Here is a 54,591-nt window from a genome sequence, read left to right on the forward strand (position 1 = left end):
TTCACCGCCGCGTTCGCCGGCATCTCGCTGGTCTGGGACCGGGAGTTCGGCTTCCTGCGCGAGATGATGGTCGCGCCGATCTCCCGGGGCTCGATCATCTGGGGCAAGTGCCTGGGCGGCGCGATCGTCGCCACCGTGCAGAGCATGGTCCTGCTGGCCCTGGTCGGGCTGGTCGGGATCCCCTACTCGCCGGTGCTCCTGCTCCAGCTGACCGGCTGCCTCTTCCTCGGTGCGCTGCTGCTCACCGCGCTGGGGGTGCTGCTGTCCACCCGCATCAAGACGATCCAGACGGCGATGCCGGTGAGCCAGCTGCTGATCATGCCGATGATGTTCCTGTCGGGGGCGCTCTTCCCGATCGCCGGCCTGCCCGACTGGCTGGCGCTGCTCACCCGGCTCAACCCGCTGACCTACGTGGTGCAGCCGATGCGGCAGTTCACCCTGGAGCACCTCGACCTGACCGCGGAGGCGCAGGAGCGGCTGCTGCCGGGGCTCACCTGGTTCGGCTGGGAGGTCCCGGTCGTCGTCCAGCTGGGCGCCGTCGCGGTGCTGACCCTCGGACTCGTCGCGCTGGCCGCGCGGGTCTTCCGGACGACGGAGTGACGCGCCGGTGACCTCACTGGCGGGCTCGGTGTGGCCGGAGCTGCCCGAGCGGCCGCTGCTCGTCGTGCCCCTGGGGGCGGTCGAGCAGCACGGCCCCCACCTGCCGCTGGCCACCGACACCCGGCAGGCCGAGGCGGTGGCAGCGGCGGCGATGCCCGGGCTCGACGGCGCGCTGCTGGCCCCGGCGATCGCCTACGGCGCCAGCGGTGAGCACGAGGGCTTCCCGGGCACGGTGTCGATCGGCACCGAGGCGCTCACGACGCTGCTCGTGGAGTACGGGCGCTCGGCCTGTCGGTGGGCGGGGCGGCTGCTGGTGGTCAACGGCCACGGCGGGAACTTCTCCGCCCTCCGCGCGGCGGTGCCGCAGCTGCGGGCGGAGGGGCGGGACGTCGCCTGGTTCCCGCTGGCCGTCCCGGGCGGCGACGCGCACGCCGGCCGGACCGAGACGTCGCTGATGTTGCACGTGGAACCGGCTGCGGTCCGCGAGGAGCGGGCCGAGCGGGGGGAGACGGCGCCGCTGCGGGAGCTGCTGCCGCGGATGCAGGCCGAGGGCGTGCGGGCGGTCAGCCCGAACGGCGTCCTGGGCGACCCGGCGGGCGCGTCGGCCGCGGAGGGTGCGGCGCTGGTGGCGGACCTGGCCGGGCGGCTGGTCGCGGCGGTGCGGGAGTGGCGGGTGGACCCCGCCGGGCGGCTCGTCGAGTGAGCGCCCGGCGGGGTCCGGTCGCTCAGCCCAGCGCGTCGGCGAACTGCGGGACGGCGTTCTCCAGCGCGTACTGGATGCCCAGCGGCGACCCGCTGGAGAAGGCGCTGATCAGGTCCGGGTCCTCCAGGACGACGGCGCGGCCGTCCTGCACCGAGCCCAGCGTCTGCCACAGCGGGCTGGAGGTGAACTCCGACGCCTCGACGAAGATCGGGAAGGCGACCGTGAGCTCGGCGTCGAGCAGCGAGAGCTGCTCCTCGCTGACCGGGACGAAGAAGTTCTCCGTCGCCAGCTCCTGGATCGCCTCCTTGTTCTCGAAGCCGAGCTGCTCCATGAAGTCGACGCGGGCGTCACCGCGCACGTAGGCGCCGAAGCCCTCGGCGGTGAAGGCGCCGACGGCGACCTCGGTGCCCTCGAACTCGGGGTGCGCGGCCGCGGCGTCGGCGAAGGCCTGGTCGACCTCGGCCTGGATCTCCTCGGCCTCCTCGCTCTTCCCGAGCACCTCGCCGATCATCTCCAGCTGCTGCTCCCACCCGGTCTGGTACGGACCCACGCCCTCGGGCTGGCCGATGGTCGGGGCGATCTGGCTCAGCGCCTCGTACCGGTCCTGGGTGGCGGCCGACTTGGTGTCGAGGATCAGGTCGGGCTGCAGCGCGGCGATCGCCTCGTAGCTGGGCTCGATCGTCTCGATGATCTCCGGCGTCTCGTCGTAGAGCCCCTCGGCCCACGGGCCGACGCCCTCGCCGCCGAAGCCGAGCCAGTCGCTGGCGGCGATCGGCTGCACGTCGAGCGCGAGCGCCGTCTCGGCGTCGCCCCAGCCGAGCGCGACCACGCGGGTGGGCTCCTCCTCGACGGTGACGTCGCCGAAGGCGGTCTCCACCGTCACCGGGAACGCCGAGGAGCTGCTCCCGGTCGTTCCGCCGCCGGAGGCGGAGTCGTCGCCGGAACCGGCGGGCTCGTCGCCGGAGCCGCAGCCGGTGACGACGAGGGCGGCGGCCGCGAGGGTGGCGGCGCCGCGGAGGGCGGGGCGGACGTTCATGGAACTCTCCTCGACGATCAGGTAAGGCTGACCTAAGCACATCGTCCGGTGGATGCAGCGGTCGGGCGGCCCGGCGCCGTCCGCGCGCTCCGGCCGCCACGGTTAGGGTCTCCGGGCGGAACCGGGCCGGACCCGGGCGTCGACGCGAACACGGGGGCGGACGGGATGAGCGGGGCAGCGGCCGGCCCGGAGGGCTGGCTCGTCGTGGTCGACCTGCAGCACGTCTTCGGCGACGAGGAGTCGCCCTGGACGGCGCCGCGGTTCGAGGAGATCCGGCCGCGGATCCGCCGGCTGGTCGAGGCCTTCGGCGACCGGGTGGTCTGGACCCGCTTCCTGGCCCCGGCCCAGCCGGTGGGCGCGTGGAAGGAGTACTACGAGCAGTACGACTTCGCGCTCCAGCCGCCGGACGCGGCCTGCTACCAGCTCGTCGAGGACCCCGGCGGCGCCCCGGTGGTGGACGCCACCACCTTCGGCAAGTGGGGGCCCGCCCTGGCCGAGGTGGTCGGCGAGGGGCCGCTCACCGTCGCGGGCGTGGCCACCGACTGCTGCGTGGTCTCCACCGTGCTGCCGGCCGCCGACGCCGGGCTGCCGGTGCGGGTGGTCACCGATGCCTGCGCCGGAGCCGGCGACGAGGAGCACGAGCGGGCGCTGCAGGTGATGGCCGGCTACGCCCCGCTGGTGTCGCTCACCACCACCGACGAGGTCCTGGCGCGGGTGTGACGCCGCCTGGCGACCGGCTGCCCGACGGTTTCGCCGTCCGGCTCGACCCGCGCGTCCGGCGCCGCGGCGGGGCTGGGCTGCTCGGCGGCTCGCCGCTGCGGCTGCTGCGCCTCGCGCCCCGTGCGGCCGCGCTGCTGGCCGGCGACCGCCTCGAGGTGCGGGACGCGACCGGCGCCGCGCTCGCCGCCCGGCTGCTCGACGCCGGCCTCGCCCACCCCGACCTGCCGCCGGAGCCCGAGGGGGCGGACGTCACCGTCGTCGTCCCGGTGCGGGACCGCCCGGCGGGCCTGGCCCGGCTGCTCGCGGCGCTGCGCGCCGATCCCGCGACCACGGCGCTCCCGGTGGTGGTGGTCGACGACGGCTCGACGGTCCCGGTGCGCGCTGCCGACGGCGTCCGGGTGCTGCGCGCCGACGCCTCGCGGGGGCCCGCCGCCGCCCGCAACGCCGGCCTGGCCGCCGCCGGCACCGAGTTCGTCGCGTTCCTCGACTCCGACTGCGTGCCCCGGCCCGGGTGGCTGGCCCGGTTGCGCCCGCACCTGGCCGATCCACGGCTGGCCGTCGTCGCCCCGCGGATCGTGCCGCTGCCCGGCGGGCCCCGGGGCCCGGTCAGCGCGTACGAGGACGTCGCCGGCGCGCTGGACATGGGGCCGCGGCCGGCGGCGGTCCGGCCGCTGTCGTCGGTGTCCTACGTGCCGAGCGCGGCGCTGCTCGTGCGGCGGGCCGCCCTGGGCGCCGGCTTCGACGAGGACCTGCGGGTGGCCGAGGACGTCGACCTCGTGTGGCGGCTGACCGCGGCCGGCTGGCGGGTGCGCTACGAGCCGGCCGCCGAGGTGGCGCACGAGCACCCGGCGCGCCTCGCCGACTGGCTGCGCCGCCGCGCCTTCTACGGCACCGGGGCCGCCCTGCTGGCGGCCCGGCACGGGGGCGCGGTGTCGCCGCTGGTGATCGCCCCGGAGACGGCGCTGACCTGGGCGTTGCTGCTCGCCGGCGGCCGATGGGGGCGGCCGGCCGGCGTCGCCGTCCTGGCGGTCACGGGCGCCCGGCTGGCGCGCCGCCTGGCCCGGCCGGGGGAGCCGGTCCCCGTCGGGCGCGCCGCGGTCCTGGCGGTGCGGGGGCTGGCTGCCTCCGGGCAGGCGCTGGCGCGTGTCGCCACGCGGCACCACTGGCCCGTCGCCGCGGTGGCCGCCGCCGGGTCGAGGCGCGCGCGGCGGTGGCTGCTGACCGCCGCAGCGGCCGACGCGCTGGTCTCCTGGTGGCCCCATCGGGACCGGGTCGGACCGGTCCGTCACGGAGTGGCCCGGCGACTGGACGACCTCGCCTACGGCGCGGGTCTCTGGGCCGGGGCGCTGCGCGCCCGGGACGCGCGCGCCCTGCTGCCCGTGCGCCCGCCCCGCTGACCCGCCCCGCCACCCGCCGGGGTGCGGATCGCCGGGGCGCGGAATGCCCGCGCCACCGGATGCCTTGTGGTCGCCGTACTGCGGTCAGACCAGCGTGGGTCCCGCGCCATCTCGATCGACGGGGACAACCGTGACCGCCACCCAGGACCGCCTCGCCCCGCAGGCGGGCCCCGACGCCCCCGCGCGGCCGGGCGCCGCGCGCACCGCCCTCACCCTGGGGGCGTTCGTCGCCCTCGGGCCGCTGACGATCGACATGTACCTGCCGGCGCTGCCGAACATCACCAGTGACCTGCTCACCACCTCGGCGACCGTCCAGCTCACGCTCACCGGCACCCTGATCGGCCTGGCGCTCGGTCAGTTGGTGCTCGGCCCGCTGTCCGACGCGTACGGTCGCCGCCGGCCGCTGCTCGCCGGCACCGCGCTGCACGTGATCGCCTCGCTGCTCGTGCTCGTCGCGCCGACCATCGCCGTCCTGGGCACGCTGCGGGTGCTCCAGGGCGTCGGCGCCGCCTCGGGCGCGGTCATCGCCCTCGCCGTGGTGCGCGACCTGTACGACGGCCGGGCCGCGGCGACGATGCTCTCCCGGCTGTTCCTCGTGCTGGGGGCGGCGCCGGTCCTGGCGCCCACCATCGGCGGCGAGATCCTGCGGTTCACCACCTGGCGCGGGGTGTTCGCCGTGCTGGCCGGTTACGGCCTGCTCCTGCTGGTGCTCGGGTGGGCGACGCTGCGGGAGACCCTGCCCCCGGAGCGCCGGCGCAGCGCCGGGGTGCGCGGGACCCTGCGGATCTACCGCGGGCTGCTGCGGGACCGCACCTACGTCGGCCTGGTGCTGGTCGCCGGGCTCACCATGGCCGGGCTGTTCAGCTACGTGTCGGGCTCCTCCTTCGTCTACCAGGGCGAGTTCGGCCTGGACGAGCAGCAGTTCGGGCTGCTCTTCGGCGCCGGCGCCTTCTGGCTCATCGCCGCCACCCAGCTCAACCCGCTGCTGCTGCGCCGCTGGTCCCCCCAGGCGCTGCTCGTGGCCGGGACGGTGGCGGGGGCCCTCGCCGGTGCCGCGCTGGTCGTGCTGGCCGGCACGGGCACCGGTGGCCTGGTCGGCGTCACCGGGGCGCTGTGGGCGGTGCTCTTCGCCTGCGGGCTCGCGCTGCCCAACGCCCCCGCGCTGGCGCTCTCCCGGCACGGCGAGGCCGCCGGGAGCGCGGCGGCGCTGCTCGGCGCGATCCAGTTCGGCGTCGGCGCGGCGGTCTCCCCGGTCGTCGGTCTGCTGGGCAACGACGCGGTCGCGATCGGCCTCGTCGTCGTCACCGCGCTGATCCTGGCGATCATCGTGCTGGTCACCGTCGTCCGCCCGTGGGAGCTGGCCACCGGCGAGGAGGAGCCCGTACCCGCGCGCTGACGCCGGGCCCCGGCGGCCCGATCTCTGGTGGAAAGCGCGCCGACCGGTCACGATGGCCCTGCCATGAGCCACCTCCCGCGGGCCGCCCGGTGACCACCGCCGTCAACCCGTGGCTGGCGCTGCCCGACGGGGTCCCCACCGCCGCCCGCACCCGCCGGCTGCGGGCCGCGCACGAGCTGCTGGTCACCGCCAGCGAGCTGCCCGCCGACGACGACGTCGTCCGCTCCGTCGTGCGCGACTCCTGGCGCCGCTCGCTCGGCAGCGGGGTCGACCCGGACGGCGGGCTGCCGCCGGTGGAGCTGCTCGACGCCGAGCTGCTGGCCTACCGGGCGGCCCACCCCCTCGCCCCGGTGCTGCCGGTGATCCGCCGGCTGCTGGTCCAGGACGCCGAGGCCGGGCAGATGATCGTGGCGGTCACCGACGCCGCGGGGCGGATGCTCTGGGTCGAGGGCGACCGGCAGCTGCGCGCCCGGGCGGAGGGCGTGAACTTCGTCGAGGGCGCCCGCTGGTCGGAGGACGTGGCCGGCACCAACGCGCCCGGGACGGCGCTGGCCGTCGACTCCGCGGTGCAGATCTACGGCAGCGAGCACTTCCGGCGGTCGGTGCAGCCCTGGAGCTGCTCGGCCGCCCCGGTGCACGACCCGGTCACCGGGGCGCTGCTGGGGGCGATCGACGTCACCGGCGGGGACTCCGTGGCCGGCCCGCACGTCCTCACCCTCGTCCGCGCCACCGTCGCCGCCGTCGAGTCCGAGCTGCGCTGGCTGCACCGCGAGCGGCTGACCGCCGGCCCCACGGGAGACGCGGCCGCGCCGGTCGAGGCCCGGCTGGAGGTGCTCGGCCGGGAGCGTGCCCGGCTCACGCTGCCCGCCGGGCCGCTGGAGCTGTCCGTCCGGCACTCGGAGCTGCTGTTCCTGCTGGCCGAGGCCGCCGCGGCAGGGCAGGGCCGCAACGCCGCCCAGCTCGCGGTGGAGTGTCACGCCGGCGCCGCCGCCACGGTCACCGTGCGGGCCGAGCTGTCCCGGCTGCGCCGGCTGGTGGGCGGCGACCTGCTCGACTCCCGCCCGTACCGGCTGGTCGGCCGGCTGCGTACCGACGCCGACCAGGTCCGCCGGCTCCTCGCCCGCGGCGACGTCGCGGCCGCGCTCGAGCGCTACGCGGGCCCGGTCCTCCCCGGCTCGCACGCGCCCGGCGTCCGCTCCGCCCGCGACCGGCTCACCGCGCAGCTGCGCCGCGCCGTCCTGACCGGCCACCGTCCCGAGCTGCTGCTCCGCTTCGCCCAGCTCCCCGAGGGCCGCGACGACCCCGGCGTGTGGCACGCGCTGCTGGAGGTCCTCCCGCCCGGCTCACCACGCCGTACGGCGGTGGCCGCCCACCTGCACCGGCTGCGGCTGGCCGGCCGTTCGCGCTGAACCGGGAGAGGTGTGCCACCGGCGGGAATGCCGACGGAGGGCCATGACTTCGCTGGTGGCGTGACCGCCGCTCCGCTCGCCGACCGACCACCCCTGAGCCCCCTCCGGGTCGCGGTGGCCATCGTGGCGCTGGCGCTCGGCGGTTTCGCCATCGGCACCACCGAGTTCGTCACGATGGGCCTGCTGCCGGACATCGCCGAGGGCGTGGGGGTCGACATCCCCTCGGCCGGCCACGTCATCTCCGCCTACGCCCTCGGCGTCGTGGTCGGCGCCCCGGTGATCGCGGCCATGAGCGCCCGCCTGCCCCGGCGCGCCCTGCTGGTCGGCCTGATGGGCGCCCTCCTGGTCGGCAACGTGCTCACCGCCCTGGCCCCGGGCTACCCGACGCTGCTGGGCGCACGCTTCCTCGCCGGCCTGCCGCACGGCGCCTACTTCGGCGTGGCCTCGCTGGTCGCCGCCTCGCTGGTCGCGCCGCGGCTGCGGGGCCGCGCGGTCAGCTCGGTGATGCTCGGGCTGGCCGTCGCGCTCGTCGCCGGCGTCCCGGCCGCCACCTGGCTGGGGCAGGCGGTGGGCTGGCGCGCGGCGTACTGGCTGGTCGTCGTCCTGGCGGCGGCGACCGTGGCCGCCGTGCTGGTCGTCGTCCCGCCCTCACCGGGCCGGCCCGACGCCACGGTCCGGGGCGAGCTGGGTGCGCTGCGCCGGCCGCAGGTGCTGCTCACCCTGGCGGTCGGCGTCGTCGGCTTCGGCGGCATGTTCGCCCTCTACAGCTACATCGCCCCCGTCGTCACCGACGTCGCGGAGCTCTCCCGGGGCACCCTGCCCGTCATCCTGTTCGTGTACGGGATCGGCGGGATCATCGGGACGGCGCTGGCCGGGCGGCTGGGCGACTGGTCGCTGTTCCGCTCGCTGGTGGGCGCCCTGGTGGCGCTCATGGTGCTGCTCGCCGTGGTCGCCGGAGTGGCGTCCTGGGTGCCCGGCCTGGTGGTCGGCGTCTTCCTGGTCTCGGTCAGCGGCTCGACCCTGGCGGTCCTGCTGCAGCTGCGCTTGATGGAGACCGCGGGGGAGGCCCAGATGCTCGGGGCCGCGCTCAACCACTCGGCCCTCAACCTGGCCAACGCCCTCGGCGCCTGGGCCGGCGGGCTCGTCATCGCCGCGGGCCTCGGCTACCGGGCGCCCAGCGTCGTCGGCGCCGGGCTGGCGGCCGCCGGGCTGATCCCGCTCGTCCTCTCCGCCGTCCTGCGGCGCCGGGAGCAGGCCGCCGCGCCCGCCCCGGCCGTCGCGCCGGCGCCCGGAGAGCCGGCCGCGGCCCGCTGACCCCTCGCGGGACGCACACCTCGCCGCCCCGAAGGGCGGTGCAACGCCGCTGCAACGTCGCCGGGGGCCGGTGCACGGCGCTGATCACGCTCGTCCGCGGCCTCCCGCGCAGTTAAGCGTGGCCTAAGTCACTCCTTTCGGGTCAGACTGCGCCGCAGGTCCACGGTCCGCCGTGGACGCGGTCACCCTGCAACGAGGGACCCCTGCAACGAGGCGGAGGACTGATGACCCGGATCAGCGTGCGGGTGGACGGGGCGTCGTACGACGACGACGTCGAACCCCGGACCCTTCTCGTGCACTACCTGCGCGAGCAGCTCGGCAAGGTCGGCACCGTGGTCGGCTGCGACACCAGCAACTGCGGCGCCTGCACCGTGCACCTCGACGGCGAGGCCGTGAAGAGCTGCACCGTGCTGGCCGTCCAGGCCGACGGCGCCGAGGTGACGACCATCGAGGGCGTCGCCGGCAACGGCAGCGGGAACGGGCAGCTGCACCCCATGCAGAAGGCGTTCCACGAGATGCACGGGCTCCAGTGCGGCTACTGCACCCCCGGCATGATCATGGCGTCGCTCGACCTGGTGAGGGAGAACCCCGACCCCAGCGAGGACGAGGTGCGCGAGGGCATCGAGGGCAACCTCTGCCGCTGCACCGGCTACCAGAACATCGTCCGCGCCGTGCAGCAGGCGGCCGCCGAGATGCGCGGGGCCGACGGCAACGGCCACGTAGCGCCGGCCGAGGTCGACACCGCCGCCGCGCCGCACGTGGTGGGGCAGGCATGACCGCCGTCGAGGAGCGCACCGGCACCCCGGGGCCCGAGAAGGAGATCGGCAGGGCGCGCCGCCGCAAGGAGGACGCGCGGCTGATCACCGGCAAGACCACCTGGACCGACAACATGGTCCTGCCGGGGATGCTGCACCTCGCGGTCGTCCGCTCACCCGTAGCCCACGCCCGGATCACGCACGTCGACGTCAGCGCCGTGCGCGAGGCCCCCGGTGTCATCGCCGTCTTCACCGGTAGCGACCTCGCCGAGGAGCAGGGCTCGCTGCCCTGCGCCTGGCCGGTCACCCCGGAGATGGTCAACCCCGGCCACCCGTCGATCGCCGTCGACCAGGTCAACCACGTCGGCGAGGCGGTCGCGGTGATCGTGGCCCGCAGCAAGACCGCCGCCCAGGACGCCGTCGAGCTCGCCGACATCGACTACGAGCCGCTGCCGGTGGTGCTGGACATGGAGGAGGCGGTCGCCGACGGCGCCGACCTCGTCCACGACCACCTGGAGTCCAACACCAGCTACCACTTCGTCTTCGACGCGGGCGAGATGGGCACCGGCTCGGACACCGACCAGGCGTTCGCCGACGCCGACGTCGTCGTCAGCCGGCGGTTGATCCAGCAGCGGCTGATCCCCGCGTTCATGGAGCCGCGGTCGGTCGTCGTCCAGCCGCAGGGCGACAACTACACGATGTGGTCGGCGACCCAGATCCCGCACATCCTGCGGGTGATGGCGGCGATGGTCACCGGCATCCCCGAGCACAAGCTGCGCGTCGTCGCCCCCGACGTCGGCGGTGGGTTCGGCGGGAAGCTGCAGGTCAACCCGGAGGAGATCCTCTGCCTGCTGATCGCCCGGCGGCTCGGCAAGCCGGTGAAGTGGACCGAGACCCGCAGCGAGTCGCTGATGACCGCCCACCACGGTCGCGACCAGATCCAGTACGTCGACATCGCCGCCGACCGCGAGGGCAACCTCAAGGGCCTGCGCGTGCGGCTGCTGGCCGACATGGGCGCCTACCTGCGGCTGATCACGCCCGGCGTCCCGGCCTTGGGCGCCTTCATGTACCCGGGCATCTACAAGTTCCCGGCCTACCGGTTCGAGTGCGACGGGGTGTTCACCAACAAGGTGCCCACCGACGCCTACCGCGGCGCCGGGCGCCCGGAGGCCACGTTCGCGATCGAGCGGATCATGGACGAGCTCGCCGTCGAGCTGGGCATGGACCCGCTGGAGCTGCGGCGCAGGAACTGGATCAACGCCGACGAGTTCCCGTTCACCACGGTGGCCGGGCTCGCCTACGACAGCGGCGACTACGAGACCGCCACCCAGCAGGCGCTGGAGCTGCTGGGCTACGACGAGCTGCGCGCCGAGCAGCGGCGGCGGCGGGAGTCCGGCGACCGGGTCCAGCTGGGCATCGGCATCTCCACCTTCACCGAGATGTGCGGCCTGGCCCCCTCCCGGGTGCTCGGCTCGCTCTCCTTCGGCGCCGGCGGGTGGGAGCACGCCGCCATCCGCATGCTGCCCACCGGCAAGGTCGAGGTGGTCACCGGCTCGACGCCGCACGGCCAGGGCCACGAGACGGCCTGGAGCCAGCTGGTCGCCGACTCCCTCGGCGTGCCGTTCGAGGACGTCGAGGTGCTGCACGGTGACACCGCGATCTCCTCCCGCGGGCTGGACACCTACGGCTCGCGCTCCCTGGTGGTCGGCGGCTCGGCCGTGGTCAAGGCCGCGGACAAGGTGGTCGCCAAGGCCCGGAAGATCGCCGCGCACCTGCTCGAGGCCAGCGAGGACGACCTGGAGTTCGAGGGCGGGAAGTTCTCCGTGCGGGGGACCCCGGGCACCGGGCTCGGCATCCAGGAGATCGCGCTGGCGATCTTCGCGGCGCACGACTACCCCGAGGGCATCGAGCCGTCGATCGACGCCGAGGCGACGTTCGACCCGGAGAACTTCTCCTTCCCGCACGGCACGCACCTGTGCGCGATGGAGGTCGACACCGAGACCGGGTTCGTGAAGATCCGCAAGTACGCGTGCGTCGACGACGTCGGCACGATCGTGAACCCGCTGATCGTCGAGGGGCAGGTGCACGGCGGTCTGGCGCAGGGCATCGCGCAGGCGCTGTACGAGGAGGCCGTCTACGACGCCGACGGCAACCTCACCACCGGCACCTTCGTCGACTACCTGGTGCCGGCGGCCTCCGACCTGCCGCACTTCGACACCGGCAACACCGTGCACAGCGCGCCCGGCAACCCGATCGGGGCCAAGGGCGTGGGGGAGGCCGGCTGCATCGCCTCCACGCCGGCGGTGGTGAACGCCGCGCTGGACGCCGTCCGGCACCTGGGGGTCACCGACATCCGCATGCCGCTTACCCCCGAGCGCGTCTGGCGGGCCATCAACGACGGCGGCGACGGCGGCGACCGCGCGACCGCACGGACCAACGCCCAGGCCGTCGACTCCTCCGACGCCCCGTCCACCTCCGGAGGTGCCCTGTGATCCCCGCACCGTTCGCCTACGCCCGCCCCACCACCGTCGACGAGGCGTTGCAGGCCATCGCCGAGGGCGGCGAGGACGTGAAGGTCCTCGCCGGCGGCCAGTCGCTGATCCCGGTGATGCGGCTGCGGCTGGCCGCGCCGGAGACCGTCGTCGACCTCGGCCGGGTGGCCGAGCTGCGGGGCGTCCGGGAGGAGGAGGACGCGATCGTCGTCGGTGCGATGACGACGCACTCCGACGTCCTCGCCGACCCGCTGATCCGGCGGTACGCGCCGCTGGTCGCCGAGGCGACGGCCACCGTGGCCGACCGCCAGGTGCGCCACCGCGGCACGTTCGGCGGCGCGCTCGTGCACGCCGACCCGGCCGGTGACCTGCCGGCGGTGGCCCTGGCCCTCGACGCCGAGTTCGTCGTCGTCGGCCCGGAGGGGCGCCGGACGGTGCCGGCGGGGGAGTTCTTCGTCGACTACCTGACCACCGCGGTGCAGGAGGGGGAGCTGCTCGTCGAGGTGCGGCTGCCCAAGCTCGCCGGCTCCTGGGGCATGCACTACGAGAAGTTCAACCGGGTGGCCCAGGCGTGGTCGATCGTCGCCGTTGCCGCCGCGGTGCGCCGGGAGGACGGGCGGATCGCCGAGGCCCGGATCGGGCTGACCAACATGGGGCCGACCCCGCTGCGCGCCCGGCGGGTGGAGGAGGCGCTGGCCGGTGCGGAGGCGACCGCGGACGCGGTGGCCGCCGCGGCCCAGCACGCCGCCGTCGGCACCGACCCGAGCAGCGACCTCAACGCGCAGGCCGACTACCGGCAACATCTCGCCACGGTGCTGACGCGCCGGGCGGTGAGCACCGCCGCGGGGCTGTAGCGTCGGGCTCCCGCCCGGCCAGAACCCGTCCGTCCCGGCGTCCCGTCGCCCGGTCGCTCCCTCCAGGAGGTCCTGCAGTGCAGCTGGAGAACTCGTTCACCGTCCCGGTGCCCGTCGACGAGGCCTGGCGGGTGCTGCTCGACATCGAGCGGATCGCCCCCTGCATGCCGGGTGCGGCGCTGGACTCCGTCGACGGCGACGACTTCACCGGCCGGGTGAAGGTCAAGCTGGGTCCGATCAACCTGACCTACCAGGGGAAGGCGTCCTTCGTCGAGAAGGACGAGGCGGCGCACCGGGCGGTCATCGACGCCCGCGGCAAGGACCAGCGCGGCAACGGCACGGCGGCGGCGATGGTGACGGCGAACCTGCGCGCGGAGGGTGAGGTCACCCGGGTCGACGTCCTCACCGACCTCAACATCACCGGCCGGCCGGCGCAGTTCGGTCGCGGGGTGATGACAGACGTCGGCAACAAGCTGCTCGGGCAGTTCGCCGACAAGCTGGCCGCCCAGCTCGGCGAGGGCGACGCGCAGGGCGACGCCGACCGGGCGAGCGCCGCGGCGGAACGGGGCACGGCGGAGCAGAGCACGGCGGCGAAGGGCGCGGCGGCGAAGGCGGCCGCGACGGCCACCGGCGTCGTCGAGGAGGTCGCCGCGTCGGCGGAGCAGGCCGCAGGCGAGGGCACGGCGGCCAGGAAGGCCGCGGCCGCCACGAAGAAGGCGGCCGCCTCGGCCACCGACAAGGTCTCCGGGCAGGAGGCCGCCGAGCAGGAGTCGGCGACCACCGACACCCCGGCGAAGGCGACGGCGGCGAAGGCGACGGCGGCGAAGGCGACCGCGGCCAAGGCCACGCCGGCCAAGAAGGCCGCTCCCGCCAAGGGGGCTGCCGGCAAGGAGTCGGCGACCACCGAGACGCCGGCGAAGGAGACCGCGGCGAAGGTGACCGCGGCCAAGGCCGAGCACGCCGACACCCCCTCCGCTTCGCGGGACACCGCGCCCGCCGGGAAGGCGCCGAGCGCCCCGCCGAAGGGCACCACTGCCCCGCCGAACCGGCCCGCCACGGGCGCCCCGCTGCGCAGCGTGCCGGGCACCGGACCGTCGGCCGACCGCTCGAAGCCGGCGCGGACCGAGCCGGAGCCGATCGACCTGCTCGAGGTGGCCGGCGGCGCCGCGCTGTCCCGGTACGCCGCGCCCGCCGCCGGGGTGGCCGCCGTCGTCCTGCTCGTCACGCTGCTCGTCCGGCGCCGCCGCCGCTGAGGCCGGGCTACCGGGGTCGCGCGCCGCGGTCCTCGGCCCCGGGTCGCCGTCCTCGCGCTGCAGTGCGAGGACGGCGTGCCGCAGGTGAGGTCGGTGGAGGTCCGCTGGCTCAGGCGGGCAGGACCTCGGCCAGCCAGGAGGCGGCGGCCGCGCCGACGAGGTCGGGGTTGCGCTTGAGCGAGTGGTCGCCGGGGACGGCGTAGACCGACGCGCCGGGCACCCCGGTGAGGACGGTGGCCACGTCCGGGGGCGCGCCGAACGCGTCGCGCTCGCCCTGCACCACGACCAGGGGCACGGCCACGCCCACGAGTTCGGCGGCCCGGCTCTTCTCCGGCCGGCCCGGCGGGTGCAGCGGGAAGGCCAGGGTCAGGACGCCGTCCGCGCCGACTTGCGCCGCCGTCCGGCAGGCCACCCGCGCCCCGGCGCTGCGACCGCCCACGACCAGCGGCCCGGCCAGGTGCCCGGTGCCGGACAGGTGGGCGAGCACGGCCCGCCAACCCTCGTCGAGCCGCGCGGGAGCGGGCGCGATCCGCTTCCCGGCCACCCGCCACGGCTGCTCGACCCGCAGCACCCGCCAGCCGGCCTCGGCGGCGTCCCGGGCCACGGCCAGCAGGTCGGCCGACTCGACGCCCCCACCGGCGCCGTGCCCGAGCAGCAGCGTGCCGCGGGCACCGCCGTCGGTGAGGTGCGCGCGGGCCGGGCCGTGCGGGGTCCCGATGTCCAGCGCGGTCACCGCGGCGGCAGCGCCAGCAGCGCGTCGACGACCTCGAGGATCGTCGCCCCGGACACGTGCGGCGGGTCGTACACGGCCGGGTAGACGCGCTCGCTGCGCGGGAACCAGGCGCCGGTCAGCCCGGCCCGCTGCGCTCCGTGCACGTCCCAGCCGTGCGCGGCGACCAGCGCCAGCCCCTGCGGCTCGACGTCGCAGACCCCGGCCGCCCAGAGGTACACCTCGCGCGCCGGCTTCCACGCCTGCAGCAGCTCGCTGGACAGCGTGCGCTCCACCAGCGCGCCGACCCCGCCGCGCTCGAGCGCGGCCTCGGCCACCCCCGGCGTCCCGTGGGTGAGCGTCACCGCGCGGACACCGGCCGAGGCCAGCCGGCGCAGCGCGGGTTCGACGTCGGCGTGCGGGAACGTCTCGGCGAAGGCGTCGGCGACCTGCGACCGCTGCGCCTCGCTCAGGTCGGTGACCTGGGCGAGCGCGGAGTCGAAGGTGGCGCGGAACGGGGCCCACGAGCCCACGGCCACGCCGGCGAACCCGGTCTGCAGGGTGCGGGCGAACACCGTCGCCAGCAGGGAACCCGGTAGGCCGGTCTCCTCGAGGGCGGCGCGCACCGGGGAGAGGTCGAGCAGCGTCTCCATGACGTCGAAGGCCACCACGTCGGGCCGGGAGCGGGTCATCCCGTCATGCTGCCGGGCGGCCGGGCTCCTCGCCCGATGTCACGGGAGTGGGCGGGACCGTGCCCGCCCGCCGGTGCCGGCGGACGTCGCGGATGCGCTTGAGGACCAGGTACCCGACCCCCAGGACGACGGCGGCGAGGATGGCGTAGTCGACGTACTTGAGGTTGTCCTGGATGAAGTTGCCGGCCAGCACCCCGAGGCTGACCAGCAGGGTGTTCCAGATCAGGCTGCCCGCGGCCGAGTAGACGATGAACTGCCAGAACGGCATCCGCACGACGCCGGCGGGCACGGAGATGAAGCTGCGCACGATGGGCACCATGCGGCCGAAGAAGACCGCCGCGCGGCCGTGCCGGGCGAACCAGTCGAAGGTCTTGTCGACGTCCTCGGTCTGCACCAGCGGGAGCCGGTCCAGGAAGAGGTGCGACCGGCGGGGCCCCAGCGCCCGGCCCATGTAGTAGAAGAAGATTGCGCCGACGATCGAGCCGAGCGTCGCGAAGAGGACCACGGCCACGGCGTTCATCTCGCCCTGCCGGATCAGCACGCCGGCGAGGCCCAGCACCGCCTCGCTGGGGATCGGCGGGATCACCGTCTCCAGCAGGATGCTCAGCCCCACGCCGACGGGACCGAGGGTCTCGACCAGGTCGAGCAGGAATCCGGTGATGCCACCCTCGTCGGAGGCTGCGGCGGCGAGGAGTGACATGGCCTCCACGGTATCGGCGCCCCCGGCCCGCCGCCGCGCACCCGGGCCGGTGCGCGGCTAGGTTCGCTTCCCATGCGGCAGCGCTTCACCGCCCGGGCCCTCGTCGTCGGCGACCGCGCGGGCACCGTCGTCCCCGACGGCGTCGTCGACGCGATCGACGGGGAGATCGCCTGGGTCGGCCCGGCTGCCGAGGCGCCGCCGCCCGGCGACGCCGACGTGGTGGCGCTGCCCGGGGTCCTCGCGCCCGGCCTGGTCAACGCCCATTCGCACGCGGCGATGGTGCTGTTCCGCGGCCAGGGCGAGGGGCTGCCCCTGGACCGCTGGCTGCGCGAGGTCATGTGGCCGCGCGAGGGCCGGCTCACGCCGGAGGACGTCGAGGTCGCGATGACCGCCGCGTCGGCGGAGATGCTGGGCAACGGCATCACCACCAGCGTCGAGATGTACTTCCAGCCGGAGCGGATCGCCGCCGCGGTCGGTACCACCGGGGCGCGGGCGGTCATCGCCACCCCGCTGCTGCCGCTGCCCGGGATGCCGCCGATGGCCGAGCAGCTCGCCGCCGCCGTCGCGCTGGCCGAGGGCGCCCCCCGCGACGGCGTCGTCGAGTACGGCCTGGGACCGCACGCGGCCTACACCGTTCCGCTGCCGGTGCTGGCCGACGCGGCCCGCGCCGCCCGCGAGCACGACCTGCTGCTGCACCTGCACGTCGCGGAGACCGCCACCGAGGGCGCGGACCTGCTCACCGCGCACGGGCTGTCGGTTCCCGCGCTGCTCGCCTCCTACGACGTCCTGGGCGGCCGGGTGCTCGCCGCCCACTGCGTGCACATGGACGACGGCGACCTGGACCTGTGGCGCGAGTACGACGTCGCCGTCGCCCACTGCCCGGCCAGCAACGCCAAGCTGGCCAGCGGGGTGGCGCCGCTGCGACCGATGCTCGACCTGGGGATCCGAGTGGGCCTGGGCACCGACGGCCCGGCGTCCAACGACTCGCTCGACCTCTTCGCCGACCTGCGGCTCGCCGCCGGGATGGCCCGGCTGCGGGAGCGGTCGGCGACCGCGCTGACCGCCGCCGAGGCGTTCTGGCTGGCCACCGGCGGCGCCGCCGACGCGATCGGCCGGCCCGACCTCGGGCAGCTCGCCGTCGGCCGGCGGGCCGACCTGGTGCACGTCGACACCCGGAACCTGGTCTTCGAGCCGGTCGGCGACCCCGCCGACGTGCTCGCCCACCTGGTCTGGTCCGGCGCGGGCCGGCACGTGCGCGACGTGTGGGTCGGTGGCCGCCCCGTGGTCCGCGACGGCGCGTCCACGACGGTGGACGTCGCGGCCCTGCGCGCCGACGTCGCCGACCGGGCCGCCCGGCTCGCCGCGGGCTGAGCTCAGCCGGCCTCGGCCTGCAGGACGTCGTCGGTCCAGGTGTAGAGCCGGTCGCCGAGCACGACGGTCACCCAGCCCTCGCACAGCTGCGCCTCCCCGCCCAGGTCGGGCCAGTTCCCGCCCCCGTCGAAGGGCATGCCCACCTGCGGCAGCGCGGTGCAGTCCGCCGGGAGCCGCACCCCCTCCTCCAGCGCCATCTCCGCCCGCACGCTGCCCGAGTCGTCGCCGGCCGCCTCGCCGGGGCGGACCACGGTGACCTCGGAACCGGCCGCCCGGGTCCAGTCCGGGACGTCCCCGCGCGGGGCGTCGTCGGCGTCGGCGTGGTCGGAGGTCGCGGTGTGACCCTGCAGCTCCGCCAGCATCGCGCCGGCGCCGTGGACGCCGGCCGGCATCGTCACCGCGAGCCCGGCCACGGCCACCGCCCCGACCGCCATGAGCCCGGCGACCGTCCCGAGCACTGCCTTCTTCCTGCTGACCACCGTGTGGCTCCTCTGCGTCCTGCCACCGCTGCGGTGGCGGGACGAGCGTCGGTCGTCCCGCCGTCCTCGCGCGTCGGCCGGCGGGATGATCCCGGCCTCCGCTACCAGGTGGACGCGGCTGTTCAACCAGACGGTTGACGACGGAGCCTCGACGCCCTAGCCTTTGATCAACCGAAAGGTTGACGAAGAGGAGAAACGTGGTGGCGGATCCGCTCTCCCGGGTGTTCTCGGCGCTGGCCGACCCCACCCGGCGGGACATCGTGGCGCGGCTCGCGGTCGGCGACGCCACGGTCAACGAGCTCGCCGCGCCCTACGACGTGACCGTCCAGGCCGTCTCCAAGCACCTCAAGGTGCTGGAGGACGCCGGCCTGGTGAGCCGGAGCCGGGAGGCGCAGCGCCGCCCGGTGCACCTCGAGGCCGAGGTCTTCGACCTCATGACGAAGTGGATCGAGCGCTACCGGCGCCAGGCCGAGGAGCGCTACCGCCGTCTCGACGACGTCCTGCGCGACATGCCGGACGCCGGCCCCCCCGCCCAGGAAGGAACCACGCCATGACCAGCACCACCCACCACGAGACCCAGATCGTCGCCGACCCCGACGTCCCCCTCGTCCGGATCGTGCGCGAGTTCGACGCCCCGCCCGGGAAGGTGTTCCGGGCGCACGTCGACCCCGAGCTCTTCGCCCGCTGGACCGGACCGAAGGGCATGGGGATCCGCATCGACCGGTACGAGTGCCGCACCGGTGGCTCCTACCGCTACGTGCTGTCGCAGGACGGCGAGGACTACGCCTTCAACGGCGTCTTCCACGAGGTGCGCGCGAACGAGCTCATCGTCCAGACCTTCGCGTTCGAGGGGATGCCGGACGACGTCGCCCTCGAACGGCTCGTCCTCGAGGACCTCGGGAACGGGCGCACCCGGCTCACCTCGACGTCGCTGGTCGACTCGTTCGAGGGCCGGGACGGTTTCGTCGCCAGCGGGATGGAGGTCGGCGTGACCGAGGGCTACGAGAAGCTCGACGCGCTGCTCGCCGGCTGAGTCCACCCGGCCCGGCGCCACCGTGGCGCCGGGCCGTCAGGCGCGCAGGCTGATCGTCTCGCCGCGGTAGGCCGGGCGCACGGTGCCGGGCAGCTCGCGCCGGGCGACCTCGGCGACGAACTCGCCCAGCGGCGAGGCGAACCGGTCGTAGTCGTCGTAGTGCACCGGCACGGTGACCGGGGGCTTCAGCAGCTCCACCAGGTCCGCGCCCTGGCGGCCGTCCATGGTCACGGTCAGCCCCAGCGCCTTGGTGCCGCCGAGGTGCGGGATGACGACGTCGAGCGGGCCGCACCGCTCCAGCACCTCGCCGAGGAACGGCCGGTAGAGGGTGTCGCCGCTGATGTAGCCGCGCCAGCTCACCTCGCCGCCGCGCACCAGCTCCAGGACGCTGCCCATCACCGGGGGCAGCACCTTCGCCAGCGGCCCGGGGCCGTGCACCCCGGGGACGGCGGTGATCCGGAGCTCGTCGTCGCCCTGGCCGCCGAGGACGTGCTGCTGCCAGGGGCGCAGGTCCGACGTCGCCGCGAAACCCTTGCGGCCCAGCGCCTTCGCCGCCTCCTGCGTGGTGACCAGCGGGGTCGCCTTGTCCAGGTGGCGGGTGGCGATGTCGTCCCAGTGGTCCCCGTGCAGGTGGCTGAGCAGGATCGCGTCGAGCGGGGGCAGCTGGGCCGGCTGCAGCGCGGGATCGGTGAGCCGCTTGGTCCACAGCCCCTTGCCGAGGTACGCGCGCTGGCCCCGGTGCAGGAAGCTGGGGTCGGTCAGCAGGGTGAAGTCGCCGATCCGCAGCAGCATCGTCGCGTTGCCGCCGAAGGTCATCGTCACGTCGTCCACGGGCCGCCGGTCCAGGTCTGCCATGCGCAGGCGGTTACCCGGGGCGTGCCGCCTCACCCCTGCCCGGACGCTGGTAGACAGGGGTTCGTGCCAGCACCCCGCGCCATCGACGAGGCGTTCCTCGCGCTGCCGCTGTCCGCGCTCACCGATGCCGCGCTCACCCGGGCCGTCGACCTCGGCTGCGAGCACGCGGACATCCGGGTCGAGCGCATCCGCACCCAGACGATCAGCCTCCGCGACGCGCGCCCCGAGGCGTTCACCGACGGCGAGGACCTCGGCCTGGCCGTCCGCGTGGTGCACGAGGGCACGTGGGGGTTCGCGGCGGGCGTCGTCCTCACCGCCGCCGAGGCCGTCCGCCTGGCGGAGGAGGCCGTGGCGGTGGCCCGGGTGGCCGCCGCGCTGAACTCCGACCGCATCGAGCTCGCCCCGGAGCCGGTGTACCCCGACGCCACGTACGTCTCCGCCTACGACGTCGACCCGTTCACCGTCCCCGACGCGGAGAAGGCGGCGCTGCTGACCGAGCTGTCCGAGCAGCTGCTGGCCGCCGACGGCGTGGAGCACGTGCAGGCCACCTGCATGCTGGTCAAGGAGCAGAAGTACTACGCCGACACCGCCGGCACCCGCACCCGCCAGCAGCGGGTGCGCATCCACCCCGACCTGACCGCGCTGACCGTCGACCGGGCCACGGGATCGTTCGAGAGCATGCGCACGCTGGCCCCGCCGGCCGGCCGGGGCTGGGAGTACCTCACCGGCACCGGCTGGGACTGGCGCGCCGAGCTGGCCGAGATCCCCGAGCTGCTGCGGGAGAAGACGAAGGCGCCGACGGTGCAGGCCGGGCGGTACGACCTGGTGATCGACCCGTCCAACCTGTGGCTGACCATCCACGAGTCCATCGGCCACGCCACCGAGCTCGACCGGGCGCTGGGGTACGAGGCCGCGTACGCCGGCACCTCGTTCGCCACCGTCGACCAGCTCGGCACGCTGCGGTACGGCTCCGAGCTCATGGACGTCACCGGCGACCGCACCGCCCTGCACGGGCTGTCCACCGTGGGCTGGGACGACGAGGGGGTCGCGGGCCAGCAGTGGGACATCGTCCGGGACGGCGTCCTCGTGGGCTACCAGGTCGACCGGAACATGGCCCGGCGCCAGGGCATGGACCGCTCCAACGGCTGCGCCTTCGCCGACTCCCCGGGCCACGTGCCGGTGCAGCGGATGGCCAACGTGTCCCTGCGCCCCAGCCCCGACGGCCCCTCGACGGAGGAGATCATCGGCGGCGTCGAGCGCGGCATCTACGTCGTCGGCGACAAGAGCTGGTCGATCGACATGCAGCGCTACAACTTCCAGTTCACCGGTCAGCGGTTCTACAAGATCGAGGGCGGCCGCCTGGCCGGGCAGCTGCGCGACGTCGCCTACCAGGCCACGACGACGGACTTCTGGGGCTCGATGCGCGTCGTCGGTGGCCCGCAGACCTACGTCCTCGGCGGCGCCTTCAACTGCGGCAAGGCCCAGCCCGGCCAGACGGCGGCGGTCAGCCACGGCTGCCCGACGGCGCTGTTCGAGGACGTGTCGGTGCTGAACACCGTCGAGGAGGCCGGGCGATGAGGCCGAAGACGACGGTCGAGCGAGCATCGCAGGGAGCGCTAGCGACCGAGGAGCGGAACGAGACCGGAGTCGAGCGATGAGTCGCAAGCAGCGTCCGCAGGACGTCGTGGAGCAGGCGCTGGCGGCCTCCACGGCGGACGGGCAGATCACCTACGTCGTGGAGGGCTCCGAGGCGAACCTGCGGTGGGCGGGCAACAGCCTCACCACCAACGGCGCCATGCGCTCGCGCCAGGTCGTCGTCATCTCCTTCGTCGACGGCGGCGCCGGCATGGCGGTGGGCACGGTCACCCGCTCGGGGACGCCGGACGTCGCCGAGCTGGTCGCCGCCAGCGAGCAGGCTGCCCGGGCCGCCGGACCGGCGGAGGACGCGATGCCGCTGATCGCCCCGGATCCCGACCGCGAGGTGCTCCCGGGCACCGGCGACTGGGCGGCCGATCCGGCGGAGACCTCCATCGACGTCTTCGCCGAGTTCGCGCCGGCGCTGGGCGAGGCGTTCGGCGAGGCCCGGGACCGCGACGAGCTGCTCTTCGGCTACGCCGAGCACGCGCTGAGCACCACCTACCTGGGCAGCTCCACGGGGCTGCGGCTGCGCCACGACCAGCCCACGGGGCGGGTGGAGCTCAACGGCAAGACGCCGGACTTCGGTAGCTCGGTCTGGGCGGGCACCGGCACCCGGGACTTCGCCGACGTCTCGGTGGCCGAGCTGGCGGCGGACGTGCAGCGGAAGCTGGCCTGGTCGCGCCGCCGGGTGGATCTCCCGGCCGGTCGCTACGAGACGCTGCTGCCGCCCTCGGCGGTCGCCGACCTGATGATCTACCTGTACTGGACCATGCAGGCCCGGGACGCCGACGAGGGCCGCAACGTCTTCGCCAAGCCGGGCGGGGGCAACCGCACCGGCGAGCGGCTGGCGGCCCTGCCGCTGACCCTGCGCAGCGACCCGCACGCCCCCGGGCTCGAGGCGGCGCCGTTCCAGCTGGTCGGTGCGTCGTCGGGATCGGCGTCGGTGTTCGACAACGGCATGGCCGCCCCGGCGGTCGACTGGGTCTCCGGTGGCGTGCTCACGAACCTGATCCGCCCGCGGGCCTGGGCCCTGCGGACGACGGCGCCGGCCACCGCCGCCGTCGACAACCTCGTCCTCGAGCAGCCCGGCGCGACCGCCACCCAGGCGGAGATGGTGGCCGGAACCGGGCGCGGGCTGCTGCTGACGACCCTCTGGTACATCCGCGAGGTGGACCCGCAGACGCTGCTGCTCACCGGCCTCACCCGGGACGGCGTCTTCCTGGTGGAGGGCGGCGAGGTGACCGGAGCGGTGAACAACTACCGGTTCAACGAGTCCCCGGTGGACCTGCTCGGCCGGGCGGTGGAGGCCGGCGCCACGGAGCGCACCCTGCCGCGGGAGTGGAACGACTGGTTCACCCGGACGGCCATGCCGACGCTGCGGGTGCCCGACTTCAACATGAGCAGCGTGAGCCCGGCCAGCTGAGCCCGGCGAGTCGAATGACAAGCACGTGATTCCCACAAGTGGGACGCGGCAGCGCTGGCGGAAACTGACGGCGACGAACCGTACTGACGGAATTACGCTCGGTATCGGAAGACGAGCTGATCGAGGGCTTTACCCCGGACGCGTTTCTGCCGAAACCTCTCGTAGCTCGACATCTTCCACACACCGCACGCAGGCCCCGCTCCCACGGGGCTGTCGAGGGGAGGACTCCGTGAGCAGGAGTCGCAAGCCGTCCGTCTTCCAGGTGGGCAAGGTCCGCGACGACGGGCACACCGTCGTCATCTCCGGCTGGGGCCTGGGCCTCTGTGCCGCGGCCTGCGCCTGCCACCGTCACCCGGCCGCCGGGCACCTCGCGATCGCCGAGGACCACGCCGGCGGAGCCATCGGCCTGGTCAGCTTCCGCGAGGGTGGCTGCGACTGCTGCGAGCCGTGGACCGCCGAGGAGCTCACCGCGATCCTGCGGGACTTCTCGACCGTCGCCGGCCTCGACGTCCAGGAGCCGCTCGCCGGCTGAGCGTCGGTCGCCCGGCCCGTGCGCGTACGCACGGGCCGGGCGCTGTTTTCGCCGGGCCGTTGCCCGGCGCCGCTCCCGGGGTAGGGGCCTCCCATGTTGGGACGCGCTGCCCTGCGGGGCGCACTGGCCGGTCTCGCCGGCGTCGCCGTGATGACCCTGGGCGAGAAGGCCGAGCAGGCCCTCACGCACCGGCCGGACAGCTACGTGCCCGCGCGCACGCTCACGGCCCTCACGACCGGCCGGCGGCTGCCCGGGTCCGCCCGTCCGCCGGTGCGCAACCACCTCATGCACTGGGGCACCGGTGCCGCGGTCGGCGCCCTCCGTGGCGTCTGGGCCGCCTCCGGCCTGCGCGGCTGGCGCGCCTCGGCCTGGCACACCTCGATCCGGCTGGCCACCGACCAGACGCTGGAGAACGCGACCGGCGTCGGCGCCCCACCCTGGACCTGGTCCCGCCGCGACCGGATCGTCGACGTGGGCCACAAGGCCGTCTACTCCTTCGTCACCGGCGCGGTGGCCGACCGCCTGGTCCGCCTGCCCGCCGACCGGCTGCCCGACGGCACCGCCGCGGGCCCGCGCATCCGCTGAACCGGCCCGTCCGCGTGGCGGGAGATCGCCCGTGGGGCGCGTGGTACGGACGAGGCGGCCGCGCTCGCGCACACCCGCGCGCCCGCCGCTACTAGTCGATATCGAGTGCCTACGGTCCGTTCTGACGCGCATGGTTGAGGCCCCTTCCCCGGGTCCGGCGCAGCTGATCGGAGGCCCCGGTGCACGCACAGCGTTCGACCACCCGTCGCCGCTCACGCGCCGTCCTCGCGGTGGGTGCCGCGCTGATGGCGGCGGCGACGATGGTCGTCTCCCCGGCGATGACGACCCCGGCCGGCGCCGAGCCGGGATCGGTGGCCGAGGCCGCCTCGCTGATGGCCCAGGCCGCGCAGCAGCTGACCGCGGTCGAGGCCCAGGTCCACGAGGCCGAGGAGATCGTCGCCACCCAGCAGCAGGCCGCCGCGGACGCCGCCGCCCAGGCCCAGGCCGCGCGGGACGCCCTCGCGGTGCACGAGCCGCAGATCCGGGCCATCGTGCAGAGCAGCTTCACCGAGAAGACCCAGTCCCGCGTCGCCGCCTTCCTCACCAGCGAGTCGGCGGAGGACCTGGTCCAGCAGATGACGACGCTGGACATGATCGCCACGCACACCAACTCGGTCATCGCCCAGGTCGCGGCGGCCCGCGCGGCCGCCGAGGAGGCGCAGGCCGCGGCCGACCAGGCCGCCGCCACCGCGCAGGCGGGCCTCACCGAGCTCCAGGCGCAGCAGGCCGAGGTCGAGCGGCGGGCCGCCGAGTACCAGTCGGACTACGACCGGCTGTCCGCGGCAGAGCAGGACCGCGTCTCCACTCTCGTCGCCGGCCCCCGGCTGAGCACGCCGTCGGTCGCGGAGCTCCCGGTACCGGCGGGCAGCGCGGCGGCGACCGCGATCCAGGTGGCCCTGTCCAAGGTCGGCTCCCCCTACCGGTCGGGCGCGACCGGCCCCGGCGCCTTCGACTGCTCCGGGCTGACGTCCTACGCCTACGCGGCTGCCGGCATCGCGCTGCCGCGCACCAGCAGCGGCCAGTCCAAGATCGGCCCGCAGCTCTCCCGTGGCGAGCTCCAGCCGGGCGATCTGGTGTTCTACTACTCGCCGATCAGCCACGTGGCGCTCTACATCGGCAACGGGATGATCGTGCACGCCCGGACCTACGGGACGCCGCTGTCGGTCACCTCGGTCGACCAGGGCGGCTTCCGGTTCGGCGTCCGCCCCACCGGCTGACGCTCCGGCCGGAGGGCGTCAGCGCTCGCTGAGCGTGGTGACCAGGGCGGCGATCCGCTTGGCGCGGGTGGCCGGGGTGGCCGCGGTGTGCACCCGCCAGAGGGCGGCGTAGCGGTCCACCCCGCGCAGCCCGTCGAACGCCGTCCGGGCCGCGGGTGCGGCGTCCAGGGCCGCGGCGAGGTCGTCGGGCACGGTGATGGTGGCCGGGCCCGGGTAGGCGCGGTTCCAGCGGCCGTCGGCCTTCGCGGCCGCCACGGCGGCCAGCCCGGCCGGCCGCATCCGCCCCTCCTCGGTCAGCCGGGCCACGGTCTGCACGTTCTTGAGCGACCAGACGCTGCGCGGCCGCCGCGGGGTGATGCGCTGCAGGTAGGCGGTGTCGTCGAGCCGGTTGGCCCGGCCGTCGATCCAGCCGAAGCAGAGGAGCACCTCGACCAGCTGCTCCCAGTCCACCGAGGGGACGCCGGAGCCCTTCTTGGCGATCCGCACGTAGAGGCCCGGCGCCGTGGCGCCGTTCGCCTCCAGCCACGCCTCGAGGGCGGCCTGGTCGGCGAACGCCCGCACGGGCAGGTCGGTCGGCTCCGGCATGCCCGACATGGTGGCGGCCGGGTGTGACAACCGGCCGTCCATCCGGCCCCGCCCCGGCGATCGACGTACGTTGCGCAGGAAGGACGTCCGGCGAGAGGGGTGCGCGGTGAGCGGTGAGGTACCGGAGACGGTCCGGGGCATCTACGACGAGGTCCTGCACCGCAACCCGGGGGAGACGGAGTTCCACCAGGCCGTCCGCGAGGTCCTGGAGTCGCTGGCCGTCGTCCTGGACCGGCACAGCGAGTACGCCGAGATGAAGACCGTGCAGCGGATCTGCGAGCCCGAGCGGCAGATCATCTTCCGGGTGCCGTGGCAGGACGACCGCGGCGAGGTGTGGATCAACCGGGGCTTCCGGGTCGAGTTCAACTCCGCGCTGGGCCCCTACAAGGGCGGGCTGCGCTTCCACCCCTCGGTGAACCTGGGCATCGTCAAGTTCCTCGGGTTCGAGCAGATCTTCAAGAACGCGCTCACCGGCATGCCGATCGGCGGCGGGAAGGGCGGCTCCGACTTCGATCCCAAGGGCCGGTCGGACGCCGAGATCATGCGGTTCTGCCAGTCGTTCATGACCGAGCTCTACCGGCACATCGGCGAGTACACCGACGTCCCGGCCGGCGACATCGGTGTCGGTGCGCGCGAGATCGGCTACCTGTTCGGCCAGTACAAGCGGATCACCAACCGCTACGAGTCCGGCGTCCTCACCGGCAAGGGCCTCGGCTGGGGCGGGGCGCTGGTGCGCACCGAGGCGACCGGGTACGGCGCCGCGTTCTTCGCCGAGGCGATGATGGACGTCCGCGGAGAGTCCTTCGACGGCAAGCGGGTCGTGGTCAGCGGCTCCGGGAACGTCGCCGTCTACGGCATCGAGAAGGTGCACCAGTTGGGCGGGACCGCCGTGGCCTGCTCGGACTCCACCGGTTACGTGGTGGACGAGAAGGGCATCGACCTCGACCTGCTCAAGCAGGTCAAGGAGGTCGAGCGCGGGCGGGTGGCCGACTACGCCGAGCGGCGCGACTCGGCGAGCTTCGTCCCCGGGGGCAGCATCTGGGACGTCCCCTGCGACGTGGCGATCCCCAGCGCGACGCAGAACGAGCTGGACGGCGACGCCGCCGCCGTCCTCGCCCGGAACGGCTGCCGGTACGTGGTGGAGGGGGCGAACATGCCCGCCACCCCGACGGCGGTGAAGGCGTTCCGCGAGGCCGGCGTGCTGTTCGCGCCCGGGAAGGCCGCCAACGCCGGCGGTGTGGCCACCTCGGCGCTGGAGATGCAGCAGAACGCCTCCCGCGACCGCTGGACCTTCGAGCACAGCGAGGCACGGCTCGCGGAGATCATGCGGGACATCCACAGCCGGTGCCACGAGACCGCCGAGGAGTACGGCTCCCCGGGCGACCTGGTGCTCGGTGCCAACGTCGCCGGGTTCATCCAGGTGGCGGAGGCGGTGCACGCGCACGGCCTGATCTGACCCGGATGGTCAAGGACGCTTGACACCGGCCCCCGCTCCTGGTGGAGTACGCAGGTGTCAAGCTTCCTTGTCACCCGTGGAGTCGCCGTGTTCCCCCGCCAGCTGGCCGCCGTCGTCACCGCCCTCGTCCTCTCCGCGGGCATCGGCCTGCTCGCCGGCAGCTTCGGCGGGGAGCAGTTCTGGCTGCGCGCCACGGTCTTCGCTCTGTGCACCCTGGGGCCGACGTACGGGCTGGGGTGGTTGCTGTTCGTCGCCCCCGTGACGGAGACCGAGCAGGTCGCCCGGCCGGAGGAGACCGTCGAGCACCGGTGGTGGGAGCGCAGCGCCTCCGCCACGTTCCTCGACGTCGTCGCGGTGGCCGGGGTCGGGCTGTTCGCGCTGTCGGTGACCGATCTGCGGGTCGACGCGTCCACCGTGCTCACCGGCCTGCTGCTGCTCGCCTTCGCCGACGTCGCCGCCCGGTTCTCGCTGCTGCGCCGGCGCGACGCCTGACCCGGTGCGCAACGACCTCGCCGAGCGGCGGCAGGAGCGGGGCTGGTCCCAGGGCCGGCTGGCCGAGGAGCTGGGCGTCTCCCGCCAGACGGTGATCTCGCTGGAGAAGGGGCGGTTCGACCCGAGCCTGCCCCTGGCGTTCCGCATCGCCGCGCTGTTCGGCTGCCGGATCGAGGACGTGTTCACCCCCGACGAGGGTTGACTGCCGCCCGCCCCGGCCGGCCGGCGTCCGCCCCCGGCTGGCCGCCTCCCGCCGGGCTGTGCTGGGGTGGCGGGGTGGCGGACAACTTCATCGGTGCCCTGGACTTCGGCTCCCCCCGGATCGACGACGACGCGTTCGTGGCGCCCACGGCCGTCGTCGTGGGGGCGGTGACCATGGGCCCGCGGTCGAGCATCTGGTACGGCGCGGTGGCCCGGGCCGACACCGAGGTCATCGAGATCGGTGCCGACTCCAACATTCAGGACGGCTGCACGCTGCACTCCGACGCGGGCTCCCCCCTGGTGGTGGGGGAGCGGGTCTCGGTGGGGCACCGGGTGGTGCTGCACGGCGCGCGGATCGACGACGACGTGCTGGTCGGCATGGGCAGCATCGTGATGAACGGCGCGCACATCGGCACCGGCTCGATCGTCGCCGCCGGCGCCGTCGTCACCCAGGGCAAGGTCTTCCCGCCCCGCTCGCTCATCGCGGGCGTGCCGGCGAAGGTGCTGCGCGAGTGCACCGACGACGACCGGCTGCACATCCAGGGCAACGCGATCAGCTACACCGACCGGCTGGAGTCCGCCCGCCGGGTGCAGCGGCTCGAGGGCTGATCAGCCGGCCAGCCACGCGCGCAGCCCGGCCAGCAGCCGGTCGACGTCGTCGGCGTCGCTGTAGGGGGCCAGCCCGGCCCGCAGGCCGCCGGTGTCGCCGAGCCCCAGCCACCGGCTGGCCTCGATCGCGTAGAAGGAACCGGCCGGCGCGTTGACGCCCCGGGCCGCGAGGAACCGGTAGGCGTCGGCGGCGTCGCGCCCGTCGAAGGTCAGCAGCAGCGTCGGGGTGCGGTGCGCCGCCCGGGACCACAGCCGGACACCGGGCAGCTCCGCCAGCCCCGCCTCCAGGCGCTCGCGGAGCCGGTCCTCGTGCTCCTCGATCGCGGTCATCGCCGCGACCAGCCGCTCCCGGCGCGTCCCGCCGTCGCCGAGGGCGGCGAGGAAGTCCACCGCCGCCGTCGTCCCGGCCAGCAGCTCGTAGGGCAGCGTGCCCAGCTCGAAGCGCTCGGGCACCGCGTCCGACGACGGCAGCAGCTTGGCCGGCTGCAGGGTGGCGAGGAACGCGGGGTCGGCGGCCAAGACGCCGCAGTGCGGGCCGAGGAATTTGTACGGCGAGCAGAGCAGGACGTCGGCGCCGAGGGCGCGGACGTCGACCGGGGCGTGCGCGGTCAGGTGCACGCCGTCGACGACGAGCAGCGCGCCGGCCGCGTGCACCCGCTCGGCGATGGCGGCGATGGGCGGGCGGGTGCCGATCAGGTTGGACGCACCGGTCACGGCCACCAGCCGGGTCCGGTCGGTGAGCACCGCGGCGACGTCGTCGGCGGTCAGCTCACCGGTGCCCGGGTCGAAGGCCGCCCACCGCACCGTGGCGCCGACCGCCTCGGCGGCCAGCACCCACGGCCGGATGTTCGCGTCGTGGTCGAGCCGGGTGACGACGACCTCGTCACCCGGCTCCCAGCCGGCCGCCAGCGTGCGGGCCAGGTCGAAGGTGAGCTGGGTGGCGCTGCGCCCGAACACGACGCCGGCGGGGTCGGCGCCGAGCAGGTCGGCCATCGCCGCCCGGGCGGCGAGCACCGTCCCGTCGGCGAACCGCTCGGCCGCGGTCACCGCGCCGCGGTTGCTGACCGGCGCGGTCAGAGCCGTGGCCACCGCCCGGCCCACCGCGGCCGGCACCTGGGTCCCCCCGGGGCCGTCGAAGTGCGCGGTGCCGCTCGCGAGCGAGGGGAAGGAGGCGCGCAGCGCGGCGACGTCGAGACCCATGGTGCCGACGCTATCCGCCGGCCGTCAGCCTTCCCCGGCGAGGGCGGCGACCGCCGCGCGGAGCTCCCCGACCGGGAGCGCCAGCGTGGCGTCCCCCACGGCCAGCTCGACCCGCACCACGCCGGGGTCGCCGGTGCGCCCGGCCTGCGGCCAGGTCCACAGGCCCTCGTCGGTGGCCAGCCGGCGGGCAGCTGCGGTGAACGCCTCGGGGGTCGTGCGCAGCAGCAGGTGCAGCATGGGGGTCTGCGGCGGATCGGGGACGACGGTGACGCCCGGCAGGTCGCGCACGGCGTCGGCGACCTCGCGGGCGCGCTCCAGGTAGGCCGGCATCAGCGGCAGCCGGCGCCGCAGGCAGCCCAGCGCCGACGCGGCTCCGGGCCACATGCCGAACAGCGTGCCGCCCAGCCGCCGGCGCCACTCGCGGACCTCGGCGACGACGTCCGCCGGGCCGGCCAGGCAGCAGCCGGCCAGCGCGCCGAGGCCCTTGTAGAAGCTGACGTAGACGGTGTCGAACAGCCCGGCGATCTCGGCCGGCGTGCGGTCGTAGCCGGCGGACGCCTCCCACAGGCGCGCGCCGTCCAGGTGCGCGGCCGCGCCCCGCTCGCGGGCCCAGCCCACCTGCCCGGCCAGGTCGTCCCAGGGCGGGAGCTGCCCGCCGAGGTCGCGCTGCGGCAGCTCCACCAGCAACGCGGCGGGCCGCTCGGCGACGGCGTCGAGGTCGGCGCGCACCAGCAGCCGGTACCGGTCGCCGGCCGGTCGCAGGACCATGCCGTGCAGCCGCTCGAACGCCTGCTCCTCGTGCCGGATCAGGTGGCTCTCCGGGTGGCAGACCACGGTGCGCCGGCCCCTCCGGTCGGCGTGCACCCGCAGCGCCGCCTGCTGGGCCATGACGCCGCTGGGCAGGTACACCGCCGCGGGCCGGCCGAGCAGCCCGGCGACCTCCGTCTCGAGGTCGGCCACCACGCCGCCGTCGCCGTACCGGTCCGGGGCCGTGCCGGGCGGGATCGCGGCCAGCTGGTCCGCCGGCCGCCAGTCGCCGTGCCCGGAGAGGGATCGGTCGCAGGCGGCGCGCAGGGCCGCGCGCTCGTCGTCGGTCACGGCGTCCCCAGCAGCTCGGTCAGCAGCGCCCCGACGGCGTCGGTCTCGATCAGGAACCCGTCGTGCCCGTACGGCGAGGAGATCACCCGCAGCGGGACACCCAGGGCGTCGGCCACCCGCCGCTGCTGGCCGAGCGGGTAGAGCCGGTCGGTGTCCACGCCGGCCACCATCGCGCGGGCGGTCACCCGGGACAGCGCCGCCTCGACGCCGCCGCGGCCGCGGCCGACGTCCCAGCCGTTCATGGCCTCGGTGAGCAGCACGTAGCTGCCGGCGTCGAAGCGGCGGGACAGCTTGTCCGCGTGGTGCTCCAGGTAGGAGGCGACCGCGTACCGGCCGTCGATCTGCAGGTGGGCGCCGAACCGGGCCTCCAGCTCCACCCCGCTGCGGTAGGTCAGGTGGGCGATCCTGCGGGCGACCCCCAGACCGTCCACCGGCGGGGCGTCGGGCGGGTAGTCCCCACCCGCCCAGCGGGCGTCGGCCCGGACGGCGGCCTGCTGGGTGGTCTGCGTGCCGATCTGGTCGGCCGAGGCGACGGCGCCCGAGGCGAGGAAGAACAGCGCGTCGACCCGCGCCGGCTCCGCCACGGCCCACTCCAGCGCCCGCATCCCGCCCATCGACCCGCCGGCCACGGCGGCCCACCGGGCGATGCCCAGCGCGTCGGCCAGGGCGGCCTCGGCGCGCACCTGGTCGGCCACGGTCACCTCGGGGAAGCGGGACCCCCACCGCCGGCCGTCCGGCGCGGTCGACGACGGCCCGGTCGTGCCCTGGCAGCCACCGAGCACGTTCGCGCAGACGACGAAGAGGCGGTCGGTGTCCAGGGCCGCGCCCGGCCCCACGATGCCGCTCCACCAGCCGGGCGACGGGTGGCCCGCGCCGGCCGGGCCGACGACGTGGCTGTCGCCGGTGAGCGCGTGCTCGACCAGGACGGCGTTGTCCCCGCCGGGCGCGAGCGTCCCCCAGGTCTCGTACGCAACCCGCACCGCCGGGAGGGTCCCGCCGCGTTCCAGCGGGAACGGCCCGGGCAGGTCGAGGAAGCGCCGGTCGCCGACCGGATCCCCCTCGACCCACCCGCCCATCGCTCAGGCGCCCTTGGCGGCGCGGAAGCCCGCTTCCAGGTCGGCCAGGATGTCCTCGATGCCCTCCAGGCCCACCGCGAGGCGCACCAGCCCCGGCGTCACACCGGTGGTGAGCTGCTCCTCCGGGGTGAGCTGCGAGTGGGTGGTCGACGCCGGGTGGATCACCAGGCTGCGCACGTCGCCGATGTTGGCCACGTGGCTGTGCAGCTCCAGCGCCTCGACGAACTTCTGCCCGGCCTCCTTGCCGCCGTGCAGCTCGAAGGTGAGGACGGCGCCGGCGCCCTTCGGGGCGTACTTCTGCTGCGCGGCGTGCCACTGGTTGGTCGGCAGGCCGGCGTAGTTGACCCGGTCGACGGCGTCGTGCGCCTCGAGGAACTCCGCCACCCGCTGGGCGTTGGCGACGTGCCGCTCCATGCGCAGGGACAGCGTCTCGATCCCCTGCACGACCAGGAACGCGTTGAACGGCGAGACGGCCGGGCCGAGGTCGCGCAGCAGCTGCACCCGGGCCTTGAGGGCGAAGGCCGGCGCGCCGAGGTCGGCGTAGACGACGCCGTGGTAGGTCGGGTCGGGCGTCGTGAACATCGGGTGCTTGCCACCGCGCCAGTCGAACGCGCCGCCGTCGACGATCAGGCCGGCGATCGCGGTGCCGTGCCCGCCGAGGTACTTCGTCGCCGAGTGCACGACGACGTCGGCGCCGAACTCGAAGGGACGGATCAGGTACGGGGTGGCGACGGTGTTGTCCACGATCAGCGGGACGCCGTTGCGGTGCGCGACCCCGGCGACCGCCTCGATGTCCAGGACGTCGCCCTTCGGGTTGCCGATGGTCTCGGCGTAGAAGGCCCGGGTGTTGTCCTGCACCAGGGACTGCCAGTTCTCCGGGTCGTCGGGGTTCTCGACGAAGGAGACGGTGATGCCCATCTTCGGCAGCGAGTGGTGCAGCAGGTTGTACGTGCCGCCGTAGAGGGACGCCGACGCGACGACGTGGTCGCCGGCCTCGGCCAGGTTGAGGATGGCCAGCGTCTCCGCGGCCTGCCCGGAGGCCACCGCGAGTGCCGCGACGCCGCCCTCCAGCGACGCGACGCGCTGCTCGAGCGCGTCCTGCGTCGGGTTCATGATCCGCGTGTAGATGTTGCCCATCTCGGCCAGCGCGAACAGGTCCGCGGCGTGCTGGCTGTCGCGGAACTGGTAGCTCGTCGTCTGGTAGATCGGCAGGGCGCGGGCCCCGGTCGTCGGGTCGGGGCCGGTCCCGGCGTGGATCTGCCGGGTCTCGAAGCTCCAGTTCTGCGGGTCGCTCATGCGCCGTCTCCTCTCGCTCGCGGAGACCCGCGGCGCACGGGAGCTCCGTCCTTGCCGGGGGGCGGACGCCTCCCGGCCGGCTCTTCCCCTGGAGCACCTCAGACGGAGTAGAGGTTGCCGGGCAGCCAGCCAGGTGCTTCGCGCTGCCTCTCAGGAGCCGTCGTGATCGTAGGACGTCGGGGCCACCACCTGCACACTGACCGGGTGCGCGTGACCATCCGGGTGCGGCCCGGCGCCGGGCGGACCGTCGTGCGCGGTGAGCACGACGGCGCCCTCGTGGTGCGGGTGGGCGCTCGTGCGGTGGACGGCCGGGCCACCGAGGCGGCGCTGGCGGCGGTCGCCGACGCCTTCGGGGTGCGGTGCCCGGCGGTGGCGCTGGTCACCGGCGCGACCGCCCGCACCAAGGTGGTCGACGTCGAGGGTGGCGCCGAGGAGCGGCTGCGCGAGCTGCTGGCCGGGTGACCGGCCGGGCGGGGCCGATGTCCCACGTGAAACACCGGCCCCACCGCTCAGCCGGTCGGGGACGCCGGGGCGGTCCCGTCGTCCGTGCCGTCGGAGTCGCCCGTCGGCGTGGGCTCGGTCGTCGCCGGTGCGGTCGGCTCGGTCGTCCCGGGCGACGTCGACCCGGTGGTGCTCGGCCGGGTGGTGGACGCCGACGGCTCGGTCGTCGCCGGGGTCCCGGTCGGCTCGGTCGGCTCGGCCGGCTCGGTCCCGGTCGGTTCGGTCTCGGTGGGCTCGACCGTCCCGGTCTCCGTCGGCTCGGTCTGCTCCGCGGTCTCCTCGGTGGAGGCCGGCTCACCCGCGGCCGGGGGGCGGACGTTGAGGTAGAGCGCGCCGATGGACAGGAACAGGAGGACCAGCACCACCGTCGAGGTGCGCGCCCGGCCCAGGTGCCGGGGGATCGAGTGCCACCAGCGGTGCTCCGCCGCCGGAGCGGTCTGGGCGGGCGGCGCGGCCGGCGGGGCGGTGCTGACGGTGGGCTCGGAGGGGGTCTGGTCGGGCCCCGGCGTGTCGGCGGGCCGGTCCTCGGGCGCGGTCATCGGGCTCCCTCCTGCACCGCGGTGCCCTCGTCGGCCGCCTGCATCGTGGTGGTCGGTTGCGGCACCTGCATGCCCTGGCTGCGGAACGCGTCGACGACCCGGGCCCGGAGGTCGCGGCCGACCTCGAACTGCTTGCCCGGCAGCGTGCGGGCGACGACGCGCACGTTCACCTCGTCCAGGCCGAGGCTCTCCACGCCCATGACGGTGGGCGGGTCGAGCAGCAGCGGGCGCATCGCCGGGTCGCGGAACGCCTCCCGGCCGACCTGGCGGAGGATCTCGTTGGCCCGGTTGACGTCGACGCTCGTCGGCACCGGCACGTCGACGACGGCGCGGGCCCAGTCGCGGGAGAGGTTCACGACCTTGACGATCTGCCCGTTCGGCACCGTGACGACCTCGCCGTCGGGCGACCGGACGCGGGTGACGCGCAGCGTGACGTCCTCCACCGTGCCGGTGGCCGGGTCGCCACCGCCGACGACCTGGATGGAGACGACGTCGCCGAACCCGTACTGCCGTTCGGTGATGATGAAGAACCCGGCCAGCACGTCACCGACGATGCGCTGCGCGCCGAAGCCCAGGCCGACGCCGAGCACCGTGGCCGGCGCGACGAGGCCGGTGACCGGTACGCCGAGGCGGTCGAGGACGAAGAAGACCGAGATCGAGTAGATGAGCACGATCGCCGCCCAGGTGAGCACCTGGGTGAGCGAGTGCCGGTGCTTGGCGGCCTCGGAGCGGACGAGGGCGTCGCCGCCGGTGGAGTTGCGGTCGATCCGGTCGGTGATCTTCGCCCCGGCCCAGGCCACGAACCGGGCGAGCAGCACCGAGCCGATGATGATCAGCACGACCTCGAGGCCCCGCCCGGACAGCCAGTCCAGCAGCTCTCTCAACGCGTCCACGGGTGGCAGCCTCCGATCGTCGGGGGAAGCGACCTTTCCACAGTGGCGAGCGGCGGCGGCCGATGCCAACCGGACCCGCCGGGTACCGCACGGCGGAGGCCGCGACGAGCCGCTGACCTGGGCCTCAGCGGCACGGAGAGATGACTCACGCCGCCGGTGGGCGGGGCTCCACGAACAGCGACTGGGTGGACCGGCCGACCGGCCCGTCGACGTCGAAGAGGACGCCGAGGCACTGCGCCGCGCCGGTGCCGCCGTGCACCGTGGTGGCGTCCACGCCGAGCCACTCGCCGCGCGGCGGGCGGTGCAGCGCCACGGACAGGTCGACGTTGGCGAACGTCGACCGCGTCCAGTCCAGGGTGGCCGAGATGCCGCTGGCGGCGTCGGTCATGACCAGCAGGTGCTGCAGCGGGGACATCGGCTCCCCGGCGACCAGCGCGCACTCCGGCCGGGTCCAGGCCGTGGCGGGCCCGGGGCCGTTGAAGGTGCCGGCGGCGAAGCGCCAGTCCAGCGCCCGGTGGTAGGCGATCTCGCTGGAGAAGAACGCCGCCCGCTCGGGCCGGCTCTCCTCCGGGCCGGCCGGCGCCGGATGGGGCAGGGTCGGGGAGGCCGCGGCGTCGTCGCGCGAGCGCATCCGCCAGGCCGACAGGCGCATGAGCGGGCGGCCGTCGCCGGCGTCGAGCACGGCCTCGACCAGCTCGATCCGCCGCCCCGGGCGCACGACGGACGTGCGTACCCGCACCGGGCCGACCGGCACCGGCCCGAGGATGTCGTAGGCCATGCGCACCGTCTGCCCGCCGGTGATCGCGCTCGCCCGCTCGGCCGCCCGCAGCAGCAGCGCGGCGGGCGGCCCGGCGTGCTGGTGCGCGGGGTCCCACGGGCCGATGGTGAGCGCCGTGGCGGTGAAGCCGTCGCCGTCGGGGAGGTAGAGGGCCTCGGGCACGTCCATGACGGCGAGTCTCGCGCCGCCGGTCAGTCCCGCGTGCGCCGGGTCGCCCAGACGGCGTAGACGGTCCAGGCGGCGGCGCCTCCGGCGGCCAGCGACCACACCAGGCGCAGCTGCGCGGACGTCGACAGGAGCAGCAGGACGGCGACGACGAACACGGCCCCCGCCAGCGGCGAGGAGCGGGCGAGCGCTCCGGCGGTGCCGGGGCCGGGCACGACCAGGAAGACGACCGCCGCCATGACCAGAAGCAGGGCGCAGAGCGCCGCGATCCCGCCCGCGGTCACCCCGAACCCGGCCGGCAGCGCGATCGCCCCGAGCGCGCCGGCGACCACCCCCAGCGCCAGCCCGACCAGGGTGCGGCGCCGGCGGGCCGACCACGGTGGCCGCTCGTCCATGGCTGCTCCTCTCGTGGTCCCGGCTCGTGCGCCGGACGGAACGGCGTCCCCCGATGACTACCCGTCACAGCACGCCCGCCGGGCGCGGCACACCGGCCGATTCCGTATCGGAATCCGTTGTACCGCCGGTCCGCGCTCCGTACGGTCCGGGCGACGGGGGTCGGACCGTCGGCAGCTGGGGGAACGGGCATGGTGCGGGCGCACGAGTGGGACGTGACGCGGCGGCTGGCGCGGCCGCCGGGACGGCGCCGGCCGTGGTGGGTGTCGCACCCGGCGCCCGATCCCGCCGCGCTGCGGCTGGGCTGGGAGGCCGCCGGCGGGCACGCCCGCGTGGTCGTCGAGGGCGACATCGACCTGGTCACCGCCCCGCAGCTGGAGGCGTTCGTCGCGGGGTGCCCGCTGGCCGGCTGCACCGTCCTCGAGCTCGACCTCGGCGGGGTGCCGTCGATCGGCTCGGGAGGGCTGTCGGTGCTGATCGCCGTCCGGCGGTGGTGCCTGCAGCGCGGTACCGCCCTGCGGCTGCGCGACGTGCAGCCGTCGGTGTGGCGGGTCTTCGAGGCGACCGGCCTGGCCGAGGTCTTCGCCGCGTCCGGTCCCGAGCCGCGCCCGCCCGCGCAGGACCTCGCGCTGTTCTGACCCGGTAGCCGTTCCGACCGGTAGGTGGCTCGGAGCCGCTTGCCCGCTACATTGCGGGGGTGCCCCGCACCGTCCGCCCCGCCTTCGGGTACGCGTTCACCCTCGCCGCGGCTGCCCTGTTCGCCGTCAACGGGACGGTGTCGACGCTCGCCCTCCAGGCGGGGGTGCCGCCCACCCGGCTGACCGCGTTGCGCTGCACCGGTGCGGCGCTGGTGCTCCTGGCGGTGCTGGCCCTGGCCGCTCCCGGCCGGCTGCGGGTGCGGGCCCGCGAGCTGCCCCTGCTCGCCGTCTTCGGCGTCGTGGGCGTCGCGCTCACCCAGTTCCTCTACTACGTCGCCATCGGCCGCATGCCGGTCGGGATCGCGCTGGTCTTCGAGATGACCGCGCCGGTGTTCATCGCCCTCTACGTCTGGCTGGTCCGCCGGGAGCGGGTCCGCAGCCGGCTGTGGGCGGCGCTGCTCCTGTCGTTGTCCGGCCTGGTCCTCGTGGCCCAGGTGTGGCAGGGCGGCGGCTCGCTGGACGCGGTGGGCGTGGCGGCGGCGCTGGGTGCGGCCCTCTGCCTGGCCACGTACTACCTGGTGGGGGAGCGCGGCACGGTCAGCCGCGACCCGGTCACGCTCACCTGCTGGAGCTTCGTGGCGGCCGCGCTGTTCTGGGCGCTCGCCGCACCGTGGTGGGAGTTCGACGCCGGCGTGCTCGCCGAGCCGGTGCCGCTGTCGCTCGGGGACCTGCGGCTGCCGCTGTGGCTCCTGGTCGGCTGGATCGTGGTGCTGGGCGCGGCGGTGCCGTTCTGGTTGTCCGTCGCCGCGCTGCCGCACCTCGCGCCGACCACCGCCGGGCTGGTGGCGACGGTCGAGCCGGTGTTCGCCTCCGTCGTCGCCTGGCTGTGGGTGGAGCAGGTGCTCACCGGGTGGCAGGTGGCCGGCGGCGCCGTCGTCCTCACCGGGATCGCGCTGGCGCAGACCGCACGGACCACCCAGCCGCCGGTGCCGGAGACCCCGGCCCCGCTGTCGTCGTGACGCGGAGCCGGGGTCGCGGACGTCAGGGCGTGACGTCCTGGGCCTCGGTCAGGTAGCCGGCCAGTTCCGCCATGTACGCCGCCTGGGAGACGTAGTCGGGGCCGATGTACTTCCAGGGGTAGAGCTGCCCGGCCTCGACGGCGGGGAGCAGCGCGGCGGTGGGCTGCGCGGCGATCTCCTCGGGGGTCATGCTGAACCGCAGCGAGTAGAGGAGCACGTCGCTGGGGAACTCCGTGACCTCCTCCCAGCCCACGGAGTTCCAGAAGTAGCCCTCGCCGCCCGGGTCCACGAACGTCACGCCGAGGTCGGCGTACATCGCCAGCTGCGGGTCGTCGGCCGCCTTGGCCATCCACCAGCCGTCGGCCTCGGTGGCGAACACGGGCAGCACGCTCACGTCGTCCGTCGCGGCGGCGCTCAGCGCCTCGGATGCCGCCTCGAAGTCGGCGCGCGCCTCGGCGACCACACCGCCCTCGGTGTCGACGCCGAGCGCGTCGGCCAGCTCCACCACGCGCTCGATGACGTCGGCCGCCGAGCCGGTGTAGGCGATGTGGACGATCGGCGCGATCTCGGCGACCTGCTCCTCCTGGGCCAGGTCGTTGAAGCCGTAGCCCGCCTTCCCCTCGGGGATCTCGCCGGAGGAGTCGTCCGGGTAGATCGTGGTGACGATGAGGTCGGGGTCGGCGGCGGCCAGCGCTTCGAGGTCGATCTCGCCGTAGGTGGAGCCCACGATCGCGACGTCGTCGAGGTCGCGGCCCGCGAAGGCGACGTCGTCCTCGGCCGAGGTCTGGCCGAAGGTGGCGACCGGCTCGATGCCGTAGTTCCACAGCGACGCCGCCAGGTCGTTGAGGCCGGCGATCCGCTCGGGCGCCTCGTCGAGCTCGACGGTATGCCCCAGGTCGTCGGTGAACGACCAGCTGCCCTCGGCGGCCGGCTCGGCGTCGGTGGCGTCACTGGAGGTGTCGTCGCCGCAGGCGCTGACACCGACGGTCACGCCCAGGGCCACGAGGCCGCCCAGCAGGCGGCGAGAGGTGCGGTGCAACGGAACTCCCTCGGCTGAGGGGATGCGTGATCATCCCCGGTTGCGACCAAGGTTAGCCTGCCCTAACCCGAGGACGAGGACGGGTGCCCGTCAGCGCAGCCGGCGCACCGGGACGACCATCGGGGAGCCCGCCACCGGGTCGGTGATCACCCGCGCCTCCAGCTCGAAGACGTCGGCCAGCAGCTGCTCGGTGAGCACCTCGGCCGGGGCGCCGGAGGCGACCAGCGCACCGTCCTTCATGGCCACCAGTCGCTGCGCGTAGCGGGCGGCGAGGTTCAGGTCGTGCAGCACCACGACGACGGTGCGCCCGCGCTCGGCGTGCAGCCGGCCCACCAGGTCCAGCACGTCGATCTGGTGGGAGAGGTCCAGGTAGGTCGTCGGCTCGTCCAGCAGCAGCAGGTCGGTGCCCTGGGCCAGGGCCATGGAGATCCAGGCCCGCTGCCGCTGGCCGCCGGAGAGCGCGTCCACCGGGCGGTCGGCCAGCTCGCTCATGCTGGTCCAGGACAGCGCCTCGGTGACGACCGCCTCGTCGTCCCGGGACCACTGGCGCAGCCAGTTCTGGTGCGGGTGCCGGCCGCGGGCGACCAGGTCGCCGACGGTCAGCCCCTCGGGCGCGACCGGCGTCTGCGGCAGCAGGCCCAGCACCTTCGCGACCTCGCGGGTCGGGGTGCGGGCGATGGCCCGCCCGTCCAGGAGGACCTGGCCCGACGTCGGGCGCAGCAGCCGGCCGAGCGCCTTCAACAGCGTGGACTTGCCGCAGCCGTTGGGGCCGACGATCGCGGTGAACGAGCCCTCCGTCAGCTGGAGGTCCAGGTCGTCGACGACCACCTGGTCGTCGTAGGCCAGCCGGACGTGCTCGGCGGCCAGCCGGACGCGTTCCTCGCTGGTCGCGTCGGGGTGGGGGCGGTGCAGGAGCTCGGTCATACGGTGGATCGCCGCCTTCCACGGACCAGGAGCCAGAGCAGGTAGGGGGCGCCGATGGCGGCGGTCAGGATGCCGACCGGCAGGGCCTGCGGCAGCAGGGTGCGGGTGACCAGGTCGGCCCCCACGACGAGCAGCGCGCCGAAGATGCCCGACGCCAGCAGCGGCGGCCGGGCGCCGCCGGCCAGCCGCACGGCGATCTGCGGCACGACCAGGGCGACGAAGGTGATCGGCCCGGCGGCCGACACGGCGAACGCCACCAGGCCCACGGCCAGCAGGACGACGGCGGTCTGCGCCCCGGCCAGCCGCACCCCGAGCCCGCGGGCGGTGTCGTCGCCGAACTGGAGGACGGTGAGCACCCGGCCGGCGGCCAGCGCCAGCGGGAGCAGCACGACGACGGCGACGGCCAGGGGGAGGGCGTCGTCCCAGGTGCGGGCGTTGAGCGACCCGGTGATCCACACGTAGGCCGAGGCCGCGTCGTAGATCTCGGCGTTGGTGAGCAGCCAGTCGACGAGCGCGGTGCCCACCGACCACAGGGCGATGCCGACGAGCACGAGCCGGTACCCGTCGACGCCGGCCCGCCAGGTGAGGCCGAAGAGCAGCGCGCCGGTGGCGAGCGCGCCGAGCAGCGCGGCGAGCGGGATGCCGAGGCCGCCCAGGAGCGTCCCGGCGGGGGTGCTGCCGCTGAGCACGATCGCGGACACCGCGCCCACCGAGGCGCCGGTGGTGATGCCCAGCGTGTCCGGTGAGGCCAGCGGGTTGCGGGCGAAGGTCTGGAACAGCGCACCGGACACGCCCAGGGCCAGTCCGACCAGGGCCCCGACCAGGACCCGCGGGGCCCGCAGCTGCAGCACGATGAACTCCTGCGGCCCCTCACCCAGACCGACCAGCGTGCGCAGCACGTCGCCCACCCCGATGGGGAAGTCGCCGCGACCCATGCTCAGCGCGGCGACGAGCACCAGCGCGGCGAAGCCGGCGACCGGCACGGCCAGCTGCCGCCAGCGCAGCAGCGCGGACAGCGGGCCGACGCGCAGCGCCCTCCCCCGGCGGACGGGAGCGCGCCGGGGACCGGCCGTGCCGGCGGGGCGTGCGGGGGCCGCGACGCTCACAGCCCCACCGTCCGGCGCCCGCGCACGAGCGCGATGAAGAAGGGTGCGCCGATCAACGCGAGCACGATGCCCACCTGCAGCTCGCCGGGGCGGGCCACGACCCGGCCGATCACGTCGGCGACCAGCAGCAGCACGGCCCCGGCCAGGGCGGAGCAGGGCAGCAGCCAGCGGTGGTCGGGGCCGGTCAGCGCCCGGACGGCGTGCGGCACGACGAGCCCGACGAACGCGATCGGCCCGCAGGCCGCGGTGGCGGCTCCGCAGAGCAGCGTGACGGCGGTCAGCCCGACCGCCCTGGCCAGCCAGATGCGCTGGCCGAGGCCGCGGGCGACGTCCTCGCCGAGGCCCAGCAGGTTCAGCGCCGGCGCGTTGAGCAGGGCGAACACCACCCCGATCGCGAGGAAGGGGGCGACCTGCCAGGCGATGTCTGCGTCGCGCCCGGCCAGCGAGCCGACCACCCAGAACCGGAAGCTGTCCAGGGTCTGCTGGTCGCTGACCAGGATGGCGCGCACCAGGGCGTAGAGCAGGGCGGAGAGCGCCGCGCCGGCCAGCGCGAGCGTGACCGGCGTGGCCCCGCCCCGCCCGGCGGAGCCGATCGCGTACACCAGCACGGTGCCCGTCAGCGCCCCGAGGAAGGCGAACCAGACGTAGCCGCTCGGGCTGGTGATGCCGAGGGCGGAGATGGCCAGGACGACGGCGAGGCTGGCGCCGGCGGTGACGCCCAGCAGTCCGGGGTCGCCGAGGGGGTTGCGGGTGTGCCCCTGCATGAGCGCGCCGGCCAGCCCGAGGGCGGCGCCCACCATCAGCCCCAGCGCCGTGCGCGGCAGCCGCAGCTGGCGCACGATCACCGCCTCCTCGGTGCCGAGGGAGGAGTCGACCAGCGCACGCCAGACGTCGCCGACGCCGATCGAGCGGGTGCCGACGGCGATGCTCGCCACCGCCGCGGCGACGACGAGGACCAGCAGCAGGGCCAGCGTGCCCAGCCGCCGGGCGCGCATCGGCGACGCCGGCGGTCGTGCCGCGTCCCGCGCCGGGACGTCGACCGTGGTGGCCACGAGCAGCTCCCGGGACGGACGGCGAAGATCAGATAAGGCTTACCTTAGCTGCCGCACGCCGAGCGGGCCGCTCCGGCGAGGTCACTTCTTCTGCCGACGGCTCCCGCCGTGCCAGTCCTCCTGCGTGCCGGACTCGCCCGGCCGCACCCCGAACGCCGGCAGCTGCGGCCGCTCCCGCAGGCTGCGCTTGAGCTCGGCGAAGCCCGGGAACGAGGCGAGACCCACGACGTGGTCCCACAGCGCGACGGCCTCGTCGTCGCTCGGCAGCCGGCTGATGACCGGGCCGAAGAAGGCCACGCCCTCGGGCGGCCGGAAGTGCAGGATCGGCGTGCCGACGTCCTTGCCGGTCAGCGCCAGCGCCTCGTCGGTCTCCTCGCGCAGCCGGGCGTCCCAGGAGTCGTCGTCGAGGGCGGCGGCGAGGTCGGCGGGCAGCCCCACGCCGGCGAGGATCGGCGTCACGAACTCGCGGGTGCCGCGGCGCACCTCGTCACCGGGCTCGTTCGGCGTCTCGAAGATCTGGCCGCCCAGCGCCTCGTACAGCGGGCCGACCACCTCGGGGCCGTGCCCCTCGCGGGCGCGGGCGGCCAGGCGCAGCAGCCGCAGCCCGGCGGTGTGCCCGGCCTCGTACTCGGGCGGGAAGTGCGCGTCGTAGTCGACGTGCGCGTTGAGCAGCCGCAGCGAGATGAACCGCCACTCGACGGCGTACTCCCGCTGGGCGCTCACCTGGCGGACCCACTTGCTGGTCATCCAGGCAAACGGGCAGACCGGGTCGAACCAGAAGCGCAGATCGGCCATGGCCCGAACCTAGGCGCTCCCGGCCGACCCCGCCTTCTGCCGGCGGCGGCTCAGGCGGGGAGGACCGACTCGATCGCGGCGCGGAGCTCTGGGGCATCGGGCGCGGTGCGCGGCCGGAACCGGGCGACCACCTGGCCGGTCCCGTCGACGACCCACTTCTCGAAGTTCCACTGCACGTCGCCGGCCTCGCCGTCCAGGTCCGGCGTCGCGGTCAGCTGCCGGAACAGCGGGTGCGCCTCGGGCCCGTTCACCTCGACCTTCTCGGTGAGCGGGAAGGAGACGCCGTAGGTGGCCGAGCAGAACTGCTCGATCTCCTCGGCGGTGCCCGGCTCCTGGCCCATGAACTGGTTGCACGGCACGCCGACGACGGTGAAGCCGCGGGCGCCGTACTGCTGCTGCAGCGCCTCGAGGCCGGTGAACTGCGGGGTGAGCCCGCACCGGCTCGCCACGTTGACGACGAGGGTCGCGCGCCCGCCGGTCAGCTCCCGCAGCGTGGTGGCGGTGCCCTGGAGCGTGGTCACGGGCACGTCGAGGAGGTCGCTCATTCCCGCGCCAGCGCCGTCGGCCGGGCGTTCATTCCGGTCGGTTGCAGCACTGCTGCGGCCTAGTGTGGTGCCCGATCGTTCCGGGAGGTGCCATGGAGTGGGTGCTCATCGTGCTGGCCGTGCTGGTGGTCGTCGGCGCCACGCTGTACGTCGGCCGCAGCCGCCGGCGCAGGGAGTGGACGGACGAGCTGCCCGACGGCCGGCTCGACCGCGACCGGATGGACGGGCCGGATGCGCGGGGTGCGGTGAACAAGCACAGCTGGATGCTGGGTGGTGGCGGCAGCGGGGGCTGAGTTCCCGGGATCAGCCCAGGTCGCCGATGTCGTCGGGGACGTCGACGGCGTACTGCCGCAGCGCCTCCAGCGGGACGACCTCGAGCGCGCGGGCGTTCGTGGCGGCCAGCACCACCCCTGACGCCGCCCCCGCCTGGTAGGCCTGCAACCAGCGGACGGCGACGACGCACCAGCGGTCACCCGGCCGCAGCCCCGGGAAGCCGTACTCCGGGCGCGGGGTGCTCAGGTCGTTGCCCAGCTCCCGCTGCATGGCGAGGAACTCGGTGGAGACGACGGCGCAGACGGTGTGCCGGCCCAGGTCGTCCGGGCCGCTGGCGCAGTGCCCGTCGCGGTAGAACCCGGTCACCGGGTCGGTGCCGCAGGGCTCCAGCGGCCCGCCGAGGACGTTGCGCTCGTCGGTGGGGTCGGGCGGCACGGGCGCTCCTGGATTCGGGGACGCGGCGCCGTGGCCGGCGCGCGCCCAGGATGGCATCGTGCGGGCGTGCCCGCTCCCGAGATCCTCTGGCAGCCCACCGCCGAGTCCGTCCGCGCCACGCAGATCGCCGCGTTCGCCCGCTGGGTGGCCGAGCGCCGCGGCCTCTCCTTCGGCGATCCGGTCGACTACGACCGGCTCTGGCGCTGGTCGGTCGAGCACCTCGACCAGTTCTGGGGCGACCTCGCGGAGTGGACCGGGGTGCTGCCCGGCGTCCCGGACGAGCAGGTGCTGCCCTCTCGCGAGATGCCCGGCGCCGTCTGGTTCCCGGGCGGATGCGTCAACTACGCCGAGCAGGTGTTCCGGCAGGCCGCCGACGACCGGCCCGCGCTGATCGCCGTCACCGAGGACGCCGAGCCGGAGGAGATCTCCTGGGCGGACCTGCGCGGGCAGGTGGGCGCGTTCGCCGCGACCCTGCGCCGTCTCGGCGTGCGCCCCGGCGACCGGGTGGTCGGGTACCTGCCCAACGTGCCCGAGACCGTCGTCGCCTTCCTCGGCGCGGCCGCGGTCGGGGCGGTGTGGTCCTCCTGCGCCCCGGACTTCGGCACCCGCGCGGTGCTCGACCGCTTCGCCCAGATCGAGCCCACCGTGCTCGTGGCCGTCGACGGCTACCGGTTCAACGGCCGCGCGCACGACCGGCGCGACGTCGTGGCGCAGCTGCGCGAGGCGCTGCCCACCGTGCGCACGACGATCGCCGTCCCCCGGCTGTTCCCCGGCGAGGTGCCCGACGGCGCCCTGAACTGGGCCGACGCCGTCGCCGACGCGCAGGACCCGGAGATCGAGCCGACGCCGTTCGACGCCCCGCTGTGGATCGTCTACTCCTCGGGCACCACCGGGCTGCCCAAGGGCATCGTGCACGGGCACGGCGGGGTGGTGCTGGAGCAGCGCAAGTCCGGCACCCTGCACAGCGACCTGCACCCCGGCGACCGCTTCTACTGGTACACCTCCACCGCCTGGATGATGTGGAACGTCGTGGTGTCGTCGCTGCTCTCGGGTGCGACGGCGGTCCTGCACGACGGCGCCCCGGCGTACCCGACGGTCGATGCGCAGTTCGCCCTCGCCGAGCGGGTCGGCGTCACCCACCTGGGCACCAGCCCCGGCTACCTCGCCGCCTGCCAGAAGGCCGGCGTCCGCCCCGGTTCCGACCACGACCTCTCGTCGGTGCGGGTGCTGAGCTGCACCGGGTCCCCGCTGCCCGCTGCGTCCTTCACATGGGTCTACGACGCCGTCGGCACCGACCTGCAGCTGACGTCGGCGTCCGGCGGGACCGACGTCGCCACCGGGTTCATCGGGTCCAGCCCGCTGCGGCCGGTGACGGTCGGGGAGCTGCAGCGGCCGAACCTGGGCGTCGCCCTCGCCTCCTGGGACGAGGAGGGCCGGCCGGTGGTCGGCGAGCTCGGCGAGCTGGTGGTCACCGAGCCGATGCCGTCCATGCCGCTGTACTTCTGGAACGACCCCGACGGCGCCCGCTACCGTGCCGCCTACTTCGAGCCGTGGCCCGGCGTCTGGCGGCACGGTGACTGGCTGGAGATCACCGACCGGGGCACCTGCATCATCACCGGCCGGTCGGACTCCACGCTCAACCGCGGCGGCGTGCGCATGGGCACCGCCGACATCTACGCCGCCGTGGAGGGCTTCCCGGAGGTCGTCGACTGCGTCGTCCTCGGTGTGGAGCTGCCCGAGGGCGGCTACTGGATGCCGCTGTTCGTGCAGCTCGCGCCGGGGGAGGAGCTCACCGACGACCTGGTCGACCGGCTGCGGTCGGCGATCGGGACCCAGGCCAGCCCGCGGCACGTGCCCGACGAGGTGATCGCCGTCCCCGGGGTGCCGCACACCCGCACCGGAAAGCGGCTCGAGGTGCCGCTCAAGCGGCTGTTCCAGGGCGTGGACCCGGCGAAGGCGGTCAACACCGGCACCGTCGACGACGCCTCGCTGGTCGAGCACTACATCGCCCTGGCGAGAGACCGACTCAGCTCCTGAACGGTCCCCGCAGCGCGGCCCAGTGGAGGAGCATCACGGTCTTGGCGTCGGCGATCCGGCCGTCGTCGACCATGGCGAGCGCCTCGTCGAAGGGCAGCTCGACCACTTCGATGTCCTCGCCTTCCTCCTCGAGCCCGCCGCCGGCGGACGTGCGGTCGGCGGGGCGGTAGGGCGCGGCGAAGAAGTGCAGCCGCTCGGTCACCGAGCCGGGGCTCATGAAGACGTCGTACACGTGCTGCACCTCGCCGAGGGTGACGCCGAGCTCCTCCTCGGCCTCCCGGCGGATGGCCACCTCCGGGGCGTCGTCGTCCAGCAGCCCGGCGGCGGCCTCCAGCAGCAGACCGTCGGGGTGCCCGTTGACGTAGACGGGGTAGCGGAACTGCCGGGTGAGCAGCACGGTGCGCCGCTCCGGGTCGTAGGGGAGCAGCGTGGCGCCGTTGCCCCGGTCGTAGGTCTCGCGCTGCTCGGTCACCCACTCGCCGTCGCTGCGGCGCCGGTCCAGCGTCGTCCGCCGCAGCACGTGCCAGCCGCCGGCGAGCAGCTCCACGTCCCGGACGACGACGTCGGGGTTGCCGGTCAGGTCCCGCCCGGCCTGGTCCAGGCCGGTGCGGCCGCGGAAGTCGGGGACATCGATCCCCGGGACGCCGGTCACGCCGCGGCCGGGACGTCGGCGATGTCGGTGTAGACCGGGATGCCCCGGGCGCGGGCGAGATCGACCATCTCGTCGGAGCCGGCCGATTCCCCGGGCAGCCGGAGGACGGCGTCCACGCAGGCGACCAGCCGTCGGCCGACCGGGTGGAACACCTCGTCGAAGGCGGCGTCACCGACCCGCGTCGAGCCGGCCAGCGTGGCGAGGGGCAGCGCCAGGTCCTCGCCGTTCACCGCGAGGTGGCCGGCCCGGAACAGCTCCAGGGCGGCCTCCTGGATGCGGCGGTGGTTCGCCGCGATCCGGTCGGGGTCGTCGCCGGTGCCGCTCCGGTAGGGGCCGGCGACCAGGATCATCAGGCTCATGCGGTGGTGACCTCCACGTCCGCGTCGTCGAGAGCGGCGAGGGTCTCCTGCGCCGCCGGGGTGAGGCGGGGATCGCGGGCGCTGGCGTCGGTCACCAGGCGGCCGGCAGCCGACAGGTCCGCGACGCGGGCGAACGCGCGCACGCCGAGCTTGCCGGCGTCCGCCACGACGAGCGTGCGCCCGGCCTGGCGCAGCCCGGCCTGCTTGACCGCGGCGTCCTCGAGGGTGAACTCCGACCACCCGGCGGCGGTGATCCCGCCGATCGACATGACGAAGACGTCGAAGGAGAGGGTGGCGAGGACCGCGGCGGTGACGGGGCCCGCGAGGCTGCCCTCGCCGGCGCGCACCTCGCCACCGACCACGAGCAGCCGGATCCCGGGCTGGTCGGCCAGCACCGCGGCGACCGGCAGGCTCAGCGCGGCCACGGTGAGCGGCGCCCGGTCCAGCAGCGCCCGGGCCACGTGCACCGTCGTCGTCCCGGCGTCGAGCAGCACGGTCGAGCCGGGCGGGACGTGCTCCGCAGCCGCCCGGCCGATGCGCTCCTTGAGCCCGGCCTGCCAGCCGGCGCGGGCGGCGAAGCCGTTCTCGGGGGCGTCGACCGCCGTGGCGCCGCCGCGGATGCGGGTGACGAGGCCGCGGCGCTGCAGCTCGTCGAGGTCGCGGCGGACGGTCATCTCGCTGACGCCGAGGCGCGCGGCCAGGTCGCCCAGCGTCGCCGTCCCGGCGTTGCGGACCAGCCGCAGCGTCACGTCCAGTCGCTCGGGCACCGCCACGGGGGTATTTCTAACAGACATCTGTGAGTTATGTGAAGTCTTTGACAGCGCATCGGTCGTCGGTGACGCTGGTCACCTCCGCGGGTGAGCGTGCCGCGCGGGGGGAAACCAGCCGCCAAGGTAAAGGCCCACCATCCGCCCGACCGAGGAGGCCGATCGACGATGACGTCGAGCGCCAGCCCCGCCAGCGAGTCCGCCTCCGAGATCTGGGAGCCGCAGCCCCCGGCGCTGCTGCCGCCGTGGCACACCCCGGAGCGGGAGGCGCTGCAGGAGCAGGCCCGGCGCTTCGCGATGGACGAGGTGCTCCCGGTCGCCGACGAACTCGACCCGCAGAAGGGCGAGATCCCGGCGTCGCTGCTGGCCCGGCTGGCCGAGCTGGGGTACTTCGGCATCACCGTGCCCGCCGAGCAGGGCGGTCTGGGCCTCGGGGTCTTCGAGTACTGCATGGTCAGCGAGGAGCTGGCCCGCGCCTGGATGTCGACGGCCAGCATCCTGGCCCGGTCCCAGGGCCTGGGGACGGCGGTGCTCGACGCCGATCGCCGGCACGACCTGATGAGCCGCAGCGCCCGCGGCGACTGGATCGGCGCGATCGCGCTGTCCGAGCCCGACGCCGGCTCCGACCTCGCCGGCGTCACCACCCGCGCGGTGCTCGACGGCGACGAGTGGGTCGTCACCGGGCACAAGCGCTGGTGCGGCAACGCGAAGGCCGCCGACTTCATCCAGGTCCTGGTGCGCGAGCGCGACCCGGAGCCGGGGGAGTCCCGCTCGGCCGGCCTGATCAACCTGCTGCTGGAGAAGGAGCGCGGCGAGTTCCCCGAGGGGCTGTCCGGCCACCCGATCGACAAGATCGGCTACCACGGCTTCCTCACCTGGGACCTCACCTTCGACGGCGTCCGCATCCCCCGCGAGAACGTCATCGACCAGGCCAAGGCCGCCCAGGAGGACAGCGCCGAGGAGGGCGACGCCGCCAAGCAGGCCGGGTTCGCCGAGGCGCAGAAGTTCCTCAACACCGCCCGCGTGCACACCGCCGCCCGGGCCGTCGGCCTGGCCCGCGCCGCGCTGGAGGACTCGATCCGCTACCTGCAGGAGCGCGAGCAGTTCGGCCACCCGATCGCCGACTTCCAGGCGCTGCGGTTCAACATCGCGGAGATGGCGTCGCAGATCGAGCAGTCGCGGGCCTTCTACCGACAGGTCGCGCACCTGCTGGACCTCGGGCTGCCGGTCGCCAAGGAGGCCTCGATGGTGAAGCTCGAGGCCACCGAGATGTCCATCCGGGTGACCAACCAGGCCATGCAGCTGCACGGCGGCAACGGCTACACCACCGAGCGGCAGGTCGAGCGGCACTGGCGCGACGCCCGCCTGACGACGATCTTCGAGGGCACCAGCGAGATCCAGAAGCGGATCATCAGCGACCGCCTGCTGCCCCGCAGCCCGCTGACCTGAGCCATCCCGCGCTGATCGACGACCGTAGCCCCGACGACTGTGCGCTCGTCGGGGTCTCCGGCGCCCGCCGTAGCCCCGACGAGTGCACAGCCGCCAAGCCCGGGTAGGGCCGTGCGATGCAGCTCGCCGCGCACCGCACCGGATCCGGACCCCCGCTCGTCCTCGTGCACGGGCTGGGTGGCTCCTGGCGCACCTGGCAGCCGGTGCTCGCGGGGCTGAGCGCGCACCGCACCGTCGTCGCCGTCGACCTCCCGGGCTTCTCGGGCGACACCCCACCGCTCCCCGACCCGTCGCTGGCCGCGCTCACCGACGCGCTGCAGGACTGGCTGCGCGCCGAGGGGCTGGCCGAGGCGCCGCTGGTCGGCAGCTCGCTCGGCGCCCGGATGGTGCTGGAACTCAGCCGCCGGGGGATCGGTGCGGACAACGTCGCCCTCGACCCGGGCGGATTCTGGACCGATCGAGAGGCGGCGGTCTTCCGCGCCAGCATCGCGGCGTCGGTCGCGCTGCTCCGCCGGATCCGACCGGTGCTGCCCGCGCTGCTGGGCAACCCGGCCGGCCGGACCGCCCTGCTGGCGCAATTCTCCGCCCACCCCTGGGCCCTGGACGCCGACGTCGTCCGCACCGAGCTCGAGGGTTACGTCGACTCGCCGTCCTTCGGCGTGGTGCTCGACGACCTGGCCCGCGGCCCGAGGCAGGAGGGCGCGCCGGCCGGCACGCTGCCCGGGCGCCTGACCATCGGCTGGGGCCGCCGCGACCGGGTGACCCTCGCCCGCCAGGCCGCCCGGGCGGTCGAGGCGTTCCCGGACGCCGAGCTGCACTGGTTCGCGCACTCCGGCCACTTCCCCCTGTGGGACGAGCCCGAGGAGACCGTCCGGCTGGTCCTGGACCGCACCCGTGGCGGTGTCAGTCCAGCTGGATCGGCATGAGCATGCTGACGTCGCCGTCCCGCCCGGCGCCGCGGAGGATCAGCGGGGCGATCGGCCCGTCCAGCTCGAGCACGAGCTGACCGGCGTCCTCCGCGTCGAGCGCCGCCAGCAGGAACTCGCGGTTCACCCCGACCTCCACCGTCCCGACCGTGAGCACCGTGGCGGTCTGCTCGACGCCGTCCTCGGGGCGCCGCACCGTCCGGGTCGGTGCGGTCGCCAGCTCGTCGCGGAAGCGGGCGACGTCGATCTCCACCTGGGCGCTGCCCGGACCGCGCAGGAGACGCCGGTAGTCGGGGAAGTCGGCGTCCACGCGGCGCCCGCGCAGGGTCCGGCCCGGCACCTCCACCGCGACGTCGTCCCCCTCCACCCGCACGGTCGCCGGGCCGGTCGCCGTCGTCCCGAGCAGCTCGTCGACCAGGGCGATCGGCAGGATGGCGCTGACCGGCGGGCCGTCGACGTCGGCGGCCAGGCTGCGGACCGCCAGGCGGTAGCGGTCGCTGGCCACCAGGCGGACGGCGTCGTCGGCGACGTCGAGCAGCACGCCGGTGAGCATGGGCAGTGCGGCGTCGGTGCCGACGGCGAAGCGGACCGCGCGGGCGGCGTCGAGCAGGGCGGCGGTGGTGGTGCTGATGCTGGTCACAGGGCTCTCCGGAGCGAGTAGGGATCGGGCTGCGGAGAGCTCACGGCGGGCGTCGGCCAGGCCGTCCTCCAGGCGCGTCAGGTGCGCCTGGAGGACGGCGTCGACGACGGCGGGGTCGTCCCGGTGCTCGACGACCCGGCTGATCTCGGCGAGCGGCATGCCCACCCGTCGCAGCCGCGCCACGAGCCGGGCGACGACGACCTGCTCGTCGCTGTACCAGCGGTAGTTGCTCCACGGGTCCACGCGGGCCGGTGCGAGGACCCCGGCGCCGTCGTAGAACCGCAGGGCGCTCACCGTCAGGCCCGACTCCCGGGCCAGCTGGCCGATCCCCCGCATGTGTCCCTCCACGCCCGTCACCGTCGGGCCTCGACCTGGTCGAGGGTCAAACCTCGCCCGCGCCGCTCTGCTCGAGCTCGTCCTGCTCCTCCGGCTCCGCCGGCCGGACGGAGTCCAGCGACCGGCGGAGGTTCTCGAGGATGTTCCCGGCCTCGAACAGGTCGTCGTCGGTGGTGCTCCTGGCGCGGCGCAGCGCGGTGGTGAACTCGGCCAGCGTCGCGTCGGCCGCGCGGGTGGTCTGCGGGTCGGCGGTCGCGCCGTCGACCGAGCGGAGCACGTCCGCGAGGGCGGCCAGCGCCCGGGACGCCGGGGGCCGCAGCCGCGGTCCCAGCGGGACGTGCTCCCGGTCGGCGACCTCGGTCTCGGCGACCAGCTGGGTGAGGTCCTCGACGAGCAGGGTCAGGCGCTCCAGCGCCCGCGCCTGCCGGTACTGCCGGTCCACCGCTCGCCGGTACCGGGCTGCCCGGCGGTTGCCCCGCCGGGCCTCGTCGGTCTGCTGGACGGCGTCGCGCATCTGGGCCAGCAGCGGGTCGAGCGTGTGGATCCGCCCGCGCCATTCGTCCTGCGTCGGCGGGTGTTCCTGCCGCAACCCGTCCACCAGGTCGTCCAGCTGACCGGCGAGGGCCTCGCGCAGGGTCGCGAGGGTCTGCTGTGCAGGGGCCAGGGGGAGGGGCGGGAAGGCCGCCGCCACGGCGACGCCCACGAGCGCCCCCATGAAGCTGAGCCCGAGGTAGCCGAGGACGTACGCCGTCGTGTTCTCGTTGCCGAAGAGCAGCACGAACAACGCGGACGTGGGCAGCCAGCTGCCCGCGCTGCCCAGCCGCTGCCACCCGGACAGCACCACGCCCACGGCGATGACCACGGCGAGGGTGAGCAGCTCCTGGTCGACGAGCGCGTCACCCGCCAGCGCGACCCCGGCGCCCAGCGCGATGGCGGCGACCGTCTGCACCGACGCGCGCACCGAGCCGGCCAGGGTGGATGCGGTGGTGGCGATGACCGCGCCGAGCGGGGCGTAGTACGGGTACTCGGAGAGCGGGCCGGGGACCAGGTGGGCCAGCCACCAGGCGATCGTCGCGGCGACGGCCGCCCGCAGGGCCAGCCCGAACCGGGGGTGTCGCGCCCACGTCCGACGTACCGTGCCCCACCACCCGGGACGGCGGCCCGGCCGCGAGGAGGTGCGGGTGGTGCCGTGCTGCATCGTCGTCCGTTCCGTTCCCCGTGGTTCGCCCCCGCCCCGGCATTGCACCACGGTCAGCCCGCGGCCGGCACCTCCTCGTCGGGCGTGCGCGAGGTGCGCCGGCCGGATGCCCGTCCGCGCAGCAGGAGCCACAGCGCGAGCAGCACCTCGCCGAGGAAGGTGAACTGCGCGACGGTCGGCCAGGAGCCCCCCGACAGCACCGCTCCGGCGCTGTCGGCCACGTAGCCCAGGCCGGCCACGACGAGCAGCACGCCCAGTACCCGCGGGGCGGAGCCCGACCGGTGCGCCAGCACCCCGACGAGCACCAGGTGGAGGCCGAACACCGCCAGGCCGGTGTTCCAGACGGCCTCGAACCGGTCGATCTCGGCCGCGCCGAGCACGGCGTCGGAGGCGAGCAGGTCGGCTGCGGCCGCCAGGTGGCCGATCGCGACGACGAACACGGCCGTGTAGACCAGCCGGAACACCGCGGCGAGCAGGGACAGCCCGGCGTCGGCCGGCGCGAACACGCGGTAGAGCGCCCAGGCGACGACGACGTCGAGGCAGGCCACCCCGGTCAGGCACAGGATCCCGAAGCGGAACAGGCCCTCGGCGGCGAGGACGTCGGCGGCGGTCCGCGCCGCGTCGCCGGGCGTCACCAGGCCCTGCACGGCGACGCCGTAGCCGATCCCCGCCAGCGCCGCCATCACGAGCAGCGCGCCCCCGGCGACGATGCCGGCGCCGTGCACCGACCCGGGCAGCGCGCCGCGCGCCGGGCCCGGGCGATCCGTCGTCGTCACCGGTCGGCCTCGCTCACGCGGAGGAAGTCGACGACGCCGAAGAGACGGTGGATCCGCTGCTCGCGGGCCGGGACGAACCGGTCCGCCTCGGCTGCCGGCACCAGTCGCGGCCGCTCCACCGGCACCAACCGGCCCTCGTGCTCGACGGTGGCCCGGCCGGCCGCCAGCACGTTGCGCACCCAGTCCGCCCCCGGGCCGTACGGCAGGGCGAACACGAAGCCGTCGCCGGTCGGCACCGCGACGGCCGGCGTCCGGTACGGCGCACCGCTCACCCGCCCGCGATGGTGCACGACCCCCGCCGGTGCACCGGGCCCGCCGGCCGTCGCCAGCTGCCGGGGGTTGGTGACGTCGCGGTTGAACCTGCGGACGGCGCGCTGGACCGGCCCCCACTTCGCGCGGAAGGACTGCACGAACAGCACTCCCAGCAGCAGGACCAGTGCTGCACCGACACGGACGGCACCCATGGCATCTCCCTTACGTCGTAAGGACCCTTACGCCGTAAGGTAACCACCCGGTCGAGTCGTGTCCAGACCGACTTCCACCGGTCTCAGCTGCGGCCGACGCGCCGGTCGAGGCCGTCGATCAGCAGGTCCAGGGCGAACTCGAACTCGGCCTGGTCGTCGCACCAGCCGAGCACGCCCTCGTCCTGGTGGACCGCGTCGGCGAGCATGCCGGCCAGGTGCGGGTACCGGTCGGCCAGCTGCTCGAGCATCGCCATCGCCTCCGGCCCGCCGGTCTCCGGATCTGCCGGGGCGAACAGCTCGCGGGTGAAGCCCAGCGCCCGGGAACCCAGCGCATGCATGGCGTGGTGGGCCAGGTCGTAGGAGAACCCGCCTGCCCGCAGGATGCCGAGCAGTCCGTCGAAGTAGCCGACGATCTCGGCGTTCATGGCGGTCCGCGTCTCGACGACGGGCGGTGCCCAGGGGTGCCGCAGCAACACCTGACGGGCCGTGAGGATCCGGGCCCGCAGGGCCGCCCGCCAGTCATCCGCCGGATCCGGGCCGACGTCGCTCACCGCGGTGACGATCTCGCCGACCACCAGCTCGACGACGCCGTCGAGGACGGCCTCCTTGTTGGCGACGTGGTGGTAGAGCGACATGGCCTCGACGTCGAGCTCCTGGGCCAGCCGCCGCATGGTCAGCGCCGCGAGCCCCTCGCGGTCCGCCAGGTCGACGGCGGC

General features: G+C 75.0%; 60 protein-coding genes and 1 riboswitch (2 of these 61 running past the window's edge). Of the genes, 30 read left to right on the top strand and 30 right to left on the bottom strand.

Annotated features, from left to right (window positions below; translation table 11 throughout):
- Window positions 1-600, top strand: the 3' portion of a protein-coding gene (locus ACI79T_RS01355; protein WP_456608246.1) for an ABC transporter permease. 279 nt of this gene lie to the left of the window's left edge; 600 of the gene's 879 nt are visible here — the last part of the coding sequence; its start codon lies off the left edge, out of view; the stop codon is at window positions 598-600.
- Window positions 601-607: 7 nt separating this feature from the next.
- The gene (gene mftE / locus ACI79T_RS01360) at window positions 608-1,303 is read left to right on the top strand and encodes a mycofactocin biosynthesis peptidyl-dipeptidase MftE (protein WP_456608247.1); all 696 of its coding nucleotides are present in this window, start codon (window positions 608-610) and stop codon (window positions 1,301-1,303) included.
- Window positions 1,304-1,325: 22 nt separating this feature from the next.
- Here the strand turns inward: mftE and ACI79T_RS01365 are convergent, their stop codons facing one another.
- Entirely contained in the window at window positions 1,326-2,339 is a 1,014-nt protein-coding gene (locus tag ACI79T_RS01365; protein WP_456608248.1) for an iron-siderophore ABC transporter substrate-binding protein, read from the bottom strand.
- 165 nt (window positions 2,340-2,504) lie between these two features.
- Between ACI79T_RS01365 and ACI79T_RS01370 the strand changes: the two genes are divergently transcribed.
- From ACI79T_RS01370 to ACI79T_RS01410, 9 genes are all read left to right on the top strand, one after another.
- Window positions 2,505-3,059, top strand: a complete 555-nt coding sequence (locus ACI79T_RS01370) for a cysteine hydrolase family protein (protein WP_456608249.1) — start codon at window positions 2,505-2,507, stop codon at window positions 3,057-3,059.
- Window positions 3,056-4,456, top strand: coding sequence for a mycofactocin biosynthesis glycosyltransferase MftF (gene mftF / locus ACI79T_RS01375; RefSeq protein WP_456608250.1), 1,401 nt, complete (start codon window positions 3,056-3,058; stop codon window positions 4,454-4,456). The genes ACI79T_RS01370 and mftF overlap by 4 nt, the downstream gene beginning before the upstream one ends.
- Window positions 4,457-4,586: 130 nt before the next feature.
- Window positions 4,587-5,852, top strand: coding sequence for a multidrug effflux MFS transporter (locus tag ACI79T_RS01380; protein ID WP_456608251.1), 1,266 nt, complete (start codon window positions 4,587-4,589; stop codon window positions 5,850-5,852).
- Window positions 5,853-5,941: 89 nt separating this feature from the next.
- Window positions 5,942-7,261: a GAF domain-containing protein gene (locus ACI79T_RS01385; protein ID WP_456608252.1), complete on the top strand. Its 1,320-nt coding sequence runs from the start codon at window positions 5,942-5,944 to the stop codon at window positions 7,259-7,261.
- A gap of 60 nt (window positions 7,262-7,321) precedes the next feature.
- Window positions 7,322-8,575 carry an MFS transporter gene (locus tag ACI79T_RS01390; protein ID WP_456608253.1) on the top strand — a complete coding sequence of 418 codons (1,254 nt, stop codon included), beginning with the start codon at window positions 7,322-7,324 and terminating at the stop codon, window positions 8,573-8,575.
- A gap of 224 nt (window positions 8,576-8,799) precedes the next feature.
- Window positions 8,800-9,351, top strand: a complete 552-nt coding sequence (locus ACI79T_RS01395; RefSeq protein ID WP_456608254.1) for a (2Fe-2S)-binding protein — start codon at window positions 8,800-8,802, stop codon at window positions 9,349-9,351.
- A complete protein-coding gene (locus ACI79T_RS01400; protein WP_456608255.1) occupies window positions 9,348-11,822 on the top strand; it encodes a xanthine dehydrogenase family protein molybdopterin-binding subunit in 2,475 nt (824 codons plus the stop codon). Before ACI79T_RS01395 ends, ACI79T_RS01400 begins: the two co-directional genes overlap by 4 nt.
- Window positions 11,819-12,676, top strand: a complete 858-nt coding sequence (locus ACI79T_RS01405; RefSeq protein WP_456608256.1) for an FAD binding domain-containing protein — start codon at window positions 11,819-11,821, stop codon at window positions 12,674-12,676. Before ACI79T_RS01400 ends, ACI79T_RS01405 begins: the two co-directional genes overlap by 4 nt.
- A gap of 77 nt (window positions 12,677-12,753) precedes the next feature.
- Entirely contained in the window at window positions 12,754-13,929 is a 1,176-nt protein-coding gene (locus tag ACI79T_RS01410) for an SRPBCC domain-containing protein (RefSeq protein ID WP_456608257.1), read from the top strand.
- A gap of 109 nt (window positions 13,930-14,038) precedes the next feature.
- On the opposite strand, the gene ACI79T_RS01415 is transcribed toward ACI79T_RS01410, so the two are convergent.
- Genes ACI79T_RS01415 through ACI79T_RS01425 form a run of 3 tightly spaced genes read right to left on the bottom strand, consistent with a single transcriptional unit; the run spans window position 14,039 to window position 16,030 of the window.
- A complete protein-coding gene (locus tag ACI79T_RS01415) occupies window positions 14,039-14,662 on the bottom strand; it encodes an alpha/beta hydrolase family protein (protein ID WP_456608258.1) in 624 nt (207 codons plus the stop codon).
- Window positions 14,659-15,330, bottom strand: coding sequence for an HAD-IA family hydrolase (locus tag ACI79T_RS01420; RefSeq protein ID WP_456608259.1), 672 nt, complete (start codon window positions 15,328-15,330; stop codon window positions 14,659-14,661). The genes ACI79T_RS01415 and ACI79T_RS01420 overlap by 4 nt, the downstream gene beginning before the upstream one ends.
- Window positions 15,331-15,334: 4 nt before the next feature.
- Complete coding sequence (locus ACI79T_RS01425) at window positions 15,335-16,030, bottom strand: DedA family protein (protein WP_456608260.1); 696 nt, start codon at window positions 16,028-16,030, stop codon at window positions 15,335-15,337.
- Between the two features lie 72 nt (window positions 16,031-16,102).
- Between ACI79T_RS01425 and ACI79T_RS01430 the strand changes: the two genes are divergently transcribed.
- The gene (locus ACI79T_RS01430) at window positions 16,103-17,401 is read left to right on the top strand and encodes an amidohydrolase family protein (RefSeq protein ID WP_456608261.1); all 1,299 of its coding nucleotides are present in this window, start codon (window positions 16,103-16,105) and stop codon (window positions 17,399-17,401) included.
- 2 nt (window positions 17,402-17,403) lie between these two features.
- Here ACI79T_RS01430 and ACI79T_RS01435 read toward each other — a convergent pair whose 3' ends face one another.
- Window positions 17,404-17,880 carry a hypothetical protein gene (locus ACI79T_RS01435; RefSeq protein WP_456608262.1) on the bottom strand — a complete coding sequence of 159 codons (477 nt, stop codon included), beginning with the start codon at window positions 17,878-17,880 and terminating at the stop codon, window positions 17,404-17,406.
- Between the two features lie 200 nt (window positions 17,881-18,080).
- Here ACI79T_RS01435 and ACI79T_RS01440 point away from each other — a divergent pair, with 200 nt between their 5' ends.
- Together ACI79T_RS01440 and ACI79T_RS01445 are read left to right on the top strand one after the other, a co-directional pair.
- Window positions 18,081-18,434 (top strand): ArsR/SmtB family transcription factor, encoded by a 354-nt coding sequence (locus ACI79T_RS01440; protein ID WP_456608263.1) that lies wholly within the window; start codon window positions 18,081-18,083, stop codon window positions 18,432-18,434.
- Window positions 18,431-18,913, top strand: a complete 483-nt coding sequence (locus ACI79T_RS01445) for an SRPBCC family protein (protein ID WP_456608264.1) — start codon at window positions 18,431-18,433, stop codon at window positions 18,911-18,913. The genes ACI79T_RS01440 and ACI79T_RS01445 overlap by 4 nt, the downstream gene beginning before the upstream one ends.
- 36 nt (window positions 18,914-18,949) lie before the next feature.
- On the opposite strand, the gene ACI79T_RS01450 is transcribed toward ACI79T_RS01445, so the two are convergent.
- Window positions 18,950-19,768, bottom strand: a complete 819-nt coding sequence (locus ACI79T_RS01450) for an MBL fold metallo-hydrolase (RefSeq protein WP_456608265.1) — start codon at window positions 19,766-19,768, stop codon at window positions 18,950-18,952.
- Window positions 19,769-19,831: 63 nt separating this feature from the next.
- Here ACI79T_RS01450 and ACI79T_RS01455 point away from each other — a divergent pair, with 63 nt between their 5' ends.
- The 5 genes from ACI79T_RS01455 to ACI79T_RS01475 all read left to right on the top strand — a co-directional run bounded on the left by ACI79T_RS01455 (window position 19,832) and on the right by ACI79T_RS01475 (window position 25,163).
- Window positions 19,832-21,346: a TldD/PmbA family protein gene (locus tag ACI79T_RS01455; protein WP_456608266.1), complete on the top strand. Its 1,515-nt coding sequence runs from the start codon at window positions 19,832-19,834 to the stop codon at window positions 21,344-21,346.
- Between the two features lie 76 nt (window positions 21,347-21,422).
- Window positions 21,423-22,829: a metallopeptidase TldD-related protein gene (locus ACI79T_RS01460; RefSeq protein ID WP_456608267.1), complete on the top strand. Its 1,407-nt coding sequence runs from the start codon at window positions 21,423-21,425 to the stop codon at window positions 22,827-22,829.
- A gap of 229 nt (window positions 22,830-23,058) precedes the next feature.
- Window positions 23,059-23,361: a hypothetical protein gene (locus tag ACI79T_RS01465; protein WP_456608268.1), complete on the top strand. Its 303-nt coding sequence runs from the start codon at window positions 23,059-23,061 to the stop codon at window positions 23,359-23,361.
- Window positions 23,362-23,454: 93 nt separating this feature from the next.
- Entirely contained in the window at window positions 23,455-23,946 is a 492-nt protein-coding gene (locus tag ACI79T_RS01470) for a hypothetical protein (RefSeq protein WP_456608269.1), read from the top strand.
- Window positions 23,947-24,125: 179 nt separating this feature from the next.
- Window positions 24,126-25,163 (top strand): C40 family peptidase, encoded by a 1,038-nt coding sequence (locus ACI79T_RS01475; protein WP_456608270.1) that lies wholly within the window; start codon window positions 24,126-24,128, stop codon window positions 25,161-25,163.
- Window positions 25,164-25,181: 18 nt separating this feature from the next.
- Here ACI79T_RS01475 and ACI79T_RS01480 read toward each other — a convergent pair whose 3' ends face one another.
- Window positions 25,182-25,748, bottom strand: coding sequence for a YdeI/OmpD-associated family protein (locus ACI79T_RS01480; RefSeq protein ID WP_456608271.1), 567 nt, complete (start codon window positions 25,746-25,748; stop codon window positions 25,182-25,184).
- A gap of 106 nt (window positions 25,749-25,854) precedes the next feature.
- Between ACI79T_RS01480 and gdhA the strand changes: the two genes are divergently transcribed.
- From gdhA to ACI79T_RS01500, 4 genes are all read left to right on the top strand, one after another.
- Window positions 25,855-27,204, top strand: a complete 1,350-nt coding sequence (gdhA, locus tag ACI79T_RS01485; RefSeq protein ID WP_456608272.1) for an NADP-specific glutamate dehydrogenase — start codon at window positions 25,855-25,857, stop codon at window positions 27,202-27,204.
- A gap of 87 nt (window positions 27,205-27,291) precedes the next feature.
- Window positions 27,292-27,696, top strand: a complete 405-nt coding sequence (locus ACI79T_RS01490; protein ID WP_456608273.1) for a hypothetical protein — start codon at window positions 27,292-27,294, stop codon at window positions 27,694-27,696.
- A 4-nt stretch (window positions 27,697-27,700) separates the two neighbouring features.
- On the top strand, window positions 27,701-27,898 hold the full coding sequence (locus ACI79T_RS01495; protein WP_456608274.1) for a helix-turn-helix transcriptional regulator: 198 nt from the start codon (window positions 27,701-27,703) through the stop codon (window positions 27,896-27,898).
- A 74-nt stretch (window positions 27,899-27,972) separates the two neighbouring features.
- Entirely contained in the window at window positions 27,973-28,506 is a 534-nt protein-coding gene (locus ACI79T_RS01500) for a gamma carbonic anhydrase family protein (protein WP_456608275.1), read from the top strand.
- Here ACI79T_RS01500 and ACI79T_RS01505 read toward each other — a convergent pair whose 3' ends face one another.
- From ACI79T_RS01505 to ACI79T_RS01520, 4 genes are read right to left on the bottom strand one after another with little or no spacing between them, the layout of a single operon-like run.
- Window positions 28,507-29,706: a cysteine desulfurase-like protein gene (locus tag ACI79T_RS01505; RefSeq protein ID WP_456608276.1), complete on the bottom strand. Its 1,200-nt coding sequence runs from the start codon at window positions 29,704-29,706 to the stop codon at window positions 28,507-28,509.
- 24 nt (window positions 29,707-29,730) lie between these two features.
- Window positions 29,731-30,804: a threonine aldolase family protein gene (locus ACI79T_RS01510; RefSeq protein ID WP_456608277.1), complete on the bottom strand. Its 1,074-nt coding sequence runs from the start codon at window positions 30,802-30,804 to the stop codon at window positions 29,731-29,733.
- Window positions 30,801-31,880: a homoserine O-acetyltransferase MetX gene (metX, locus tag ACI79T_RS01515; RefSeq protein ID WP_456608278.1), complete on the bottom strand. Its 1,080-nt coding sequence runs from the start codon at window positions 31,878-31,880 to the stop codon at window positions 30,801-30,803. The genes ACI79T_RS01510 and metX overlap by 4 nt, the downstream gene beginning before the upstream one ends.
- Before the next feature lie 3 nt (window positions 31,881-31,883).
- Window positions 31,884-33,176: a bifunctional o-acetylhomoserine/o-acetylserine sulfhydrylase gene (locus ACI79T_RS01520; protein WP_456608279.1), complete on the bottom strand. Its 1,293-nt coding sequence runs from the start codon at window positions 33,174-33,176 to the stop codon at window positions 31,884-31,886.
- Window positions 33,177-33,218: 42 nt separating this feature from the next.
- Window positions 33,219-33,334, bottom strand: a riboswitch (SAM riboswitch).
- 46 nt (window positions 33,335-33,380) lie between these two features.
- Here ACI79T_RS01520 and ACI79T_RS01525 point away from each other — a divergent pair.
- A complete protein-coding gene (locus ACI79T_RS01525) occupies window positions 33,381-33,638 on the top strand; it encodes a DUF167 domain-containing protein (protein ID WP_456608280.1) in 258 nt (85 codons plus the stop codon).
- 47 nt (window positions 33,639-33,685) lie between these two features.
- On the opposite strand, the gene ACI79T_RS01530 is transcribed toward ACI79T_RS01525, so the two are convergent.
- The 4 genes from ACI79T_RS01530 to ACI79T_RS01545 form a co-directional block, all read right to left on the bottom strand.
- Complete coding sequence (locus ACI79T_RS01530; protein WP_456608281.1) at window positions 33,686-34,216, bottom strand: hypothetical protein; 531 nt, start codon at window positions 34,214-34,216, stop codon at window positions 33,686-33,688.
- The gene (locus tag ACI79T_RS01535) at window positions 34,213-35,109 is read right to left on the bottom strand and encodes a mechanosensitive ion channel family protein (protein ID WP_456608282.1); all 897 of its coding nucleotides are present in this window, start codon (window positions 35,107-35,109) and stop codon (window positions 34,213-34,215) included. Before ACI79T_RS01535 ends, ACI79T_RS01530 begins: the two co-directional genes overlap by 4 nt.
- Before the next feature lie 145 nt (window positions 35,110-35,254).
- A complete protein-coding gene (locus ACI79T_RS01540) occupies window positions 35,255-36,055 on the bottom strand; it encodes a thioesterase family protein (RefSeq protein WP_456608283.1) in 801 nt (266 codons plus the stop codon).
- A gap of 23 nt (window positions 36,056-36,078) precedes the next feature.
- Window positions 36,079-36,447, bottom strand: coding sequence for a hypothetical protein (locus tag ACI79T_RS01545; RefSeq protein ID WP_456608284.1), 369 nt, complete (start codon window positions 36,445-36,447; stop codon window positions 36,079-36,081).
- A 189-nt stretch (window positions 36,448-36,636) separates the two neighbouring features.
- Between ACI79T_RS01545 and ACI79T_RS01550 the strand changes: the two genes are divergently transcribed.
- Together ACI79T_RS01550 and ACI79T_RS01555 are read left to right on the top strand one after the other, a co-directional pair.
- Entirely contained in the window at window positions 36,637-37,083 is a 447-nt protein-coding gene (locus ACI79T_RS01550; protein WP_456608285.1) for an STAS domain-containing protein, read from the top strand.
- Window positions 37,084-37,142: 59 nt separating this feature from the next.
- Window positions 37,143-38,102: an EamA family transporter gene (locus ACI79T_RS01555; protein ID WP_456608286.1), complete on the top strand. Its 960-nt coding sequence runs from the start codon at window positions 37,143-37,145 to the stop codon at window positions 38,100-38,102.
- A gap of 22 nt (window positions 38,103-38,124) precedes the next feature.
- Here ACI79T_RS01555 and ACI79T_RS01560 read toward each other — a convergent pair whose 3' ends face one another.
- From ACI79T_RS01560 to ACI79T_RS01585, 6 genes are all read right to left on the bottom strand, one after another.
- Window positions 38,125-39,141, bottom strand: coding sequence for an ABC transporter substrate-binding protein (locus ACI79T_RS01560; RefSeq protein ID WP_456608287.1), 1,017 nt, complete (start codon window positions 39,139-39,141; stop codon window positions 38,125-38,127).
- Between the two features lie 90 nt (window positions 39,142-39,231).
- Window positions 39,232-40,065, bottom strand: coding sequence for an ABC transporter ATP-binding protein (locus tag ACI79T_RS01565; RefSeq protein WP_456608288.1), 834 nt, complete (start codon window positions 40,063-40,065; stop codon window positions 39,232-39,234).
- Window positions 40,062-41,171, bottom strand: coding sequence for a FecCD family ABC transporter permease (locus ACI79T_RS01570; protein ID WP_456608289.1), 1,110 nt, complete (start codon window positions 41,169-41,171; stop codon window positions 40,062-40,064). The genes ACI79T_RS01565 and ACI79T_RS01570 overlap by 4 nt, the downstream gene beginning before the upstream one ends.
- Window positions 41,168-42,223 carry a FecCD family ABC transporter permease gene (locus ACI79T_RS01575; protein ID WP_456608290.1) on the bottom strand — a complete coding sequence of 352 codons (1,056 nt, stop codon included), beginning with the start codon at window positions 42,221-42,223 and terminating at the stop codon, window positions 41,168-41,170. Before ACI79T_RS01575 ends, ACI79T_RS01570 begins: the two co-directional genes overlap by 4 nt.
- Before the next feature lie 81 nt (window positions 42,224-42,304).
- Window positions 42,305-43,018 (bottom strand): mycothiol-dependent nitroreductase Rv2466c family protein, encoded by a 714-nt coding sequence (locus tag ACI79T_RS01580; protein ID WP_456608291.1) that lies wholly within the window; start codon window positions 43,016-43,018, stop codon window positions 42,305-42,307.
- A gap of 50 nt (window positions 43,019-43,068) precedes the next feature.
- Window positions 43,069-43,563: a glutathione peroxidase gene (locus tag ACI79T_RS01585; RefSeq protein WP_456608292.1), complete on the bottom strand. Its 495-nt coding sequence runs from the start codon at window positions 43,561-43,563 to the stop codon at window positions 43,069-43,071.
- Between the two features lie 92 nt (window positions 43,564-43,655).
- Between ACI79T_RS01585 and ACI79T_RS01590 the strand changes: the two genes are divergently transcribed.
- Complete coding sequence (locus ACI79T_RS01590; RefSeq protein ID WP_456608293.1) at window positions 43,656-43,856, top strand: hypothetical protein; 201 nt, start codon at window positions 43,656-43,658, stop codon at window positions 43,854-43,856.
- 10 nt (window positions 43,857-43,866) lie between these two features.
- Here the strand turns inward: ACI79T_RS01590 and ACI79T_RS01595 are convergent, their stop codons facing one another.
- A complete protein-coding gene (locus ACI79T_RS01595; RefSeq protein WP_456608294.1) occupies window positions 43,867-44,271 on the bottom strand; it encodes a DUF2237 family protein in 405 nt (134 codons plus the stop codon).
- Window positions 44,272-44,337: 66 nt separating this feature from the next.
- Here ACI79T_RS01595 and ACI79T_RS01600 point away from each other — a divergent pair, with 66 nt between their 5' ends.
- Entirely contained in the window at window positions 44,338-46,308 is a 1,971-nt protein-coding gene (locus ACI79T_RS01600) for an acetoacetate--CoA ligase (protein ID WP_456608295.1), read from the top strand.
- Here ACI79T_RS01600 and ACI79T_RS01605 read toward each other — a convergent pair.
- Genes ACI79T_RS01605 through ACI79T_RS01615 form a run of 3 tightly spaced genes read right to left on the bottom strand, consistent with a single transcriptional unit; the run spans window position 46,298 to window position 48,086 of the window.
- Complete coding sequence (locus ACI79T_RS01605; protein WP_456608296.1) at window positions 46,298-46,960, bottom strand: NUDIX domain-containing protein; 663 nt, start codon at window positions 46,958-46,960, stop codon at window positions 46,298-46,300. The genes ACI79T_RS01600 and ACI79T_RS01605 overlap by 11 nt on opposite strands.
- Window positions 46,957-47,319, bottom strand: a complete 363-nt coding sequence (locus ACI79T_RS01610) for a DUF4406 domain-containing protein (protein ID WP_456608297.1) — start codon at window positions 47,317-47,319, stop codon at window positions 46,957-46,959. The genes ACI79T_RS01605 and ACI79T_RS01610 overlap by 4 nt, the downstream gene beginning before the upstream one ends.
- On the bottom strand, window positions 47,316-48,086 hold the full coding sequence (locus ACI79T_RS01615) for a DeoR/GlpR family DNA-binding transcription regulator (RefSeq protein WP_456608298.1): 771 nt from the start codon (window positions 48,084-48,086) through the stop codon (window positions 47,316-47,318). Before ACI79T_RS01615 ends, ACI79T_RS01610 begins: the two co-directional genes overlap by 4 nt.
- Window positions 48,087-48,254: 168 nt before the next feature.
- On the opposite strand from ACI79T_RS01615, the gene ACI79T_RS01620 reads away from it, so the two are divergent.
- A complete protein-coding gene (locus ACI79T_RS01620; protein WP_456608299.1) occupies window positions 48,255-49,535 on the top strand; it encodes an acyl-CoA dehydrogenase family protein in 1,281 nt (426 codons plus the stop codon).
- 116 nt (window positions 49,536-49,651) lie between these two features.
- Entirely contained in the window at window positions 49,652-50,461 is an 810-nt protein-coding gene (locus tag ACI79T_RS01625; RefSeq protein WP_456608300.1) for an alpha/beta fold hydrolase, read from the top strand.
- On the opposite strand, the gene ACI79T_RS01630 is transcribed toward ACI79T_RS01625, so the two are convergent.
- From ACI79T_RS01630 to ACI79T_RS01650, 5 genes are all read right to left on the bottom strand, one after another.
- The gene (locus ACI79T_RS01630) at window positions 50,439-51,449 is read right to left on the bottom strand and encodes a DNA polymerase III subunit beta family protein (RefSeq protein ID WP_456608301.1); all 1,011 of its coding nucleotides are present in this window, start codon (window positions 51,447-51,449) and stop codon (window positions 50,439-50,441) included. The two genes, ACI79T_RS01625 and ACI79T_RS01630, sit on opposite strands and share 23 nt — an antisense overlap.
- Window positions 51,450-51,483: 34 nt before the next feature.
- Complete coding sequence (locus ACI79T_RS01635) at window positions 51,484-52,635, bottom strand: hypothetical protein (protein ID WP_456608302.1); 1,152 nt, start codon at window positions 52,633-52,635, stop codon at window positions 51,484-51,486.
- Window positions 52,636-52,688: 53 nt separating this feature from the next.
- Complete coding sequence (locus ACI79T_RS01640) at window positions 52,689-53,411, bottom strand: DUF4386 domain-containing protein (protein WP_456608303.1); 723 nt, start codon at window positions 53,409-53,411, stop codon at window positions 52,689-52,691.
- Window positions 53,408-53,875 carry a nitroreductase family deazaflavin-dependent oxidoreductase gene (locus ACI79T_RS01645; protein WP_456608304.1) on the bottom strand — a complete coding sequence of 156 codons (468 nt, stop codon included), beginning with the start codon at window positions 53,873-53,875 and terminating at the stop codon, window positions 53,408-53,410. The genes ACI79T_RS01640 and ACI79T_RS01645 overlap by 4 nt, the downstream gene beginning before the upstream one ends.
- Before the next feature lie 83 nt (window positions 53,876-53,958).
- Window positions 53,959-54,591: the 3' portion of a TetR/AcrR family transcriptional regulator gene (locus ACI79T_RS01650; RefSeq protein ID WP_456608305.1), read on the bottom strand. It continues 60 nt past the right edge of the window; the window shows 633 of its 693 coding nt (coding positions 61-693); its start codon lies off the right edge, out of view — the gene reads right to left on this strand; it ends in the stop codon at window positions 53,959-53,961.

The sequence above is a fragment of the Blastococcus sp. SYSU DS0619 genome, assembly GCF_054051035.1.

Excerpts from the sequence above, each read along its gene's own strand:
- ACI79T_RS01365 (WP_456608248.1), bottom strand. The coding sequence starts at position 2,339 with ATGAACGTCCGCCCCGCCCTCCGCGGCGCCGCCACCCTCGCGGCCGCC.
- ACI79T_RS01370 (WP_456608249.1), top strand. The coding sequence starts at position 2,505 with ATGAGCGGGGCAGCGGCCGGCCCGGAGGGCTGGCTCGTCGTGGTCGAC.
- ACI79T_RS01395 (WP_456608254.1), top strand. The coding sequence starts at position 8,800 with ATGACCCGGATCAGCGTGCGGGTGGACGGGGCGTCGTACGACGACGAC.
- ACI79T_RS01400 (WP_456608255.1), top strand. The coding sequence starts at position 9,348 with ATGACCGCCGTCGAGGAGCGCACCGGCACCCCGGGGCCCGAGAAGGAG.
- ACI79T_RS01420 (WP_456608259.1), bottom strand. The coding sequence starts at position 15,330 with ATGACCCGCTCCCGGCCCGACGTGGTGGCCTTCGACGTCATGGAGACG.
- ACI79T_RS01425 (WP_456608260.1), bottom strand. The coding sequence starts at position 16,030 with ATGTCACTCCTCGCCGCCGCAGCCTCCGACGAGGGTGGCATCACCGGA.
- ACI79T_RS01430 (WP_456608261.1), top strand. The coding sequence starts at position 16,103 with ATGCGGCAGCGCTTCACCGCCCGGGCCCTCGTCGTCGGCGACCGCGCG.
- ACI79T_RS01445 (WP_456608264.1), top strand. The coding sequence starts at position 18,431 with ATGACCAGCACCACCCACCACGAGACCCAGATCGTCGCCGACCCCGAC.
- ACI79T_RS01450 (WP_456608265.1), bottom strand. The coding sequence starts at position 19,768 with ATGGCAGACCTGGACCGGCGGCCCGTGGACGACGTGACGATGACCTTC.
- ACI79T_RS01460 (WP_456608267.1), top strand. The coding sequence starts at position 21,423 with ATGAGTCGCAAGCAGCGTCCGCAGGACGTCGTGGAGCAGGCGCTGGCG.
- ACI79T_RS01470 (WP_456608269.1), top strand. The coding sequence starts at position 23,455 with ATGTTGGGACGCGCTGCCCTGCGGGGCGCACTGGCCGGTCTCGCCGGC.
- ACI79T_RS01480 (WP_456608271.1), bottom strand. The coding sequence starts at position 25,748 with ATGCCGGAGCCGACCGACCTGCCCGTGCGGGCGTTCGCCGACCAGGCC.
- ACI79T_RS01505 (WP_456608276.1), bottom strand. The coding sequence starts at position 29,706 with ATGGGTCTCGACGTCGCCGCGCTGCGCGCCTCCTTCCCCTCGCTCGCG.
- metX (WP_456608278.1), bottom strand. The coding sequence starts at position 31,880 with ATGGGCGGGTGGGTCGAGGGGGATCCGGTCGGCGACCGGCGCTTCCTC.
- ACI79T_RS01520 (WP_456608279.1), bottom strand. The coding sequence starts at position 33,176 with ATGAGCGACCCGCAGAACTGGAGCTTCGAGACCCGGCAGATCCACGCC.
- ACI79T_RS01530 (WP_456608281.1), bottom strand. The coding sequence starts at position 34,216 with ATGACCGCGCCCGAGGACCGGCCCGCCGACACGCCGGGGCCCGACCAG.
- ACI79T_RS01540 (WP_456608283.1), bottom strand. The coding sequence starts at position 36,055 with ATGGACGTGCCCGAGGCCCTCTACCTCCCCGACGGCGACGGCTTCACC.
- ACI79T_RS01545 (WP_456608284.1), bottom strand. The coding sequence starts at position 36,447 with ATGGACGAGCGGCCACCGTGGTCGGCCCGCCGGCGCCGCACCCTGGTC.
- ACI79T_RS01550 (WP_456608285.1), top strand. The coding sequence starts at position 36,637 with ATGGTGCGGGCGCACGAGTGGGACGTGACGCGGCGGCTGGCGCGGCCG.
- ACI79T_RS01565 (WP_456608288.1), bottom strand. The coding sequence starts at position 40,065 with ATGACCGAGCTCCTGCACCGCCCCCACCCCGACGCGACCAGCGAGGAA.
- ACI79T_RS01580 (WP_456608291.1), bottom strand. The coding sequence starts at position 43,018 with ATGGCCGATCTGCGCTTCTGGTTCGACCCGGTCTGCCCGTTTGCCTGG.
- ACI79T_RS01585 (WP_456608292.1), bottom strand. The coding sequence starts at position 43,563 with ATGAGCGACCTCCTCGACGTGCCCGTGACCACGCTCCAGGGCACCGCC.
- ACI79T_RS01590 (WP_456608293.1), top strand. The coding sequence starts at position 43,656 with ATGGAGTGGGTGCTCATCGTGCTGGCCGTGCTGGTGGTCGTCGGCGCC.
- ACI79T_RS01610 (WP_456608297.1), bottom strand. The coding sequence starts at position 47,319 with ATGAGCCTGATGATCCTGGTCGCCGGCCCCTACCGGAGCGGCACCGGC.
- ACI79T_RS01620 (WP_456608299.1), top strand. The coding sequence starts at position 48,255 with ATGACGTCGAGCGCCAGCCCCGCCAGCGAGTCCGCCTCCGAGATCTGG.
- ACI79T_RS01625 (WP_456608300.1), top strand. The coding sequence starts at position 49,652 with ATGCAGCTCGCCGCGCACCGCACCGGATCCGGACCCCCGCTCGTCCTC.
- ACI79T_RS01635 (WP_456608302.1), bottom strand. The coding sequence starts at position 52,635 with ATGCAGCACGGCACCACCCGCACCTCCTCGCGGCCGGGCCGCCGTCCC.
- ACI79T_RS01645 (WP_456608304.1), bottom strand. The coding sequence starts at position 53,875 with ATGGGTGCCGTCCGTGTCGGTGCAGCACTGGTCCTGCTGCTGGGAGTG.